Origin of the sequence: Micromonospora sp. NPDC127501 (assembly GCF_040302185.1) — a bacterium.
Lineage (GTDB): Bacteria > Actinomycetota > Actinomycetes > Mycobacteriales > Micromonosporaceae > Micromonospora.
Genome location: NZ_JBEORJ010000009.1, coordinates 114937 through 172108 on the forward strand (window position 1 = coordinate 114937; position 57172 = coordinate 172108).

Sequence of the window (57172 nt, forward strand, 5' to 3'; positions counted from 1 at the left end):
CTCGCCGACCTGGAGGAGCGCGGCACCCAGGCGCTGGCCGCCGAGCCGGAGCTGATCGACATGCTGGTGGCCGGCATCGGCCCGGACCACCTGGCCACCCTGATCTACACCTCCGGCACCACCGGCCAGCCCAAGGGCGTCGAGCTGCTGCACGGCGGCTGGTGCTGGGAGGCCGTGGCGCAGGCGGAGGTCGGGCTGCTGCGCGACGACGACCTGCAGTACCTGTGGCTGCCGCTGGCCCACTCGTTCGGCAAGACCCTGCTCTGCGGCGCCATCCACGTCGGCCTGCCCACCTACGTCGACGGGCGGGTGGACAAGCTGGTCGACCTCCTCTCGGTCATCCGTCCGACGCTGATGTGCGGCGCTCCCCGGGTGTTCGAGAAGGTCTACAACAAGGCCGTGACCACCGCGCAGGGCGCTGGCGGCGCGAAGGCGAAGATCTTCGGCTGGGCCGTCGGCGTCGGCAAGGAGAAGGTCACCCTGGAGCAGGCCGGCAAGCCGGTGCCGGCCGGGCTGAAGCTGCGCTACGGGCTGGCCGAGAAGCTGGTGTTCAGCAAGCTCCAGGCCCGCCTGGGCGGCCGGATGCGGGTGCTGGTCTCCGGCGCCGCGCCGCTCAGCCCGGAGATCGCCACCTTCTTCGCCGCCGCGAACCTGCCGATCTCCGAGGGCTACGGCCTGACCGAGACCAGCGCCGGCAACTTCGTCAACCCGCCGGCTGGGCTGCGGATCGGCACTGTGGGCCGGGCGATGGGCGACCTGGAGTGCAAGATCGACACCGACGGCGAGATCCTGGTACGGGGCCGGCCGGTGATGCGCGGCTACCACAACCTGCCGGAGGAGACCGCAGCCTCGTTCACCGAGGACGGCTTCTTCCGTACCGGTGACATCGGCACCCTGGACGAGCAGGGCTACCTCCGCATCACCGACCGCAAGAAGGACCTGGTCAAGACCTCGGGCGGCAAGTACATCGCGCCGTCGCACATCGAGGGGATGTTCAAGGCCATCTGCCCGTACACCTCGCAGGCGGTCGTCGTCGGTCAGGCCCGCAACTTCTGCACGATGCTGGTCACCCTGGACCCGGACGCCATCCGGGGCTGGGTCGCCGGCGGCCCCCTCGAAGGACGCAGCTACACCGAGATCGTCGCCTCGGCCGAGGCCCAGACGATGGTCGAGGAGTACGTCGCCCAGCTCAACGCCAAGCTCAACCGCTGGGAGACGATCAAGAAGGTGGCCATCCTGCCGCGCGACCTGACGATCGAGGACGGCGAGATCACCCCGTCGTTGAAGATCAAGCGGCGTGGGGTGGAGAGCAACTTCTCCGCCGAGATCGACAAGATGTACGCCGGCACCCTCGCCGAACTCTGAGCCGACCGGGGGTCCCGTGCCGGCGAGGAAGCCGGTACGGGGCCCTCACAGGTGGTGACCCCGCCACCTCGTCTGCTCCTCCTCCGCGGCGAACTGCTCCGCCAGCGCCACCTCGCGGACCCCGGCCCGGCGCCGGGAGTCGACGACCGTCTGCGCCGCCACCGCCACCGCCGTGGCCAGGGCCAACATGGTCAAGGCGATCAGCTCGGGTAGCGACCCGGCAACCGGCGCCAGCGCAATCAGCAGCAGGATCCCGCCGATGGTGGGCCAGCGGGGGGCGCCGAGCATCCGCCGGCCGAGCACGATGAGCGCGAGCAGGTAGAGCGCGACCCCACCGTAGAGCGCCAGCAGGTCGAAGCTCGGCAGCGGAATTCCCCAGCTCGGTGTGGTGGGATCGGCGCCTTCGTGGATCAACCCCTTGAGTCCGAGCGCGAACAGGATGACGCCGGCGATGACCGGCAGGTGCAGGTAGCTGTAGGCGTTCCGGGCCAGGATGGCGCGCGCGTCCGGGTCGCGGGTGCGGTGCAGGGTCTGTTCCATGCCGAGCGCCAGGGTGTCGAAGTACGCCCACCACATCGCGGCGGCCACCGCGATGCCGAGCACCGCAGCGAACAGCACCGGCCAGGTCAGCGGCAGACCGGCGGTTTCGCCGGGACTGAACCCGAGCGCGATGATCGCCTCGCCGAGGGCGACCAGGACGATCTGACCGTGCCGCTCCGCCCAGTGCCCGGCGGAGAGCACCGTCCACCCGGTGCCCCGCAGCGCCAGCCCGGCCCCGTACTCCACGCCAAGGGCCGCGAGCCAGCACAGCAGCCGGGCCACCGACTCGGCCGTTCCGTCGAAGAGCCGCTGCGGCAGCAACCCGGCGACCACGATGAGGCTCGTGGCCACGAACGCCGGCAGTGCGAGCAACTGCCAGCGTCGACGCACGTCGCGGTTCCGGCGGCCGATCCACAGGAAGATCACACTCTCGCTCACCCGGACCACGAAGTAGCAGGCTGCGAAGACCAGCGGACCGAACAGCCCGCCGGGACGGTCGACGAACGCCTTCGGCAGACTCAGCGCCAGCACGAAGGCGGCGGCGATGGTGACGAAGCCGACCGCCGGGACGATGCCCTGGTCGGTACGGATCAGGTTGCCCAGCACGGCGAACCCCGACCAGCACCACCAGAGCAGGGCCAGCAGCACCAGGCACTGGACCAGGCCCCGGGCGGTCGGATTGCCGGCGGTGGCCGTGGTGACGTGCAGAAAGGCGAAGACGAAGACCAGGTCGTAGAAGAGTTCCAGCGGGGTCGCCCGCGAGCCCGGCGCACTCCGGCGGACCCCGCGTGTCCCGCCACCCTGGCCCACCAGGAGAGTGTGGCAGCCGAACCAGGTCGAATGACATGTTCCCGGCATAACGGTGCCGGCGGATGCCGATGGTGTGTTCGGCGCTGGCTCAGGCGATGACGGCTGGCTCCCGCCACCGCTGGCGGCCGGCCCGGTCCAGGTCGTAGCGGATCGCCGCGATCCGCCCGACGGCCTCCACGAGGTCCGCCGCGGGCAGGGTGAAGGGCAGCCGCAGGAAGCGCTCCAGGGTGCCGTCCAGGCCGAACCGGGGCCCCGGGGCCAGCCGTACGCCGACCTCCTCCGCGGCCCGGGCCAGCGCGCTCGAGACCGGGCCGTCCAACTCGGCCCAGAGCGTCACGCCACCCCGTGGCACGCTGACCCGCCACTCCGGCAGTTGGTGGGCCAGCGCGCCGAGCAGGGCGTCACGCTGGACGGCCAACTGGACGCGGCGGTCGGCGACGATGGCCTCGGCGTCGGCGAGCAGGTGCACAGCGACCAGTTGGTCCAGCACCGGGCTGGCCATGTCGACTCCGACCCGCACGGCGGCCAGCCGCTGCACCTGCGGCGCGGACGCGCGCACCCAGCCGATCCGCAGGCCACCCCAGTAGGGCTTGCTCATGCCGCCGATGCTGACCACCCGGCTGTGCCGGTCGTAGGTGGCGACCGGGGGTGGCACCTCGGTGCCGTCCAACGACAGGTCCACGAAGGACTCGTCGATGATCAGATCGGTGCCGACCGCGTGCGCGGCGGCCACCACGCGCTCGCGCAGCGAGGCGGGCATCAGGTGCCCCGTCGGGTTCTGGAACTCCGGAATCAGGTAGGCCAGCTTGGGCCGGGTCTGTCGGAGAGTGCCCAGCAGCAGGTCGGGCTCCCAGCCGGCGTCGGCGGCCAGCCCGTGGGTGCTGATCCGGGCCCGCCGGCCGGCGAGCGCGGCGAGGGCGTTGGGGTAGGTCGGGGACTCGACCAGCACGGTGCCGCCCGGGGCCAGGGCGAGCCGCAGCACCAGATCCAGTGCGTGCTGGGTGCCGCTGGTGACCATGATCTGGTCGGCCGAGGTGGGCAGACCCCGGGCGGTGTACGCGTCGGCCACCGCCTCACGCAGCTCGATGATGCCGGTCGGGTGGTAGCCGGCCCCGCTCAGGTAGCGGGGCAGGTCCTCGGCGGCGGCCCGCGCGGCCGACAGCAGTTGCGGCGGTGCGGCCAGCGCGGCGACGCCGAGGTCGAGCATCTCCCGGTCGTCCAGCGGGGTCCACAGGCCGGTGCTGGCCACCCGGTGGTTGCCGGGCAGCATCGTCCAACTGCCGGCGCCCCGACGGCTGGCCAGGTGCCCGGTCTCGCGTAGCTGCCGGTAGGCGGCGGTGACAGTGGTCCGGCTGATCCGCAGCGCCTCGGCCAGCTCCCGTTCGGCCGGGAGGCGGACGCCCAGCGGCAGCCGGCCGTCGGCGAGCAGCCCGCGCACCGAGCCGGCAAGCGCGGCGTAGTCGGGGCTGCGGCGGCGGCCCGGCAGGGCGTGCCACTGCCCGAGCAGACGGGCCAATTGGACGCCCCGCACCTGCCCGGTCATAGCCACTCCTCGGATATTGGCTTCTTCCTCGACGAGGATTGGCACCTAGGGTGGCATGCATGGCACTGCTTGGCAATCTGCGGCACCGGCCGGTTCGACGGTTGGTCCAGCTCTACCTCGGGCTCACGCTCTACGGCGTCAGCATGGCCCTGATGATCCGCTCCCAACTGGGCCTCGACCCGTGGGACGTGTTCCACCAGGGGCTCTCCGAGCTGACCGGGCTCTCCTTCGGCACTGTCACCATCGGCGTCGGCGCGCTGGTCCTGCTGCTCTGGATCCCGCTGCGGCAGCGGCCCGGCCTCGGCACGGTCAGCAACGTCGTGGTGATCGGCCTGGTCGTGGACGCCACACTGGCCCTGCTACCCGCGGGTGGTCCGCTCAGCGTCCAGATCGCGATGCTGGTCACCGGCATCGTCGCCAACGGCGCCGCCACCGCTCTCTACCTCGGCGCCCAGCTGGGCCCCGGCCCCCGCGACGGCCTGATGACCGGGTACGTGGCCCGCCGGCCCGGCCGGTCGATCCGGCTGGTGCGCACCGTCATCGAGGTCACCGTGCTGGCCCTGGGCTGGTGGCTCGGCGGCAAGGTCGGCGTGGGCACCGTCGCGTACGCGCTGGCCATCGGCCCGTTGGCCCAGTTCTTCATCCCACTGTTCGCCGTGCCGGAGGGCACCGCGCCGGACAGCGCCGCGCCCCCGCCGGGCAACCCCGCGCCCGCCACCCCGACCGGCTGAACCCTCACCGACCGTCCGCGAACCGGTACGTGGCGGTGGTGCCGCCCACCGGTTGGCGGGTGGGTGTTCCCTTCCGCGACGCGCGCCGTCATCATCTCTGCATGGGGGAGAACGGTTGGCGCTGGAACGACGCCTGGATCTTCGTGTCGCTCGTCATCGCGAGCGGGGCCGGACGGCACCGCCGGTCGGCGACAAGCCGGCGGCCGGAGGGCGTCCGCCTGACCGACGTGCTCTCCACCGCCGATCACCTCAACCACGCGATTCCGCAGCGGCACGAGGTGGAGGCCGCGGTCCAGCGGCTGGTCGGCGCCGGGCTGGTCAGCGTCGCCGACGGCTGGTTCCGGATCACCACCGAGGGTGAGCAGCTGTGGCGTACCCGCCCCCGCGCCGGTGTGGCGACCATGGTGGACACCGTGCAGGGAGTGTTGACCCGCCGGCACGCGCCCGGCAGCGCGGACTGGATCCTGGACGAGGCCGACCACGCGGCCGCCGTCCAGGAGTACGCGGTCCGTTCGATTCCCACCCCACGACGGTCACCGGAGGGGCACTCCGGCGAGCGCTGAGCTGCTCAGCGCACCGGATGGCCGCCGAGGCGCAGCGCGTCCTTGACCTCGGCGACGGTCAGCTCGCCGAAGTGGAAGACGCTGGCGGCGAGCACCGCGTCCGCGCCGGCGCCGACCGCGGGCGGAAAGTGGGCCACCTCGCCAGCGCCTCCACTGGCCACCACCGGCACGTCCACCACCGCGCGCACCGCGGCGATCAGCTCCAGGTCGAAGCCCGCCTTGGTGCCGTCGGCGTCCATCGAGTTGAGCAGGATCTCCCCCGCGCCCAACTCGGCGCCCCGGTGCGCCCACCACACGGCGTCGATGCCGGTGCCGCGCCGACCCCCGTGGGTGGTGACCTCGAAGCCGCTGGGCGTGCCGCCGTCCGGCGAGCGCCGCACGTCGAGGGAGAGCACGAGCACCTGCCGGCCGAACCGGTCGGCGATCTCGGCGATCAGCTCCGGACGGGCGATGGCCGCGGTGTTCACGCCGACCTTGTCCGCACCGGCGCGCAGCAGCGTGTCCACGTCGGCGACCTGCCGGACCCCACCGCCGACGGTCAGCGGGATGAACACCGACTCGGCGGTGCGGCGCACCACGTCGAGCATGGTGCCCCGGTCGCTGGAGGACGCGGTGACGTCGAGGAACGTCAACTCGTCCGCGCCGGCCCGGTCGTACGCGGCGGCCAGCTCCACCGGATCGCCGGCGTCACGCAGGTCGAGGAAGTTGACCCCCTTGACCACCCGCCCGGCGTCCACGTCCAGACAGGGGATCACCCGTACCGCCACCGTCATGCCGCGAGCCTATCCTCCGCACGCGGCGCGGCGGTCGACCCGATCGGGTCGACCGCCGCGAGAGAGGTCTGCGTCACACGCGGACGAGCATCTTGCCGAGGTTGTCGCCGCGCAGCAGGCCGAGGAACGCGGCCGGCGCGTTCTCGATGCCGTCCACGATCGTCTCGTCGTAGGACAGCGTGCCGTCGCGCAGCCAGCCCGAGACGTCGCGCACGAACGCCGCCCGCACGTCGTTGTGGTCGTTGACCAGGAAGCCGCGCAGGGTGAGCCGCTTGCCGATGACCAGCGCCAGGTTGCGCGGCGCGGCCGGCGGTTCGGTGGCGTTGTACTGCGAGATCATGCCGCAGATCGCGGCCCGGCCGTGCAGGTTCATGGCCGAGATCGCGGCCTCCAGGTGATCACCGCCGACGTTGTCGAAGTAGACGTCGACACCGTCCGGGGCGGCCGCCCGCAGCGACTCACGGACCGGCCCGTCGTGGTAGTCGAAGGCGGCGTCGAAGCCCAGCGCCCGCAGCCGCTCGACCTTGGCCGGCGAGCCGGCACTGCCGATCACCCGGCCGGCGCCCTTGAGCTTGGCGATCTGGCCGACCAGGCTGCCCACCGCGCCGGCCGCGGCGGAGACGAAGACCGTCTCGCCGGGCTTCATCGCGGCCACCTCCAGCAGACCGGCGTACGCGGTCAACCCGGTCATGCCGAGCACGCTCAGGTACGCGCTGACCGGGGCGATGCTCGGGTCGACGGGGCGGGCCGCTGCGGCGTCGAGCAGCGCGTACTCCCGCCAGCCCAGCCCGTGCAGGACGGTGGTCCCGACGGCGACGTCGGCCGCCTCGCTGGCCACCACCTCACCGATCGCGGCACCGTCGAGCGGCGCGTCGAGCGCGAACGGCGGCACGTACGACTTGACGTCGTTCATCCGTCCCCGCATGTACGGGTCGACGGACATGTACTGGTTGCGGACCACGATCTGGCCCGGTCCGGGTGTCGGAACCTCGGTCTCGACGAGCCGGAAGATGTCTTCGGTGGGCCAGCCCTGGGGGCGGCCGGCCAGGTGGATCTCGCGGTTGCTGGTCACGGGGTGGTCGTCCTCTCGTCCGCGGATGGGGGCCTGGGGCCGCGAGGTCACGCGGACAGGGTCTCGCGGACGGTCAGGGTGACGTCGACGTTGCCACGGGTGGCGTTCGAGTACGGGCAGACCTGGTGGGCCTGCTCGACGATCTGCTCGGCGACCTCGCGGGGCGCGGCGGGCAGGTCGACGACGAGCTGCACGGTGAGCCCGAAGCCGCCGCTGCCGTTCGGACCGATGCCCACCTCGGCGCCGACCACGGAACCGGTCACGTCGGCCTTGGCCCGGCGGGCCACCAGTCGAAGCGCGCTGTGGAAGCAGGCCGCGTAACCGGCGGCGAAGAGCTGCTCGGGGTTGGCCGCGCCACCGGCGCCGCCCATCTCCTTCGGCACTGCCAGGTCGAGGGTGAACGTGCCGTCGGAGGTCTCGACGTGGCCGTCCCGGCCGTCGCCGGTGGCGGTCGCGGACGCGGTGTAGACAACCTGCATGGTGGTCACTGCTCCTTCTGTCGGTGGATGGTGTCGGTGACCCGGGTGAGGGTGTCGCGCAGCGCGACGAGCTCGTCGAAGCCCAGCCCGGTGGCCTGCGCGATCCGCAGTGGGACATCGCAGACCCGCTCGCGCAGCGCCCGGCCCTGCTCGGTGAGGCCCACCTCGACCCGCCGCTCGTCGCGGGCCGACCGCCGCCGCACCACCAGGCCCGCCCCTTCCAGCCGCTTGAGCAGCGGGGAGAGCGTGCCGGAGTCCAGCCGCAGCTCGGCGCCCAACTCGGACACCGTGGGGGCGTCGTCGGGACGCTCCCAGAGCACCAGCAGCACCAGGTACTGCGGGTAGGTCAGCCCGATCTCGTCGAGGATCGGCCGGTAGACGTCGGTCAGTGCGCGCGACGCGGCGTAGAGCGCGAAGCACACCTGCCGGCGCAGCACCAGGTCATCGGTCACCGTTGAACCGTAGCCCACAATTAAGTTGTGCACAACTTATCGGGGCGCGGGCGGCCCGGCAGGCCGCCTGGGCGGGTACCTCAGCGATCGCCGAGGTACGCCTCCAACTCCACCTCGACCAGGTGCTCCGGGTCCAGCAGACCGGCCACCACCACCAGGGTGGCCGCCGGCCGGACCGCGCCGAAGACCGCGTTGTGCGCCCGGCCCACCTCGTCGGCGTGCAGCCGGTCCGTCACGTACATCCTGGTCCGGACCACATCACCCGGCTCCGCACCCACCTCGGCCAGCGCGGCCAGCCCGATCCGCAGCGCCTGCGCGGTCTGCGCGGCCGCGTCACCGACGTGCACCACCCGGCCGTCCACCGTCGCCGTGCAACCGGCCGTCCAGGCCCGCTCACCGGCCCGGACCACCCGGGAGTACCCGTAGCGCTGTTCCCACGGGCCGCCCGACCCCAGCCGGGTCGCCGTCACGCCTCGGCCAGCGTCCGCAGCGCCTCGGCCACAGTGAAGGCACCCGCGTAGAGCGCCTTGCCGGCGATCACGCCCTCCACCCCGGCCGACTCCAGGGTCGCCAACGCCCGCAGGTCGTCCAGGGTGGACACCCCGCCCGAGGCGATCACCGGCCGGTCCGTACGCGCACACACCTCGCGCAGCAGATCCAGGTTCGGCCCGCGCATCGTGCCGTCCTTGGTGATGTCGGTGACCACGTACCGGCTCGCGCCCGCCTTGTCCAACCGCTCCAGCACCTCGTACAGGTCACCACCGTCGCGGGTCCAACCCCGCGCCGACAGGGTGTGGCCCCGCACGTCCAGCCCGATGGCCACCCGGTCGCCGTACTCCGCGACCACCCGGTCACACCAGACCGGGTCCTCCAGGGCGGCGGTCCCGATGTTCACCCGGGCCGCTCCGGTGCCCAGCGCCGCGCGCAGCGACTCGTCGTCACGGATGCCCCCGGAGAGCTCCACCTTCACGTCCAGCTGGCGCACCACCTCCGCGAGCAGGTGCGCGTTGGTGCCCCGGCCGAACGCCGCGTCCAGGTCGACAAGGTGGATCCACTCCGCGCCGTCCTGCTGCCAGGCCAGCGCCGCGTCCAACGGCTCGCCGTAGTTGCTCTCGCTTCCGACGGCGCCCTGCACGAGCCGGACAGCCCGGCCGTCAGCGACATCCACGGCGGGTAACAGGGTGAGGCTCAAGGTCTTCTCCTCGATCAGGTACGACGGTCCAGGGCGATCACCACGATCGCCGGCAGTACGAGCAGCAAGAGCACGATCAGCGCGATACGCAACGCCAGGTTGTCGACGAAGGTCCAGATCAGGATCAACGCCGCGCCGGTGAGCAGCACGATCGCGGCCCGCTCACCCCGAGTGTGCCGGGCCAGCCGCCCGGAACGACCCCGCCGCAGCCGAGGCGTCAAGCTACGGACCACCGCGCGACGGCGCTGCCGCCGGGCGACCTGGCGCTGCCGGACCGCCCGCTCCCGGGCCTGCTCCGCCTCCCGCTCCGCCCGCCGGCGGGCGCGCTCCCGGCTCACCGCGACGCCCGCCGCTCGGGCACCGCGCGACGGTGCTCAGTCACCGCTGGGCAACGTGGCGAGCCAGTTGCGCAGCAGCGCGGCACCGGTGTCGGCGGACTTCTCCGGGTGGAACTGGGCCGCCGACAACGAACCACGCTCCACCGCCGCGACGAAATCCGTGTCGTGGTGGGCGGTGGTCACCGTGGCACCGGCAGCGGCCAACGCCGCCGGGTCGCCCATCGCGTACGAGTGGACGAAGTAGAACCGGCTCTGCTCCGTCAACCCGGCGAACAGCACCGACTCCCGCGGAGCCCGGACCGTGTTCCAGCCCATGTGCGGCAACCGGGTGGCGGCCAGCCGGGTCACTCCGCCGGGCAGCAGCCCCAGCCCCTTGGTCACCACGCCGTGCTCGTCACCGTGCTCGAAGAGCACCTGCATGCCCACGCAGATGCCGAGCACCGGCCGGCCAGCAGCCACCCGTTCGGCGATCACCGGGCCGGCGCCCAGCGCCTCGATGCCCGCCATGCACGCCGCGTACGCGCCCACACCCGGCACCACCAGACCATCGGCGGCGGCCGCCGCGCCCAGATCGTCGGTCACCCGGACGTCCGCTCCGGCGGCGGCCAGCGCCCGCTCCGCCGAGCGCAGATTGCCCGAGCCGTAGTCGAGCACCACCACGTCACTCATGTCGCCACCCCGATCACCCGTTCTCCGGCAGCAGCCGTAGCACCCCGGCGACCGTGGCGAGCACCGCGAGCGCCGCAGTGATCAGCACAGCGGCCTTCGGTGCGCCCTGCCGGTAGAGCGACCAGGTGCCGCCCACCAGCACCCCGGCCAGAATCAGCAGCAACGTCGGCAACGCGGCACCCATCAGAGCGCGCCCTTCGTGCTCGGGATCGCTCCGGCGGAACGCGGGTCGATCGAGGTGGCCTCGCGCAACGCGCGGGAGACCGCCTTGAACTGCGCCTCCACCACGTGGTGCGCGTCCGGGTGACCACCCGGACGGGCCGCCCGCAGCACGTCGACGTGCAGCGTGACCCGGGCCGCCTGGCCGAAGGACTCCCAGATGTGCCGGGTCATGCTGGTCGCGTACACCGGCCCGATGTAGGGGGCGAGCACCGGCTCGTCGTGCACCACGTACGGCCGACCGGAGAGGTCCACCGCGGCCCGGACCAGCACCTCGTCCATCGGCACGGTCGCCGAGCCGTACCGCCGGATGCCGGCCTTGTCGCCCAGTGCCTGGTCGAACGCCGCACCCAGGGCGAGCGCGGTGTCCTCGATCGTGTGGTGGGCGTCGATCTCCAGGTCACCCACGGTGCGCACGGTCAGGTCGAAGCCGCCGTGCCGGGCGATCTGGTGCAACATGTGGTCGTAGAAGCCGACGCCGGTGCTGATCTCGGCGGCACCGGTGCCGTCGAGATCGATCTCGACGAGGACCTTGGTCTCCTTGGTGATCCGTTCCACCCGGGCGGTCCGACTCATTGCGAAGTCTCCATTGCAGAAAGGAAGGCGTCGGTCTCGGCGGCGGTGCCGGCGGTCACCCGCAGCCAGCCGGGCAGGCCGACGTCACGGACCAGCACCCCCTGCGCCAGCAGGGCGTTCCAGACTACGGTCTGGTCGCCGCCCACCTCGAAGAGCACGAAGTTGGCGTCGCTGTCGGCGACCCGCAACCCCCGCTCGCGCAGCGTCGCCACGATCCGGTCCCGCTGCGCCATGATCGCGCTCACCGTACCGAGAAGGGCGTCGCGGTGGGCCACCGCCGCGCGTGCGGCGGCCTGGGTGAGCGCGGAGAGATGGTACGGCAAACGGACGAGCTGCACCGCCCGCACCACCGCCGGGTCGGCGGCCAGGTAACCCAGCCGGCCACCGGCGAAGCCGAACGCCTTGCTCATCGTCCGGGTGACCACCAGCCGCGGGTGGCCGGGCAGCACCGCGAGGGCGCTGACCGTCCCAGGTCGGGCGAACTCGGCGTACGCCTCGTCGACGACCACCATGCCGGGCGCGACGTCGAGCACCGCGGCGATCACCGCCGGGTCCAGTGCCGTACCGGTGGGGTTGTTCGGCGAGCAGAGGAAGACCACGTCCGGCCGGTGCTCGCGGACCTGGGCGACCGCCTCCTCGGCGGTCAACCCGAAGTCGACGCCGCGGGCGGCGGGCACCCACCGGGTGCTGGTGCCGAGGGCCAGCAGCGGGTGCATCGAGTACGCCGGAACGAAGCCGAGCGCGCTGCGCCCCGGCCCGCCGAACGCCTGGAGCAGCTGCTGCTGGATCTCGTTGGAGCCATTGGCCGCCCACACCTGCTCGACGGTGAGCCCGTGCCCCAGATATTCGGCCAGGTCGGCGCGGAGCGTCACCGCGTCCCGGTCCGGGTAGCGGTTCAGCTCGCGCAGCTCGGCCGCGAGCGCCTTGCCGATCGCCTCGACCACCGGCTCCGGCACCGGGTGGGAATTCTCGTTGGTGTTGAGCCGCACCGGCACGTCCAACTGCGGAGCCCCGTACGGCGACAGCCCCCGCAGGTCGGCCCGGATCGGCAGATCGTCCAGGCTGGTCACGCTGACCCTCCCGGGAAACGGGCCTGGACCGCCTGGCCGTGCGCGGGCAGGTCCTCCACGTTGGCCAGGGTGACCACGTGCGGGGCCACCTCGCGCAGCGCGGCCTCGGTGTATTCGATCAGGTGCACGCCGCGCAGGAAGGACTGCACGGACAGGCCGGAGGAGTGCCGGGCGCAGCCGCCGGTGGGCAGCACGTGGTTGGAGCCGGCGCAGTAGTCGCCGAGCGACACCGGCGACCAGGCGCCCACGAAGATCGCCCCGGCGTTGCGGACCCGCAGCGCCCACTCCCGGGCGTCCACCGTCTGGATCTCCAGGTGCTCGGCCGCGTACGCGTCGACCACCCGCAGCCCCGCCTCGAGGTCGTCGACCAGGACCACGCCGCTCTGCTCACCGGTCAGCGCCGTGGTGACCCGCTCGGTGTGCTTGGTCGCCGGCACCTGCCGGGCCAACTCCGCCTCGACCGCCTCGACCAGCGCCACCGACGGCGTGACCAGCACGCTCGCGGCCAGCGGATCGTGCTCGGCCTGACTGATCAGGTCGGCGGCCACGTGCGCCGGGTCGGCGGTGTCGTCGGCCAGGATGGCGATCTCGGTCGGCCCGGCCTCGGCGTCGATGCCGACCACGCCGCGCAGCAGCCGCTTGGCGGCGGTCACCCAGATGTTGCCGGGGCCGGTGATCAGGTCGACCGGGTCGCACCGCAGCTCACCCGCCGGGTCCACCGCGGCGCCGTACGCCAGCATCGCCACCGCCTGGGCCCCGCCCACGGCGTACACCTCGTCGACGCCGAGCAGCGCGCACGCGGCGAGCACCCGGGGATCGGGCAGGCCGCCGTTGTCCTTCTGCGGCGGGCTGACCACCACCAGCGAGCGCACCCCGGCCGCCTGGGCGGGCACCACGTTCATCACCACTGTCGACGGGTACATCGCCAGGCCACCGGGCACGTAGAGGCCGACCCGGTCGACCGGCAGCCACCGCTCGGTGACCGTGCCGCCGGGCACCACCTTCGTGGTGTGGTCGGTGCGCCGCTGGTCGGCGTGCACCCGACGGGCCCGGGCGATGGACTCCAGCAGCGCGGAACGCACCGCCGGGTCGAGCACCCCCTCCGCCTCGGTGATCGCCTCGACCGGCACCCGCAGCACCTCCGGGGAGATGCCGTCGAACCGGACGCTCGCCTCCTGGATCGCTGGGTACCCATGCTCACGGACCGCCTCCACCAGGGGCCGGATGCGCTCGACGGCGACGGACACGTCGAGCTGGGCACGGGGCAGCAGGCGGCGCGGGTCACCGAGACCGTCGCGCAGGTCGATCCGATTCAGCACCCTTGCGAGTCTAGGCGGCCGACCCGACGTGCACCCGAGCCGCCCGTCCGCCGGGACGGTGAGCCGGGCCACGCCCCCGGTGCCGAGATTGGTTAGGCTCGACCATGTGACCGCACGGCTGCCGGTGTTCCCGCTCGCAACGGTGCTCTTTCCCGGGTTGGTGCTGCCGCTGCACATCTTCGAGGAGCGCTACCGGGCGCTGGTCCGACACCTGGTCGGCCTGCCCGAGGGTGCCCCGCGCGAGTTCGGCGTGGTGGCCATCCAGGCCGGCTGGGAGGTCGCGCCCGCCGGTCCCGCCGCCGCCCCGGCCACGTCGAGCGTCGGCGAGGTGACGCTGCACGAGGTGGGCTGCACCGCCGAGCTGCGCCAGGTGACCGAGTTGACCGACGGTGGTTTCGACATCGTCACGGTCGGTCGGCGTCGGTTCCGCATCGCCGAGGTCGACGACAGCGCTGAGCCCTACCTGACCGCCGACGTCGAGTGGCTGCCCGACCCGGGCGGCCCGGACGAGGTGGCCGATCTGCTGGCCGCCCGGGTGATCGCGGTGTTCCGGCAGTACCTCGGCCTGATCCGCTCCGACCCGGAGGAGATCTCCGAGCAGCTGCCGGAGGACCCGACTGTGCTCTCGCACCTGGTGGCGGCGACCGCGGCGCTCACCGTCGACGACCGGCAACGGCTGCTGGCGATCGACGACACCGCCTCCCGGCTCCGCGCCGAGCTGCGGTTGCTCAACCGCGAGGCGGCTCTGCTGCGTCAGGTGCGGGCGGTTCCGGTGCCGCTGTCGGAGCTGGCGTCCCCGCCGACACCCAACTGAACTCCCCCGGCTCGGGCTCCGGGCGTAGCCCCGGCCACCGCGACCAGCCGGCCAGCAGGGTGTACATGACCGCGGCCCCGAACGCCGGCAGCAGCAGGTTGCCGTGCGGCACCGGCAGCACGCCGAGCAGCCAGTCCACTCCACCGGCCCGCAGGTCGGCGGGTTTGCTGAAGGCCTGCCCGGCCGGGGCGGTCGCCAGCAGCCGGTCGAAGGTGGCCAGACCGATCCGCCGTCCCACCTGCCAGGCCACCGGCGCGGCGACCAGGGTGCCGAGCACCGCGGCGAGCAACCCGACCGGGCCGCGCCGCCGACGCAGCACGAACCACAGGGCGAGCGCCACGAGCAGCCCGAAGGCGAGCCCGAGCAGGCTGAACCAGCCGTCGGCGGCGATCGGCTGCTCCGGTTGCGGCTCGGCGTAGATCGCCCCCTCGGCGGTCTTGAGCACCGGGGTGTCCGGCGCGAGCGCGGCCCAGAGCAGCCCGAGCGGCACACCCAGCGCGGCCAACGCGAGCACGGCGCCCAGCACCGTCGCGAGGGTACGCAGCGGACGACGCGGTTCGTCGAACCGAAGCTCCAGCGAGCTCTGGTACGCCGCCGAAGCCGGCAGTGAGCCCGGACCGGACTCGCCCGGCGCTGTCCCGGCCGGCGGGTCGACCTCCGGCGGTCTCGCGTCCGGCGTACCGGGTGGCGCGGGTTGGTCGGGCTCGTCGACGGGCCGCTCACGGTCGGGGTTGTCCGGGCTCACCCGATGATCCTCTCAGGCCCGGTGCGCGGCCGGGGCTCCGGTGGCGGCAGAGCAGCTCACCGGGCGAACGGCTCCACCATCATCGCCGCGGCCCGCAGCCACGCCTGCCGGGTCTCCGGCTGGAGCTGGTGGTACTCGATCGACGACCCGGTCTCCAGGGCCGGGTCGTACGGCACGACGGCCACGCCCCGGGTACGGGTGGCGAAGTGCCGCTCCAGGTCGTCCTGGAGCGCCGAGCGACCCGGGGTCGGGCAGGAGATGAGGGTGATCGCGTTGTCCGCCAACTCGCCCATGCCCTCCTCGTGCAGCAGGTCGAGCATCCAGTCCGCGCTGAACGCCGCGTCCTCCCGGGGCACGGTGGTCACCACCAGCTGGTCGGCGGCCTGCATCACCGTGCGCCAGTTGGGGCTCTCCACGTTGTTGCCGGTGTCCACGCAGACCACGTCGTGGGTGCGCCGCAGCAGCTCCAGCACCCGTCGGACGGTGAACTGGTCCAGTCGCTGGGCGAAGCGCGGGCTCTCCTCGCCGGCCAGCACGTCGTACGAGCCGTCGGAGGCGTGCCGCAGGTAGTCGTCCAGCCGGTCCAGCAGGGTCGCGTCCTCGAGGATCTCGATCTGGGCCAGGTCGCTGATCAGGTGTCGGATCGTCCGGGCGTGCCGGGCGCTGCCGGCGCGCAGGCCGAGGGTGCCGCGCAGCTCGTTGTCGTCCCAGGCCAGCACGCCCTTGCCGCGGACGCTGCCGACAGTCGCCGCGGCGAGCACGGTGGCGGTCGTCTTGTGCACCCCGCCCTTGGGGTTGGCGAAGGCGAACACCCGGGGCGTGCCCAGGTCGCGTTGGAGCACCCCGTTGGCGCGCTCCTGCTCCTGGTCGACGGCCGGTGGGCGCCACTCGATCCGGGCCGGGTAGGCAGGTTCGGCGACCGCCGAGCCGACGGCCGGGGTGGGCGGTGGCGGGACGGGCGGTGTGACCGGCACGGCGGGCGGTGGGGCGACCGGCGGGGGCGGTGGCGCGGCGGCCGGGTAGCCGGTCTCCGGCTGGTAGCCGGTCTCCAGCAGGGCGTACCGCGATTCCACCGGTGGGTAGCCGTTGTCCAGCAACGCGTAGCGCGACGGGACCGGGTCGGCGCCGCGTGCCGGCGGCCCGGGCTCGGCCCGGTACGTCGGTTCGGCACGGTAGTCCGGCTCGGCCCGATGACCCGGGTCGGCACGGTAGTCCGGCTCGGCCCGGTAGCCGGGCGTGGCGAGGTAGTCCGGCTCAGCCCGGTAGCCCGGCTCGGCCCGGTAGCCCGGCTCGGCCCGGTAGCCGGGGTCAGCGCGGTAGCCCGGCTCGGCCCGGTAGCCGGGGTCAGCGCGGTAGTCCGGCTGCTCGGTCCGGTACGCCGGCTCCGCTCGATAGTCCGGCTCGGCCCGATAACCCGGCTCGGTCCGGTACGCGGGCTCGGCCCGGTAGTCCGGCTCGGCCCGGTACGCGGGGTCGACGCGGTAGGTCGCCTCGGCCCGGTAACCGGGCTCGGCGCCGTACGACAGGTCGGCCGGATGCCCGATGGCGGGTGCCCGCCCGGCGTAGCCGTTGGGGGCCGCACGCCGTGGCAGCGGGTCCGGCGGCGGTTCCTCGCCGCGCCGCTCCGGCTCGGTCTGCTCCGCGCCGCGACCGCCCAGCCGGGCACGGTCCAACAGCGCGCGCCACCGCGGCGCTGGTTCGGCCGGCCGGCCCCAGCCGGTCTCACTGCCCTCCACGGCCCGCCCTCCCAGCGCCATCGATCTCTGTCTGACAGGCTACGAACCCAACCCTATTCGGACCACACCTCAGAGCGCACACCAGCCGGCGCAGATCACGACGACGGCGATGGCGGCGACGGCTCGGCGAGGGTGGCGTCCGGCGAGGTGGTGACACTCGGCGGCGTCGACTCGGTGGGCTCCGGCTTCGACGGCTCGGGTGACGGAATGGTCACGACTGGTGCAGGTTCCGACGATTCGCCCACGGGGGCCGACGGCGCCGGTGCGCTGATCACCGGCGCCGGCCGCTCGGACTGCGTCGGTGCGGGGCTCGGCCCGGTGTCGACCGGCGGACGCACCACGTCACGCTGCTCGGGCAGGGGCGGCGTGAAGACCGTCCGGTCCAGCCGGTACACCTCGGGGGCGGGGTCGACCGCCCGAACATCGGGCCGGGCCGCCACACCGCGCAGCGCCACCGGCGTCGCGCGAACCACCGCCGCGTAGACGCAGGCGCAGCCGGTGCGGTACGCGGCCGCCTCGGCGGCGGCCACCTCGGCGCCGCTGGCGTACTGCTCCCGCAACTCCCGCTCGCCCACCCCGTCGCCGTCGACCGCGGCGGCCCTGGCCCGATAGTCGGCGGCCTCGGCCTCCTTGCGGGCCGCCACCTGTTCCATTCCGGCGACCACGTCGTCGGGCACCCGCAGCGCGGGGATCTTGACGATCTCGGTCTGCCGGCCGGGCAGCGGTACCCGCCCGAAGACGGTCGAGACCCCGACGTCGCCGAGCACCGTCGCCAGCCGCTGCGGAGGCAGGTAGGCGTCGAGCGTGACCAGCGCGTACGTCCCGTCCTCGGCGGCCGGGGCGGACGCGGGCAGCGCGGCCAGGTCGGCCGCGGCCGACCGTAGGTAGCCGGGGACGGAGTCGCCGTCGGCAACGCCGACCCGGGTCACCTCGCCGACCGTCCGGTCACCGACCGGAGTGTCGTCGACGGCCCAGACGGCGGTGCCCAGCACCGCCGCCGCGGAGAGCACCGCGGCCCAGCTGAGCACGCCGGAGCGCGCCGACCGGTCGCCCAGCCGGGCCACGGCCCGGGTCAGCGGCGGCAGCAACCGCTGGTCCAGCTGCCGCAGCAGGTTGCCGGCGCGCACGGGCGGGATCCCCTCTGTGGAACGGTGTCGGGCGGTCGCCGCTCAGTCACGCAGGATCTGAAGCGCACGGTCCAGGTCGTCAGGGTAGTCGCTGACGAACCGGACCTCGTCCCCCGTTCGGGGGTGCAAAAAGCTCAGTTCGCGGGCGTGCAGCCACTGTCGGGCCAGGCCGAGACGGGCCGAGAGGGTGGGATCTGCGCCGTAGGTGAGGTCACCCACACAGGGGTGCCGCAGGGTGGAGAAGTGCACCCGGATCTGGTGCGTCCGGCCGGTCTCCAACCGGACGTCGACCAGGCTCGCCGCCGGGAACGCCTCCAGGGTGTCGTAGTGGGTGATGCTCGGCTTGCCGCCGGAGACCACCGCCCAGCGGTAGTCGTGGGTGGGGTGCCTGTCGATCGGCGCGTCGACGGTTCCCCGCAGCGGGTCCAGGTGGCCCTGCACCACCGCGTGGTAGCCCTTGTCGACCTCGCGGTACTTGAAGGCCCGCTTCAACGCCGTGTACGCCTGCTCGCTCTTGGCCACCACCATGATCCCGGTGGTGCCCACGTCGAGCCGGTGCACCACGCCCTGGCGCTCGGCGGCGCCACTGGTGGAGATGCGGTGCCCGATCGCGGCGAGCGCGCCGATCACCGTCGGGCCGGTCCACCCGGGGCTCGGGTGCGCGGCCACCCCGACCGGCTTGTCGACCACGACGATGTCGTCGTCGGCGTAGACGACCCGCAGGCCGGGCACCGCCTGTGGCACCACAGTCGGCGGTGCGACAGGGGCGGGCAGCGTGACGTCCAGCCAGGAGCCGGCCTTGACCTTGTGCGAGTTGGGCCGGGCGGAGCCGTCGACCAGCGCGTCCCCGGCATCGACCAGGGCCGCGGCGGCGGTGCGGGAGAGCCCGAACAGGCGGGACACGGCCTGGTCCAGGCGCATGCCGTCGAGGCCGTCCGGAACGGGAAGGGAACGGTGGTCGCCGCCAGCGGCGAACGCGGAGGTCATGCCCGCTCCCGCTGCTCGGCGCCCGGCGCGGCGGCGTCCGTCGTGGCCGGGTCGCCGTCGCGCCCCGCCCGCCGGCCGTCACGCTGGCGGCCGGTCAGCTCCAACAGGACGGCCAGCAGCACGCCGCAGACCAGCGAACTGTCGGCCAGGTTGAACACCGGCCAGACCTGACCGTACGGGTCGAAGAGGCTGATCATGTCGACCACGTGCCCGTGGAACGGGGACGGCGCCCGGAAGATCCGGTCGACGAGGTTGCCCAACGCGCCACCGAGCACCAGGCCGAGCGAGATCGCCCAGGGCAGCGAGCGCAGCCGCAGTGCCATCCAGACGATCCAGCCGACCACACCGATGGTGATCAGTGGAAAGACCCAGGTGTGGTCCGCACCGATGCTCCAGGCCGCGCCGCTGTTGCGGGTCAGGCTCAGGTAGACGAACCCGCCGAGCAGCCGGACCGGCTCCCGGTCGGTCAGCGCGGCCAGCGCGAGGTGCTTGGTGACCAGGTCGGCCAGCAGGGCCACCAGGGCGACTCCGGCGAGAATCGCGACGGCCCGGGGCCGGCGGGTGCCGCCGCCCGGATCGGTGCGGCCGGGTTCGGCGGACGGTACTGCGGTCATGCGCTCCCCATCGACAGTCTTGGCGGTGATCGCTCACCGTCTCGTCGCCGCCGGGGAACGGACCTCAGCGCCGCTCCTCCAGCTGCTTGCACGTCACACACAGGGTGGCCGACGGGAAGGCGGCGAGGCGCTCGACCGGGATCGGGTTGCCGCACCGCTCGCACCAGCCGTAACCACCCTCGTCGAGGCGCTCCAGAGCGCGCTCCACCTGCGTGATCCGTTCCAGAATGCTGTTGGCGAGAGAGATCTCCTGCTCCCGCTCGAGCGTCTTGGTGCCCGTGTCGGCCTGGTCGTCCCCGGCCGAGTCGGTCAGCCGATCGCGCTGCAGCTCGGTGATCTCACTCAGCGTCTGATCGTACTCGGCACGAAGCTCGTCCCGACGCGCCGCCAGCGCCGCCCGGATCTTCTCGGTCTCCGCCGTGCTGCGGGTGGCCTTCGCCGCCGGCTTGCGCCCGGCGGTCCTGGTGTCGGATGGCTTCGCCATGGGTCGCTCCCTCGGCCGGGGAACCGCGCGGTCCGCGGCGCCTGGGTCAGGGGGCGCCGACCAAGGCGTCCCCTATGTACGAAAAGGGGCGCACGGCGACGATGGCCGCGCACTCCGGAGGTTGGCAAGAATACGGAACGTACAGGCGTCCGACAACGTGCCGCACCGTCGCACCGTCTAAGAGCCCCTAGCCCTGCCTAACTGGGGCAAAGGGAACGCTAGCAGATCAGTCGGGCACCTCATCCCCGTACTCACCAAACCATCGGGCCAGACGACCCCGCCGACTGACCGCCCGCAACCGCCGTTCCGCCGCGTCCCGCACCCCGGCGGTCGCCACGATCAGCAGACTGTCGCCGGTCTTCAACCGGGTGTCCGGTGCCGGCACGAAACCCACGCCGTCGCGCAGCACCAGGGTCACCGACGCGCCCAGTGGAAGGCGCAGCTCGTCGACGTGCACGCCGGCCAGTCGTGAGCCCGGTGGCACCTCCACCTGGAGCAGGTCCGCCCGCATTCGCTCCAGCGGGGCGGTCTCCACGTGGATCTCGGCGGCCTCGGCCGGCGCGGTCACCCGCAACCGGCGGGCGAACGGCCCCAGCGTCCCGGTCTGCACCAACGTGAAGATCACCACCAGCACGAAGACCACGTCGAAGAGCCGCTCCGCGCCGGGCACCCGCTCGGAGAGCGGAATGGTGGCCAGCACGATCGGCACCGCCCCGCGCAGCCCGGCCCAGGACAGGAACGCCTGTTCTCGAAGGCCGACCCGGAACGGCAACGCCGAGACGGCCACCGACAACGGCCGGGCCAGGAGCACCAGAGCCAGCCCGGCGACCACCGCGGGCAGCACCGCCGCGTCCAGCCGGCCCGGCGAGGCCAGCAGCCCGAGCAGCACGAACAACCCGATCTGGGCGAGCCAGGCCAGCCCGTCCGCGAAGCCGAGAATCGCCTGCCGGTGCGACAGGCGGGCGTTGCCCAGCAACACCCCGGCCACATAGACGGCGAGGAAGCCCGAGGCGTGCAGAACGGCACCCGCGGCGTACGCCAGCACGGTGATGCCCACCGCGGCGATCGGGTAGAGCCCGGCCGAGGGCAGCGCCGCCCGGCGCAACGCCCAGGTGCCGGCGACGCCCGCGGCCACGCCCACCCCCGCGCCGACGCCCAGCTCGTAACAGACCAGCGCGACCTCGTACCACCACGGGTGCGCGAAACCCCGATGGGACAGCAGCACCACCAGCAGCACCACCGGGGCGTCGTTCATCCCCGACTCGGCCTCCAGGGTCGCCACCAGCCGGGGCGGCAACCGCAGTCGGCGCAGGGTGGCGAAGACGGCCGCCGCGTCGGTGGACGAGAGCACCGCGCCGTAGAGCAGCGCCAACCGCCAGTCCAGCCCCAGCAGCAGGTGCACGGCCACGCCGACCACCACGATGCTGACGATCACGCCGACCGTGGAGAGCGCGGATGCCAGCCCGAGCACCGGGCGCAGCGTGGTCCACCGGGCGGTGAGGCCACCCTCGGCGATGATCACGATCAGCGCGCAGAAGCCGAGGGTTCGGGTCAGCTCGACGTCGTCGAAACGGATGCCCAGCCCGCTCTCGCCGATCGCCACACCCAGAGCCAGGTAGACCAGGAGGCTGGGCACACCGAGCCGGGTGGAGAGTCGCACCGCGCCGACAGCTACCAGCAGCACGGCCGCACCGAGCAGCAGCGCGATATCCAACCCGGGCGTCACGGCTGCCTTGCCTGGGCTGTCCTCACTCGGCGGATCCGTCGCGCAGGCGGCGCAGCACCCCGGGCAACTCCGGGCCGGGCCGATCGACGAGGAAGAGCTTGTCCCGGCTGGCCGCGCCGGCACGCAGTGACACCGCGGCCGGTCGGACACCCAACGCGCCGGCCAACGCGCGGCGGGCGGCCTCGGTGGCCCGACCGTCGACGGCCGGGTCGTGGACCGCGATCACGAGGGCAGGCCCGTGCGGGCCGTCGAAGCGGCCACCCACCCGGTCCCGGGAGGCGCCGGGCTTCACCCGTACCGCCACGGTGAGCGTGTCCTGCGCGGGCACCGGCGCCGCTTCAGATCGGCCGGGCGTCGGCGAGGAGAGCAGTCGCCGGCGCGCAGTGCGCGCACGGGGTGAAACCGAGTTCCACGGCCTCGGCGACCGGCAACGTCTCGGGCTGCCAGCCGATCAGGTGGGGGCAGCCGTCGAGGTGGTAGCGGGGGCGGCCGTCGACGACCTCGACGGCGTCGAGCAGTCGGGCCACCCGGGCCGCCTCGGCGGCCGTGATCTGCTGGATGGCCGGCTCGTCGACCGCCGCGACCGCCGGGTCGAACACGTCGTCGGTCGACGCCGCGATCGGCGACGCCGGGCTGACCGGCCGGGCCCGCGCGGGCGCCTCGTCCGCCGCACCCACCAACGGCGACGCGGCATCGACGTGCGGCGGGTCGACCGGCGACGCCTCATCGACCGACGGCGCATGGTCGACCGGCGGCTCGGGTGGTTGCCGCCACCCGGTGCCGCCGGTACCAAACGTCGTGGGCACGTGCTGGACCGGCACCTCCGGCTCGACCAGCGGCGGCCCGTACGCGACACCCGGTGTGGCCTGGCTGGCCGTGTGGGGCGCGTCGGGGTGCCGCCGGTCGGTCCGGCCGGGATCCGCCATGGCGCGGTTGGCGGCTGCCTGGCGGGCGCCCACCACCAACGCCACGGCGGCCAGCAGACTGGCCGCGATGGAGATGACCAACAAGAAGCTGGAGCCACCGGCCAGGCCGAGCACCAGTAGCACCACCGCGACGAGGATGAGCAGAAGACTTGCGACTATCACGGCTCACCCCCGCCGCGTCGAACCGTCCAGGCCTGGCCGGCGACCGTCACCATTGGCGGACAGCGATCGCCGGCCGGTGCTCAGCGTCCGGCTTCGAGGGCGCCGGAGCGCCCGCCGCCGCCGTACGAACCAGCGAGACCCGCTGCGGCCAGCCCGTTGCCGCCGGCGACCCGGCCGGCTTCGGAGCGGGTCATCTCGGCCTCGAGGCCCTGGCCACGACCGTCGAGGTCACGCAGCTGGCTCTCCAGGTACGCCTTGAGCCGGGTGCGGTACTCGCGCTCGAACTGCTTGAGCTCCTCGATGTGCTTCTGCAGCGCCGTGCGCTTGGCGTCCAGGCCGCCCATGGCCTCCTGGTGCCGCTGGCGGGCGTCCCGCTCAAGGGCGTCAGCCTTGGCGCGCGCCTCCCGGGTCACCTCCTCGGCCTTGCTGCGAGCCTCGGACAACAGCTGGTCGGCCTCGCGGCGAGCGTCGGACACGTGGTCGTCGGCGGTGCGCTGGGCCATCATCAGCACGCGCAGGGCCTGCTGCTCACCGTCACCGGTGACGCCGCCGGCCGGGCCGCCGGTCGCGCGGACCTGCTCCAGCTCGGCCTGCATCGCGCGGGCAGCCTGCTCGGCCGCCGACTTGTCGCGCTGCACCCGGTCCAGTTGGGCCTTGACATCGTTGAGCTCCGCCGCCAGTCGGGCGTCGCCGCCGGGGCCGGCGGGGGCACCGCCACGGCCGCCGCGCTCCACCTGGGCGCGCAGCTCATTGTTCTCCTCGATGAGACGGGCGAGCTCGCGCTCGACCTCATCGAGGAAGGCGTCGACCTCCTCCTCGTCATACCCCCGTTTGCCGATCGGCGGCTTTTTGAAGGCGACGTTGTGGACGTCGGCCGGGGTCAGCGGCATCGAAACTCCTCGGGTCAGTTGCGGCCGCGAAAGCGCGTCGGTCATCAGGCAGATGCCCTGATCGACGGCCCTAACACGAACTCCATCAGCACGAACAGGATAACCAGGAGCACAAGGGAGGCCAGGTCGATGCTCACGGTACCAATTCGCAGCGGAGGGATCACACGCCTCAACGCGTTGAGAGGGGGATCAGTGACGCTCCACACGGATTCCAATCCTGCCGATGCTCCACGCCCCGGTTGCCAGCGACGGCCGTACTGCAGGACGGCGCTCAACACGAACCGGGACAGAAGAAGGAGCAGGAAGACATAAAGGATCAGGTACAACACTTGCAGTAAGATCGACAACACGGTCAGCGACGTCCCTCGGGTCGGGCGGGATCAACTCAGACTGAAAAAGCCGCCCTCAGCGATCTTGGCTTTGTCCTCTGCGGTGACCTGGACGTTAGCCGGTGAGAGCAGGAACACCCGATTGGTCACGCGCTCGATCGTACCGCGCAGCCCGAACGCCAGTCCGGCGGCGAAGTCCACCAGACGGCGGGCATCGGCCTCATCCATCTCGGTGAGATTGATGATCACCGGGACGCCGTCGCGGAAGTGCTCACCGATGGTGCGCGCCTCCCGGTAGGTGGTGGGGTGCAGCGTGGTGATCTGGTAACGCTGCTCCTCCTCGGGCAGGGCCCGCTCGCGCGACGTGACCTGCGGCGCGAGGGCCAGGTTGTCCCGCGTGTGGTAGGTCAACGCACCGGAGGTCTCGCCCGCCGACGACCGGGTGATCGACCGGACGCTGGACCGCTCGATCCGCTCCGGCCGCTCGCCGTCACCGCGCTCGGACTCGCTCAACCGCCCGCTCGACCGCTCGGAGAGTCGACCCCGCCCGCTGTCGCGCGGCCGGGGAGCCGGCGGCTCCTCGGCGTCGTCCTCGTCGTCGTCGGCGAACTCCTCGGCGTACCGGCTCTGCCGGTAACGCGAGTCGCGGTAGCCACCCTTGTCGTAGCCACCGTCGTCGTAGGCCCGCTCGTCGTCTTCTTCGACCAGACCGAGCCAGACCCCCGCCTTGCGCAGTGCACCCATCCCGCGCCCTTCCGTCCGCCGTGCGGCACGCGCCCCCGTGCCATGTCGCCCGTCGCGAGTGGACAACCATGCCCATCGGACCGGAACGGCAATCCCCCGGCGCGCGATTCGCGTCGCGCGCCACGACCCCCGACTAGGAGACGCCCGCCCCTGAAACAACACTGATGTAATTTGCTTGTCTCGCGGTCAGGCTACCGCAGCGTGGGACGCATTCCGAGCAACGCGCTACCGACGCGGACATGTGTCGCGCCGTAACGGATCGCGATTTCGAAATCTCCGCTCATACCGGCGGACAGCGCGGTGGCTCCCGGATGGACAGCCCTGAACGCGTCGGCGACCTCCGCGAGCCGGGCGAACGCCCGCTCCGGCTCCCACCCCAGCGGGGCGACCGCCATGAGGCCGACCAGACGCAACCCCGGCGCGTCGGCCACCGCCTCGGCCACCGGCTCCAGACCGGCGGCCGGATCCGCCGAACCGGGCAGCGCTCCGCCCCGGGCTGCGTCGCCGTCGATGCTCACCTGGACCAGGGCGTCGAGCGGCTCCTGCCGGTCGGCGGTTGCGGTGGCCAACGCCCGGGCCAGCCGGACACTGTCGACGGAGTGCACCACGTCGGCGTAGCGGACCACCGAGCGGGCCTTGTTGCGCTGCAACTGGCCGATGAAGTGCCAGCGGGGACGCACCCCGGCGGCAGCCACCTCGGCGGCCTTGCCGGCTGCCTCCTGGTCGCGGTTCTCCCCCATGTCGGTCACCCCGAGCCCGGCCAGCGCCAACACGTCGCTGGCCGGGTAGGTCTTGGTCACCGCGATCATCGTGACCTCGGCACGGTCCCGGCCGGCCTGCGCGCAGGCGTCATCGATCCGGGTCCGAACCTGGGCCAGACCGGCCGCGAGTTCGGCCTGCCGATCTGGTCGTACCGTGGCTGAGCTGTCGGTCATCGGCGGTGCTCAGGACCCGTTCTTGAGGAAGTCGGGAACGTCCACGTCGTCGAAGAGCACGCGACGCGGGGACTGGGCCGGCGCCGGGTTGGTGGCCGGTGCCGGCGCCGGGGTGCTCTGCGGTGCCGGCTGGTTGGTGTTGGTCTTGCGGGTCGGCTCGGCCGCCTTGTAAGCGGGCGTGCCGCCGTCGAAGCCCGCCGCGATGACCGTCACCCGCACCTCGTCACCGAGCGCGTCGTCGATGACCGCGCCGAAGATGATGTTGGCGTCCGGGTGGGCCGCGTCGGTGACCAGCTGGGCGGCGTCATTGATCTCGAACAGGCCCAGGTCGGAGCCGCCGGCGATGGAGAGCAACACGCCCCGCGCGCCGTCCATGCTCTGCTCCAGCAGCGGGCTGGAGATGGCCGCCTCGGCCGCCTCGACCGCGCGGTTCTCGCCGCGGGCGCTGCCGATGCCCATCAACGCGCTGCCGGCGCCGCTCATCACGCTCTTGACGTCGGCGAAGTCCAGGTTGATCAGACCCGGGGTGGTGATCAGGTCGGTGATGCCCTGCACACCCGAGAGCAGCACCTGGTCGGCCGTGCGGAACGCGTCCATCATGCTGATGTTGCGGTCGCCCAGGGCCAGCAGCCGGTCGTTCGGGATGACGATCAGCGTGTCGCACTGGTTGCGGAGCTCGTCTATCCCCGTCTCGGCCTGCACCTGGCGGCGCTTGCCCTCGAAGGAGAACGGCCGGGTCACGACGCCGATGGTCAGCGCGCCGAGCTTGCGGGCGATGTTGGCCACCACGGGCGCGCCGCCGGTGCCGGTACCGCCACCCTCGCCGCAGGTCACGAAGACCATGTCGGCGCCCTTGAGCACCTCCTCGATCTCGTCGCGGTGGTCCTCGGCGGCGTTCTTCCCGACGTCCGGGTTGGCCCCGGCCCCCAGGCCACGGGTCAGCTCCCGGCCGACGTCGAGCTTGACGTCGGCGTCGCTCATCAGCAGCGCCTGCGCATCGGTGTTGATCGCGATGAACTCGACGCCCTTGAGCCCAACCTCGATCATCCGGTTGACGGCGTTGACGCCGCCACCCCCGATGCCGACGACCTTGATGACCGCCAGGTAGTTGTGCGGAGGTGTCATCTCCGGTCCTTTCCTTCGAGATTGGCTTCGGCCGACCGGTTACGGCGTGGCCAGACCAGCGGCCGACGACAGCTGTCACCAACGAGGATCAGGGGGTGAACCCTAACCCTCTACTAGAGGCTTACAGTTATGTCAACCACTGAAGCTCTTCGAGGCAACGTAAGCGCCACCGCGCGATGAGCCAAGGACCCGGGCGGCGTGTCGCCGCGCGGAGCGCCACGGGTCACGTCCGCGCACGCTCACCGGTCAACGAAAGGTCACCACATCCGGCGCGCTCACGTCGATCCGGTCGGTGTCCTCGTCGAGCAGCGCGGTGGCCACCCGAGCCTTGTCCGTACCCCGGCTCGCGTCGCCCCAGACCACCGTCCGGTCGCCGCGCAACCGCAGGCTGATCCGGGCCAGCCCCGCCACGTTCACGTCCACCAGCTCCGCGCGCAGCTGCGGCGTCAGCGCGACGAGCACCTCCAGCCCGGCCCGGGTGCCCGGGTCGTCGGCGGCGGGCCGGGCCACCGTCACCTGTGGCAGGTCGGCCGGGCGTCGCTCCACTGTCCGGAACGCCACCCCGCTCCGGTCGATCAGGGCGAACACCTCGCCCTGCGGCACCACCGCCACCGCGGTCCGCTCGGTCACCCGCACCACCAGCGCACCGGGCCAGTCCCGGGAGACCGTGGCCCGCTCCACCGCCGGCAGCGCGCCGACCCGACGGGCGGCGGCGGTCAGGTCCACCCGGGCCAGCGGCACCCCGTCCGGCACCCCGACCGCGTCGTGCACCTGCACCGGAGTGACCAGGTCGGCACCCTCCACGCGGACCTCCCGCACACCGAAAAGCCCGGTACCGAGCACCGTCCAGGCGACCAGCCCGGCCAGGGCGAGCACCCCGGCGGCCACCGCCCACGGCAGCGCCGCACGCATGCGACGCTGCCGGGCACGGGCCATGAACCGGCGGGTCGAGGGCGGCACCGCGTCGCGGCCCGCCCGGACCAACTGCCACCGCCGGGCCGGACCGCGACGCGGGGCGCCACCGTCGGCGGCGCTGGTCCGCCCTCGGGCCGGGCCGGGACTCATCCGGCCGTGGGCGCCGAGCCGCCGGGCACGGCGGTGCCACCGAGAGCCGCGCCGTCGCCGCCGGACGTCGCCCCACCCGGCACCGGATCACCGATCGCCGGGGTGGTGGCCACCGGGTCGACGGTCGCGGTCGGTGCCGAGCCGGCCGTACGCTCACCCAGGGCCGCCAGCAGCTCGTCGCCCATCAGCGAGATCGGCGGGGCGCCCATGGTGACCACCACGTCACCGGAGCGGGCGCGACGGGCCACCTCGATCGGGGCCTGCTCCCACGACTCCACGAAGACCTTGCGGTCGGCGGGCAGATCCACCGCCGCGATCAGCGCCGCCGAGCCCTCGCCGGGCTGACGCAACTCACCCGGCCCGAAGACCTCCAGGAGCACCACCTCGTCCGCGATGGCCAGCGCCTCGGCGATCTCCGCCTGGTTGTCGCGGGTGCGGTACAGCCGGTACGGCTGGAAGACGACGATCAGCCGCCCGTCCCCGGCGACCTCGCGCAACGTCTGCATCGCCAGCGTCATCGAGGTCGGGTGGTAGGCGTACTCGTCGTAGACCAGCACGCCGTCCGCGACACCCTTGCGCTCGAAGCGCCGTCGCACCCCGGGGAAGACCGCCAGCGCGGCCTCCGCCGCCTCCAACGGCAGTTCCAGCAGGTACGCGGCCAGCACGGCGGCGGCGCTGTTCAGCCCCATGTGCCGCCCCGGCACCGGCAGCCGGAACTCGCCCAGCGACCGGCCGTCGATAGCGGCCAGGTAGCGCACCCCACGCGCGGAGGAGACCATCTCGGTCAACCGCAGGTCGGCGTCGGCGGACTCGCCGTAGGTGAACACCCGCCGTCCCTCCGACCGCAGGCTCTCCGCCAACCGCCGACCGCCCGGGTCGTCGGCGCAGGTGATGATGAACCCGTCCGGGTCGGTGAGGCGGGCGAACTCCACGAACGCCGCCTCCAGCGTCGCGTAGTCGCCGTAGGTGTTCAGGTGGTCCGCCTCGACGTTCGTGATGATCGAGACGTACGGGCGGTAGATGAGGAACGAGCGGTCGCTCTCGTCCGCCTCGACCACGAAGTGCTCGCCGGTGCCGTGGTGGGCGCCCGAACCGACCTCGGAGATCTCCCCACCGATCACGAAGGACGGGTCCACTCCGGCCTGTTGGAGCACCATCGTCACCATCGAGGTGGTGGTGGTCTTGCCGTGCGTGCCGGCGACTGCCACCGCCCGACGGCCGGTCATCGCCGCGGCGAGCGCCTCGGAGCGGTGCAGCACCCGCAGGCCACGCCGACGCGCCTCGACCAGCTCCAGGTGGTCCTGAGGAATGGCCGACGAGTAGACGACGGTGTCCACGCCGTCGAGGTTGGTCACCTCGTGACTGAGGTGAATGGTGCCGCCGAGCGCCCGCAGGCCGGCCAGCGAAGGCCACTCCCGCAGGTCGCTGCCGGAGACCCGGATGCCGCGGGTGAGCAGCAGCCGGGCCACGCCGAGCATGCCCACCCCACCCACTCCGATCAGGTGGACGGCGCCCAGGTCCTCGGCGGTGAGCGTGCCGGCCGGGGTGAACTGCGCGGTCATCGGGCCACCGCCGCGAGCACGAAGGAACGCAGCGCCTCGTCGCCGTCGCGCCGGCCGTACGAACCGGCGGCGGCACCCATGTTGTAGAGCCGCTGTGGGTCGCGGATGAGGGGGATGACGGTGCGCTCCAGCCAGTCCGGGGTGAGTTCCGCGTCGTCGACCAGCAGCCCACCGCCGGCCTCCACCACGGGCAGCGCGTTGCGCCGCTGCTCCTGGTTGCTGTGCGGGTACGGCACGTAGATCGTGGGCAGCCCGATCGCGGCCACCTCGGCGACGGTCATCGCCCCGCCCCGGGCCAGCATCAGGTCGGCCGCGGCGTAGCCCAGCTCCATCTCGGACAGGTACGGCAGCGTCACGTACGGCACCGGCAGGTCGGTGGGGATCGGCACCGGCTCGTTGCGGGCGCCCATCACGTGCAGCACCTGCACGCCGTTGCGGGCCAGCTCCTTGGCCGCCCCGGAGACCGCCAGGTTGATCGAGCGAGCGCCGGACGAGCCGCCGGACACGAAGAGCACCGGCAGGTCCGGGCGGAGACCGAAGTGGGCGCGGGCGGCGTTGCGCAGCGCGTACCGGTCCAGACCGGCGATGCTGCGGCGCAGCGGCACACCGACGACTGTGGCGTCCCGCAGCGACTCGGCCTGGCTCGGCTGGTTCGGAAAGCCGACTGCCACGTTCTTGGTGAACTTCATGCCCAGCTTGTTGGCCACGCCCGGCGGCACGTTCACCTCGTGGATCACCATGGGCAGCTCACGACGCCACGCGGCCAGGTAGGCCGGCACCGACACGTACCCGCCGAAGCCGACGACCACCTCGGCGCGCACCTCGTCGATCACCTTGCCCGCGGCGCGCGCCGCGGTCCACATCCGGCCCGGGGTGCGGACCAGGTTCATGTTGACCGAGCGGGGCAGCTGGTACGCCGGGATCTGCCGCAGGTCGTAGCCCTGCGGCGGGATCAGGTCGTTCTCCATGCCCCGGGGTGTGCCGAGGCAGGTGATCCGGACGCCCGGGTCGTGTCGGCGCAGGCAGTCGGCGAAGGCGAGCAGCGGGTAGACGTGCCCCCCGGTGCCACCTCCCGCGAGCACCACCGAACGCAGCGGACCCATCAGCGTCTCCTCTCGCTCGCCGTACCACCGCGGCTCCGGTCCTGTCGGATCCCGCGCGGCGCGGCCTGATCGTCATGGCGCCGCTCGCGGGACCGGGGCACGGACCCTCGGCCAGCGGGCGGCGACGCCGGTCGGCGACGCCGGCCGGGAAGCGGCGGCAACGGGGCCCAGAGTAGTCGGACCCACCGGGCCGGCGGACGGGCATGCAGTGCTCTGGCCGCATCGGGTTCGGCGCGGGCGAAGGACGCCAGCATGCCGATGCCGGCCAACGTCACCACCAGGGCACTTCCGCCGTCGGAGATGAACGGCAACGGCAGACCGGTGATCGGCAGCAGCCCAACCACCCCACCGATGTTGATCACCGCCTGGCTGACCAGCCAGGTGGTCACGGCGGTGGCGGCCAGCCGGCGGAACGGGTCGTCGACCCGCCGGGCGATCCGGAAACCGGTGTACGCGAGGACCGCGAAGAGACTGAGCACCACAACGCACCCGATCACGCCCAACTCCTCGGCGATGATCGCGAAGATGAAGTCGTTGTGCGCCTCGGGCAGCCAGTCCCACTTCAGGCTGCCCTTGCCCAGCCCGACACCGAACCAGCCACCGTGCTCGATGGCCAGCCGCCCCTGGTAGAACTGGAGGCAGTCGTTGAGTTTGCAGGTCTCCGGGTCCGGCGGATTGAAGAACATGTCCAGCCGGGCGAGGCGGTAGTTGTCCGCGCCGCGCTCGCCGGAGCCGGCGCCCAGCGAGGCCACCGCCACGAGCAGGCCGATCCCGACCAGACCGGCGGTGGCCAGAGCGCCGAAGACCCGCATCCGCACCCCGGCGGCCCAGAGCAGGCCCACGACCAGGGCCAGCAGACAGAGCATCGTGCCGGTGTCGTTGTAACCGACCAGGACGAAGAGCAGGCCGACCACCGGGAAGAGCGGGGTGGCCAGCTCACGCCACCAACCCAGCGCGGCGCCCTTGCGGGCGACGATGTGCGCACCCCAGAGCACCATCGCGAACTTGGCCAGCTCGGACGGCTGTAGCTGGATGCCGCCGACGAACAGCCAGTTCAGCCGCGCCTCGATCGGGCCGAACGCGGCCGACCGCTGATTGGTCAGCCGGGCGTAGGCGACCAGCAGGTTGAGTACCACCAGCAGGGCGATCGAGGTGAACAGCAGCGGCCGGCCCAGCGACCGGTAGGTGCTGGCGGGCAGGCGCTGGCAGACCCAGAACGCGCCGATGCCGATCACCGCGAAGATGGCCTGCTTGGTCACCGAGGCCGAGGCGTTGCCGTCCTCGGCGTAGTCCTTCACGCTGGTCGCCGAGAAGACCATGGTCAGGCCGATCAGCAGCAGCAGGCCGGCGCAGGACAGCAGCAGGTAGTACGAGGTCAGCGGCCGGTCCAGCAGGCCGCGCAGCGCGGCGAGCCCGCCGGCGCCGTCGATACCGCGCAGCGGCACGGGCGCCGCTGGTTCCGCCGCACGCGCCGCCGCGCCCGGCTCCGGCCCCCGCGCGTCGTCGGTAGGCGCAACCGCCTCCGCGGTACGCCCCGACGCGCGCGGCGACCGCCGCGCCCGCCCGCCTGCCCTGCCCTCAGTGCCGATGTCCTCCCCCACCCCGACATCATCACCGCTAAACACGCCCGAGACCCCCAGAACGCCCCCTCGGGCGTGTCGGCCCTGCGGATCAGGTCATGTTGGCGAGGAACTCGCTGTAGAACAGGCCCAGGGCGATGGCCACGCCGATGCCGGCGATGATCCAGAAGCGCACCACGATGTTGACCTCGCTCCAGCCGGCCAGCTCGAAGTGGTGCTGAAGCGGAGACATTCGGAACACCCGTTTACCGGTGGTCTTGAAGGAGATGATCTGGATCACCACGGACATCGTGATGATCACGAAGAGCCCACCGATGATCGGCAGCAGGAGGATGGTGCGGGTGGACATCGCCATGCCGGCGATCAGACCGCCCAGCCCCAGCGCGCCCGTGTCGCCCATGAAGATCCGCGCCGGGGAGGTGTTCCACCAGAGGAAGCCCACACAGGCCCCGGCCGCCGCCCCGGCGATCAGCGCGATCTCCAACGGGTCACGGACCTCGTAGCAGTACGGCTGGGTGTAGTTCGGGTCGGCGCACCAGTGCCGGTACTGCCAGAACGCGATCAGCGCGTACGCGGCGAGCACCATCACCGACGCGCCGGTGGCCAGACCGTCCAGACCGTCGGTCAGGTTGACGCCGTTCGTCGCGGCCATCACCACGAAGATGAAGATGATCACCGCGCCGACCTTGCTGACCTCCAGGAAGTCGATGTCCCGGATGAAGCTCAGCGTGGTGCTGCCCACCGTCTCGGTGTTGGTCGCCAGGCCCGAGCCGTTCGTCATCGTGCTCGGGAACCACAGCGCGATCACCCCGAAGACCGCACCGACCAGGATCTGGCCGAGCAACTTGCCGCGCTTGTTCAGCCCGGCGCTGTTGCGCTTGCGCACCTTGAGGAAGTCGTCGAGGAAACCCACAGCGCCGGAGAAGACCATCAGCCCCAGCAGCACCAGCGCCGTGATGGTCGGCTCCACCTGGGCGATCTGCTGGTCCGGCAGGGTGGTCAGGGCGAGGTGCCCGGCCACGTACGCGATCACCGTGGCCAGGATGAAGACCACGCCACCCATCGTGGGCGTGCCCTTCTTGCCCTGGTGCATGGCGGGGCCGTCGGACCGGATCGGCTGACCGGCCTTGAGCCGGGTGAACACCTTGATCGCGATCGGGGTGCAGAAGAGCGAGACGAGGAAGGCCACCCCGATGGCGACGATGACCGCCCTCATCGGGTCGACTCCCCACCGGCGTCGGCGCGCAGGGCGTCGGCCACCTCCCAGGTCCGGTACCGGGAGCCCTTGACCAGGACGACGTCACCCGGTCGTAGCTCGCTCCGCAGCACCTCGACGGCCGCCGCCTGATCGGTGAGCAGCACCGACTCTCCTCCCCAGTTTGCTACCGCTGTCGCGCCTTCGTGGATCGGCGCGGCCGGCTCACCCACCACGAGCAGCCGGTCGACACCCAGCTCGGCCGCGAGTTGGCCGACCTCGGCGTGGCCGTCGTACTCGAACGGGCCCAGCTCGGCCATGTAACCAAGCACCGCGACGGTACGCCGCCCCTGGCCCATGCTCGCCAGCGCCCGCACCGCTACCGCCATCGAGGCCGGGTTGGCGTTGTACGAGTCGTCGATCACGGTCACCCCGTCGGGGCGGTCGAAGACGTCCATCCGTCGGGTCGAGACCAACCCCAGCTCGCCGAGGGCCGTGGCCAGCTCGGCCAGCGGCATGCCCAGCTCCCGTGCGACCGCCGCCGCCGCGAGCGTGTTCCCGACCTGGTGACGGCCGGCCAGCCGGAGCCGCACCGGCGCGCGTCCCTCCGGGGTGACCAGGGTGTACGACGGGTGCCCCCGCTCGTCGAGCGTGACGTCCTCGGCGCGCACGTCGGCGTCGGGCGCCTCGCCGTAGCGGACCACCCGGGCCTGCGTGCGGCTCGCCATCGCGTCCACCCGGGGGTCGTCGGCGTTCAGCACGGCCAGCCCGTCCGGTGGCAGCGCCTCCACCAGCTCGCCCTTGGCCAGGGCGATGGCGTCCTGCGAGCCGAACTCGCCGATGTGCGAGGTGCCGACGTTGAGCACCACGGAGATCCGGGGCGGGACCAGCTCGCACAGGTACCGCACGTGCCCGACCCCGCGCGCGCCCTTCTCCATCACCAGGTAGCGGGTGTCCGCGTCAGCCCGCAGTGCGGTGTACGGGTGCCCCAGCTCGTTGTTGAACGAGCCGGGTGGCGCCACCGTGGCCCCGAGCCGGGCGGTGAGCTGACCGATCAGATCCTTCGTGGTGGTCTTGCCGGACGAGCCGGTCACGCCGATCACGGTCAGCCCGGTCAGCCGGTCCACCGCCGCGCGGGCCAGTCGGCCCATCGCGGTCAGGGCGTCGTCGACCAGCACCATCGGCACCCCGGGCACCTCTCGGCTGCCGAGCACCGCCACCGCGCCGGCCTGGATCGCCGTCGCCGCGTAGTCGTGCCCGTCGACCTTCTCCCCCGGGAAGGCCACGAAGAGCGACCCGGGTCCCACCTTGCGCGAGTCGAACTCCACCGATCCGGTGACGGTGGCAGCCGGGTCGGCGGCCACCAGCCGCCCGTCGACCGCCGCGGCCACCTCGGCCAGGCTCAGCGCGATCACCGCTGACCCGCCAGGTCCCCGAAGCGGGCCCGCAGCGCCTCGGCCAACTCGATGCTGTCGTCGAACGGAAGCACCTGGCCCGCCACCTCCTGGCCGCGTTCGTGGCCCTTGCCGAGCAGCGCGATCACGTCGCCCGGCTCGGCCAGCCGCACCGCCTCGTCGATCGCGGCGCGGCGGCCCTCCACCTCGATGATCCGAGCGGCCGTGCCGGCCCGGTACGCCCCGGCCAGCACCTCGGCGCGAATCTCCCCCGGGTCCTCGGTGCGCGGGTTGTCGTCGGTCACCAGCACCACGTCGGCTCCCTCCGCCGCGGCGGCGCCCATCACCGGCCGCTTGCCCCGGTCCCGGTCTCCACCGGCGCCGATCACACAGATCAGTCGGCCGGCGCTCAACTCGCGCAGCGCGGCCAGCGCGGCCACGATCGCGTCCGACTTGTGGGCGTAGTCGACCACCCCGCGCACCGGCGCGGCCACGTCGACCAGCTCCAGCCGGCCCGGAACGCCCCCGCAGGCAGCCACACCGGTCGCCGCGGTCACCGGGTCCACCCCGGCACCGACAAGTGCGGCGATGGCCAGCAGCGCGTTGGCCACGTTGTGCCGGCCGGGCAGCGCGACACCGGCGGACACTGCCACGCCGTTCGGGCCGTGCGCGGTGAACCGCTGTGCGTACCCCTCGCCACCCACACCGTCGGCCCACCAGGTCGCGCCCTGCTCACCGGCCGCCGAGTAGGTGACGGTGGTCGGCTTGAGCAGCGGCTTCAACGCCGGGTCGTCGTGGTTGAGCACCTCGACCGCGCAGCGCCCGTCGAAGAGCTGGGCCTTCGCGGCGAAGTAGTCGTCGCTGTCGGCGTGGAAGTCCAGGTGGTCGGAGCCGAAGTTGGTGTAACCGCCGACGGCGAACCGCACACCGCCCACCCGGCCCATGGCCAGCGCGTGGCTGGAGACCTCCATGACCACAGCGGTGACCCCGCGCTCGCGGGCGGTGGCCAGCATGGCGTGCAGGTCCGTCGCCTCGGGGGTGGTCCGGACACTGTCGATCACCAGATCGCCGAGCCGGGTCTCCACCGTCCCGACCAGCCCGGTGGTGTGCCCGGCGGCCCGCAGCCCCGACTCGATCAGGTACGCGGTGGACGTCTTGCCCGCGGTGCCGGTCACCCCGATCACCGTGAGATCGGCGGTCGGGTCGCCGTACACGGCCGAGGCCAGCTCGCCGAGCACGGCGCGCGGGTCGGGCACCACCAGGGTGGGCAGGCCGGTTCCCGCCGCCAACTCCGCGCCGGCCGGGTCGGTCAGCAGCGCCACCGCACCCGCCTCGACGGCGCCGGCGGCGAACTCCGCGCCGTGCCGACGGGCACCGGGCAGCGCCGCGTACAGGTCGCCGGGGCGAACCTCCTGGCTGGCGTGGGTGACCCCGGAGACGACCACCGCGGCGGCGTCCGCCGGAAGGTCGACGGCGAGCCGGACGGCGAGATCACCGAGCCGGACTCCGGTCACGGTACGTGGACGTGGATTGCCGGGCACGGCGTCAGACCCTACCCGGTCGTCCGGTTCCGGCCGCACAGCCGCCCCGGTGGTTCGTCGGCACTCACCGATGATGTCCCGCCGTTGCTGCTCAGCGCGGATAGACCACGAACTTGGGCGCGGATCCGCCGGTGGAGGGCGGCACCCGGTAGTGACGCAGAGTGAACTGCATCATGTCCCGGAACGCCGGATTGGCGATCGCCGCGCCCCCTCCGTTGGGCGCGTAGACGAAGACGGCGATCACGTAGCGGGGGTTCTCGGCGGGGGCCATCCCGATGAACGAGGACACCTCACCGGGCTGCTTCTTGCCGTTCACCAGCCGCCACCCGGTGCCGGTCTTGCCGGCGACCCGGTAACCGGGGACCGCGGCGGTCAGGCCGGTGGCGTGGTCGACGGTGGTGACCGCCTCCAGCATGGTGCGCAGGGCCGCGGCGTTCTGCGGGCTGAGCACCGACCGGGTCACCGGGGCCGGCGCGGGGGTGCGCTTGCCGTCCGGCCCGATCACCTCCTTGACCAGGTGCGGCTGCACGTACGTGCCGTTGTTGGCGATGGCGGCGTACGCGGCGGCCATCTGCAACGGGGTGGCATCGACGCTGTGCCCGATCGGCACCGACCCACGCGACGACCCGCTCCACTCGTCGGCCGGCAGCAGTCGCCCGCTCGCCTCCCCGGGCATCCCCTCGCCGGTGGGCTTACCCAGCCCGAACCGCTTCTGGTAGTCGATCAACCGGTCCCGACCGAGCCGCTCGGCGATGGTGATCGTGCCGACGTTCGACGAGTAGGCGAGCATTCCCGGCACGCTCATCCGCTTGCCGTCGGCCGGGTGCGTGTCGGAGAACCAGGTGTCGCCCATCTTGATGCTGTTGGCGATCGGCAACGTGGTGTCCGGCGTGATCACCCCCTCCTGCAACGCCGCGCCGTAGGTGATCGCCTTGTGCACCGAGCCGGGGTCGACCACGAAGCTGGTCGCGGCGTCCTCCCGGGCGACCGGGTCGCTGGGCACCGGCTTCGCCGCGTCGTAGGTGGGGTTGCTGGCCTGGGCCAGCACCGCGCCGGAGGGAATCTCGATGACCACTGCGGCGCCGGTGCCGCCCGGCGCCTGGGCCATGCCCGCGCTGAGGATCTGCTGCGTCCGGAACTGCAGGTCGCGGTTGACGGTGAGGGCGAGCGAACTGCCCGGCTTGGCGAGCGTGGTCCGGCTGTAGCCGCCCGGGATGGGCGCGGCGAGGTCGCCGAGGCCGGCCTCGTACACCCGTTTGCCGTCCTGACCGGCGAGCACGTCGTCGTAGCGGGCCTCCAGCCCTTCCAACCCGACCATGTCCTGGCTGGTGAAGCCGATCAGGTTGGCCGCCAGGTCACCGCCGGGCACCTCACGGCGCTCGTCGCGGTGCACCCCGATGCCGAGGAGTTCGAGCGCCTGCACCCGCTTGGCGGTGGCGATCTCCACTCCCCGTGCCAGGTACACGAATCGGGACGCCTTGCCGTCCTCCAGCTTGCGGGGCTTCATCAGCTCCACGAGCTTCGACACCGGGATGCCGAGCAGCGGGGAGAGCGCCTTGGCGACGGCGGCCGAGTCCTTCACCTCGGTCGGGTCGGCGTACACGTACCGCGCCTCGACACTGCGGGCCAGCGGCGCGCCGGTGCTGTCGTAGATCGCGCCCCGCGGCGCCGGCAGCTCGACGGTGCGGAGCCGGTCGATGATGCCACCCCCGGCGTACGCCGGGGCGTCGACCGTCTGGAGGAAGATCAGCCGGATCCCGATGGTGGCGAAGAGCGTCAGGGCGAGCACGGTGCCCAGCCGCAGCCGCAGCCGCGAGTCGGCCAGCTTCGGCGGGCGTCGTGGCTTGCGCGACGGCCGCCGGGCCGCCGGTCGGTCGGTGCGCCGCGGCGCGCGTGGCGTGGTCCGGCGACGCGGCGGCGGCTCGTCCCCACCCGGGCCACGGGGGGTACGCGGCGCGACGGTGCGCACCACCCCACCGCGTCCGGCCGCCGGAGCGTCGCGCCGGCCGGCCCGGGCGGCGGCCCGACCGCCGTCGAGCACCTGCAACGCCGGCCGGAACGGGTCACCGGACCGGGTGCTGCGCGGCGTACGCCGCTGCTCGGCGCCCTGACCGCGCGCCGGCGTACCGCGCTCCTCCCGGACGGTCCGACCCCTCGGGGTGTACGCCCGGGCGCCGGAGATGCCCCCGATGCCCGGCTCGCCGGTGCGCGGCTCGCCGTCGGCGGGCCCGGCATCACGTGCAGAACCGCGCCGGGACCCCGTAGGGTCCCGGCGCGGCTCGTCCGACCTTGGTGGCACCGGTCAGCCTCCCGCACCCTGGCTGGTCACCGACGGCTGGCCGTTCGCCGGCTGCGGCACACCGATGGTCTTGCCGTCCGGCAGCCGGATGTAGCCCGGCTCGCCAGCGTCGACCAGGCCCAGCCGCCGCGCCTCGGCGGTCAGGTTGCCCGGCGCCTCGGCGTCGGCGATCTGCTTGTCCAGTTGCTGCTTCTCCAGGTCCAGTCGAGCCTGCTGCTGCTGCAACCGCTCCAGCCGGAACGCGTTCTCATTGATCTTGGTGTTGACCGCCAGGATGCCCAGCACCCCGCCGACCACCAGCACCACGATCAGCGCCGCGAACGGCGCACGCGGCACCGAGATCGGCGGCGGCGGCGCCACCCGCAGCCGCGGCGGCCGGGCGCTGGTCGCGCTGGCGGCCTTCTCGACCGGTCGCAGCGCGGCGGTGCCCTGAGTCGGGAACTCGCGCGCCCCCCGGGCGCGAGTCTCCCCCTGCCGATTCGTTCGATCGATGCGTGGCGTACCGTTTCCGAGGCGCGGAGCCCGCTCCGCCGCGGTCCGGCCCCCCGACCGCGGTGCGCGCTGCCCGCCGCCGGTGACGTCCCGGCGGTCGCGCTTGTCAATGCTCATGTCCCTCCCCCTCAACGTCCGTCCCTGTAGCCGTCCCGGTGCCCCTGACCCCCCACGGATCAGGCGGACCCCGTGCCCGGTTGGTGCATTCCCTTCACCCGTCGGCGAGACCGTTCGCGGTCGGTCCGCCCCTGTTCTGTCGCGTTCGGGTCGAGTCGCTCCGCGGCCCGCAGCCGCACCGAGGCGGCCCGCGGGTTCGCGGCGACCTCCGCCTCCCCCGGCAGTTCGGCGCCCCGGCTGAGCAGCCGGAACGTCGGACCGGACCCGGGGAGCTCGACCGGGAGGTCAATCGGGCCCTTACTGCGGACCCGGTCCGTGAGGGCCGCCTTGGTGAGCCTGTCCTCCAGCGAGTGGTAGGACAGGACCACCATGCGACCGCCCACGGTCAGTGCGTCGAGTGCGGATGGCAACGCTGTCTCCAGCGCTGCCAGCTCTCTGTTTACCTCGATCCGTAAAGCCTGAAACGTTCTCTTTGCCGGGTGCCCACCCGTTCGTCGGGCTGGTGCCGGGATGGAGTCCCGAACCAGCTCCGCCAGCAGCGCGGACGAGGTGATCCGGGCCCGCTCCCGCTGCCGGATGATCGCCGAGGCGATCCGACCGGCGAACTTCTCCTCGCCGTAGACCCGCAGCACCCGGGCCAGGTCCGGATGGGCGTACGTGTTGACCACCTCTTCGGCGGTCACCCCCCGGGTCTGGTCCATCCGCATGTCCAACGGCGCGTCCTGGGCGTACGCGAACCCTCGGTCGGGCGCGTCCAACTGCAACGACGAGACACCCAGGTCGAACAGGATGCCGTCGATGGTCGGATAGCCCAGCCGGTCCAGCACGTCCGGCAACTCGTCGTAGACGGCGTGCTCCAGGTGCATCCGATCGGCGAACCGGGCCAGCCGGACCCGCGCGTGAGCGAGCGCCTCGGTGTCCCGGTCGAGCCCGATCAGGACCGTCTCCGGATGCGCCTCGAGCACCGCCTCCGCATGCCCGGCGAGACCGAGCGTCGCGTCGACGTAGACCGTCCGGCCGCCTCGACCCAGCGCGGGGGCCAGCAGCTCGAGACACCGCTCGAGCAGCACCGGCACGTGCGTGCCGCGCAACTCCCCCATGATGACCCCCACTGGTTGAAACGTCCGTTCTTCTCGTGCGCCTGTCGTCGGACGGCGCTGCCGTCGTACCGCCAGATCCCCATCCGCTCCCGCCTGACACCGGACCGTCGCCCAATGACTGGATCGTGCGCCTGGCACCGGGGAAGTGATGCCAGGAACTCGAAAGCGGCTGGAGATCTCGCAGTACGTCGGGCGCCGTTACCGCCCTACAGACCGCCGGGCAGCACCCCCTCCTCGATGTCGGCGAAGTCGTCTTCGCTCTCGGCGAGGTAGGTCTCCCAGGCGACCTTGTCCCAGATCTCCACCCGCGTGCTCGCGCCGATCACCACCAGCTCGCGATCCAGCGCGGCATAGGCCCGCAGGTGAGCCGGGATGGTCACCCGACCCTGCTTGTCCGGAACCTCGTCGTGCGCGCTGGCAAAGAAGACCCGGCTGTAGGCCCGGGCCGCCTTGTGGGTCATCGGCTGCGCGCGCAACTGCTCCGCGATCCGCTGGAACTCAGGGGTCGGGAAGACGTAGAGGCAGCGCTCCTGCCCTTTGGTGACCACGACACCCCCCGCCAGCTCATCCCGGAACTTGGCCGGAAGGATCAACCGGCCCTTTTCGTCCAGGCGCGGAGTGTGGGTGCCGAGGAACATCGGCCCAACCCCCTCGCCCTTGAGCGGCGTTCGCGGCGCCGCTGACCCCCCGGGCCGGTGAGCCCTCCCGGCCTCACCATTGGTCCCCACTCTACTCCACTTCCCTCCACCCGCAACCAAATTCGCCCGCGTGGCGTGCCTGACCCGAGAGCAAAACTGCACGTCACAAGGGGTGGAGCGGAGTGGAGGGCTCCGACCACCCCTCGGCGTGGTCCGCTTTCCGACATAGATCGACTCCGTCCGGGGGACGCGGACCCGGCCGCCGGCGCAGCCACCACGGCCGAACGGTTCACCGTCGGCGGCGATCTGGTGGGGCCGGCGGTCCGGTAACCTCGCTCGCGTGACGGACGCGAAAATGCCCCTACGGGCCAAGGTGGCCAGCTCCGTGTCACGGACCGCCGCGGCGCTCTCCCGGGCGGCCGGCCGTGGCGACGGTTCAGTGATCGGCGGGTGGATCGGCCTGAAGATCGACCCGGACCTGCTGGCCCACCTGTCGGCCGGGCGCGCGATCGCGCTCGTCTCCGGCACCAACGGCAAGACCACCACCACCCGACTGACCTCCGCCGCGGTCGGCGTGCTCGGCCGGGTCGCCACCAACTCGTTCGGCGCCAACATGCCCAGCGGGCACACCTCGGCGCTGGCCAAGGCCGGCAGCACCCCGTACGCGGTGCTGGAGGTCGACGAGCACTACCTGGCGCAGGTGCTGGAGGCGACCGAGCCGCACGTGGTCGCGCTGCTCAACCTCTCCCGCGACCAGCTCGACCGCGCCAAGGAGGTCGCCATGATGGCGCAGCTCTGGCGCGCGGCGCTGGTCCGGCACACCGACGTACGGGTGGTGGCCAACGCCGACGATCCGCTGGTCGTGTGGGCAGCCACCCCACCGGGCGACCCCGCCCGGGGCATCAACCCGCCGCACGTGACGTGGTTCAGTGCCGGCCAACGCTGGCACGACGACTCCTGGGTCTGCCCGGAGTGCGGCTCCACCATCCAGCGCTCGGGCGAGCAGTGGTGGTGCACCGGATGCCCGCTACGCCGACCGGAGCCGCACTGGGTCGTCGAGGACGAGGGCGTCCTCGACCCCACCGGCGCCTGGCACAAGGTCTCGCTCCAACTGCCCGGCAAGGTCAACCTCGGTAACGCGGCGACCGCGCTGGCGGTGGCCGCCGAGTTCGGCGTCCGCCCGGTCGACGCGGTGTCCCGCCTCGGCATCGTCACCTCGGTGGCCGGCCGCTACGCCCAGGTCGACAAGGACGGGCGCAACATCCGGCTGCTGCTGGCCAAGAACCCGGCCAGTTGGCTGGAGGCGTTCGACATGGCCGACGACGCGCCGACCCTGCTCTCCATCAACGCGCGCGACCCCGACGGTCTGGACACCTCCTGGCTCTACGACGTCGACTTCGCCCCGCTGCGCGGCCGGCAGGTGTTGATCACCGGCGACCGGGCGTACGACCTGGCGGTTCGACTGGACGTCAACGACGTGCCGTTCCAGCACGTCCGCACGTTCGACGACGCCCTCCGGTCGGTCCCGCCCGGGCGGCTGGAGGTCATCGCGAACTACACCGCGTTCCAGGACATCCGAGCGGAGTTGGACCGTGTCATCTGAGAGTCTGCGCATCGTCTGGATCTACCCCGACCTGCTCTCCACCTACGGCGACCGGGGCAACGCCCTGATCCTCGCCCGGCGGGCCCGTCAGCGGGGGATGCCGGTCGAGGTGCTGGAGGTCCGCTCCGACGAGCGACTGCCCGCGACCGCCGACATCTACCTGGTCGGTGGCGGCGAGGACGGCCCGCAGGCGCTCGGCGCACAGCGGCTGCTGGCCGACGGCGGCCTGCACCGCGCCGTCGCGCAGGGCTCGGTGGTGTTCGGCGTCTGCGCCGGCTACCAGCTGCTCGGCACCTCGTTCTTCGCCAAGGGTGTGCAGTGCCGCGGGCTGGAGCTGCTCGACCTGCGGTCCGACCGGGGCGAGAGCCGGGCCGTGGGCGAGCTGGCCGGTGAGATCGACCCCCGGCTGGGCCTGCCCCCGCTGACCGGTTTCGAGAACCACGGCGGCCGCACCCACCTCGGTCCGGAGGTCTCCCCGCTGGCCCGGGTCACCGCCGGCGTGGGCAACGACGGCGCCACCGAGGGCGCGTGGCGGGGCAAGCTGCTGGGCACCTACTCGCACGGGCCGGCGCTGGCTCGCAACCCGGCCCTGGCCGACCTGCTGCTGCGCTGGGCCACCGGCGCACACCAGCTCCCGCCGTTGGACGACACCTGGTCGGACCGGCTCCGCAACGAGCGCCGCTCCGCGGTGGCCGCCGCCCGGGCATGATCCGTGCCGTCCGGCGGCTGCTCCGGCAGCCGTCGGCCGTCCGGTTCGCCCTGCTCGTGCTGCTGATCGGCGGGTGCGGGTTACTGCTGCTGCTGGTGCCCCGGCCGGATCCGGCGCAGTTGCCGCTGGTCGCCGACCGGCTGGGCGATCTCGCCCCGGTGGCGGCGATCCTCGGTGGTGCGCTGCTGCTGGTGGCGCTGGTGCCCCGGACCTTCATCACGCTCGCCGCAGGTGCGATCTTCGGCCCGCTGGAGGGCGCCGCGTACGCCCTGGGCGCCGCGCTGGTGGCGGCGGCGATCGGGTTCACGGTCGGCCGGTTGCTCGGTCGGGAGTTCGTGGCCGAACGCGTCCGCGGTCGACTGGCCCGCCTCGACGGCTGGTTCGCCCGGCAGAGCGTGCTCGGTGTGGTCACCGTCCGGCTGCTGCCGATCGCCGGCTTCGGCCTGGTCAGCTACGGCTACGGCACGACCGGCGCCCGGGTGCTGCCGTTCCTGGCCGGCAGCGTGATCGCGTCCGCGCCGACCGCCTTCGGCTACGCGGCGATCGGCGCGGCGGTCAGCTCCCCCGGCCACGTCAACTGGTACGCCGCCGCCCCGGCCAGCCTCGGCCTGATCGCCAGCCTGGTGCTCATCCAACAGTGGTGGCGCGCGGAACGCCGCCGCCGTCGCACCATGCCGGTCTGACGGAGGCGCAGCAGCCCCAACTGGCTGCTCACCACCGCCGCACCCTGCTGGCGGTGTCGACCGCCTGAGCCGCTGCCGCACCTCCGAGCCGGTGTGCCGCGACCGGCGGCGGACGCGCCGGAGAGGGTTATGACTCAGAGGTATAAATATGCCTCTGAGTCATAACGCTCAACGCGGTGCCCGCCCTCCCGGGACGTCACGGTGCGTATCGCTCGCGCCGGACCGCCCGCTGCCCTGATCGACAGGGGTGTCAGGCGACGACCGAGACCATCCGCCCCTTGACCACGATGACCTTGCGCGGCTCCTTGCCACTAAGGGTCGCCGCCACCGCGTCCAGGGCCGCCGCGCGGACGACCTCCTCGGAGGCGTCGGCGGGAACCTCGATGCGGCCACGGACCTTGCCGTTGACCTGCACCGGGTAGGTCACCGTGTCGGCCACCAGCAGAGCCGGGTCGGCGGTCGGGAAGTCCGCGTACGTCAGCGAGGTGTCGTGGCCCAGCTTGCGCCACAGCTCCTCGGCCACGTGCGGGGCGAACGGCGCCACCATCAGCACCAGCGGCTCGGCCACCTCGCGGGGCGTGGCCGACAGTCGGGTCAGCCCGTTGGTCAGCTCGATCAGCTTGGCGATCGCGGTGTTGAACCGGATGCCGTCCATGTCGCCACGGACCCCGTCGATCACCTTGTGCAGCAGCCGGCGGGTCGCCTCGTCGGCCGGGTCCTCGGTGATCCGCAGGGCGCCGGTCTGCTCGTCGACGACGGCCCGCCACACCCGCTGCAGGAACCGGTACGAGCCGACCACCGCCCGGGTCTCCCAGGGGCGGGAGACCTCCAGCGGGCCCATCGACATCTCGTACACCCGGAAGGTGTCCGCGCCGTAGGCGGCGCACATGTCGTCGGGCGTCACCACGTTCTTCAGCGACTTGCCCATCTTGCCGTACTCGCGGTTGACCGCCAGGTCACCCAGGTAGTAGGCGCCGTCGCGCTCGAAGACCTCCTCGGCCTGCACGTAGCTGCCGCGCGAGTCGGTGTACGCGTACGCCTGGATCATGCCCTGGTTGAACAGCTTGCGGAACGGCTCGAACGACGACACGTGCCCCAGGTCGAACAGCACCTTGTGCCAGAACCGCGCGTACAGCAGGTGCAGCACTGCGTGCTCGGCGCCACCGACGTACAGGTCGGTGCCCCCGCAGTCACCGTCGGCGCGCGGGCCCATCCAGTACCGCTCGTTCTCCGCGTCGACGAACCGCTCGCTGTTGGTCGGGTCCAGGTAGCGCAGTTCGTACCAGCAGGAGCCGGCCCACTGCGGCATCACGTTGGTCTCCCGGGTGTAGCGCTTCGGCCCGTCACCCAGGTCCAGTTCGACCTCGACCCAGTCGCGCCGCCGCGACAGCGGGGTCTCCGGGTTGCTGTTGGCGTCGTCGGCGTCGAACGTCTTCGGGGAGAAGTCGTCCACCTCCGGCAGCTCGACCGGCAGCATCTCCTCCGGCAGGGCGATGGCCGCGCCCGTCTCGTCGTAGACGATCGGGAACGGCTCGCCCCAGTAACGCTGCCGGGAGAACAGCCAGTCACGCAGCCGGTAGGTCACCGCGCCGGTGCCGTGCCCGTTCGCCTCCAGCCAGGCGATGATCGCCGCCTTGGCGTCGGTGACGCCCAGGCCGTTCAGGTCCAGGCCGCGCTCGGGTGCGGCGCTGTTGATCGCCGGGCCGTCCCCGGTGTACGCCTTGCCGTCGAAGCCCTCGGCCGGCTGCACGGTACGGACGATGGGCAGCTCGAAGACCTCGGCGAACGCCCAGTCCCGCTCGTCCTGCGCCGGCACCGCCATGATCGCGCCGGTGCCGTAACCGGCCAGCACGTAGTCGGCGATGAAGATCGGGATCTGCCCACCGGTGACCGGGTTGGTGGCGTACGCGCCGATGAAGACGCCGGTCTTCTCCTTGGTGTCGGACTGCCGCTCGACGTCGGTCTTGGCGGCTGCCGCCTTGCGGTACGCCTCGACGGCCTCCCGGGGGCTGGCGTGCCCGCCGGTCCAGGCGTCCCTCGTCCCGTCCGGCCAGTTGGCCGGCGCCAGCGTGTCGACCAGCTCGTGCTCGGGCGCCAGCACCATGTAGGTGGCCCCGAAGACGGTGTCCGGGCGGGTCGTGAACACCCGCACCGGCGCCGCGTTGGTCGGAAAGTCGATGTGGGCGCCGGTGGAGCGGCCGATCCAGTTGCGCTGCATCAGCTTGATCGGCTCGGGCCAGTCCAGGCTGTCCAGGTCGTCCAGCAGCCGGTCACCGTACGCGGTGATCCGCATCATCCACTGCTTCAGGTTGCGCTTGAAGACCGGGAAGTTGCCCCGCTCGGAACGACCGTCGGCGGTGACCTCCTCGTTGGCCAGCACGGTGCCCAGCCCCGGGCACCAGTTCACCGGCGCCTGCGAGACGTACGCCAGGCGGTGGTCGTCGACGACCTGGCGGCGCTCGGCGACGCTCAGCTCGGCCCAGGCGCGGCCGTCCGGCGTGGACCGGTTGCCGCCCTCGAACTCGGCGATCAGCTCGGCGATCGGACGGGCCCGGCCGGCGTCGCGGTCGTACCAGGAGTTGAAGATCTGCAGGAAGATCCACTGGGTCCAGCGGTAGAAGTCGGTGTCGATGGTGGCCACCGAGCGGCGCTCGTCGTGCGCCAGCCCCAGCCGGCGCAGCTGCGCCTTGTACCGCTCGATGTTCGCGACGGTGGTGGTCCGGGGGTGGGTGCCGGTCTGCACCGCGTACTGCTCGGCGGGCAGGCCGAACGCGTCGAAGCCCATCGCGTGCAGCACGTTGCGCCCGGCCATCCGCTGGTAGCGGGCGTAGCAGTCGGTGCCGATGTAGCCCAGCGGATGGCCGACGTGCAGGCCCGCTCCGGAGGGGTACGGGAACATGTCCAGCACGTACAGCTTCTCCGCGCCGGCGCGTGGGTGGGTCGGGTCGGCCAGCGGGCCGGTCGGGTTCGGTGCGTGGAAGGTGCCCTCGCGCGCCCAGATGTCCTGCCAACGAATCTCGATCTCGTCGGCCAGGGCCGCGGTGTACCGGAACGGGGGAATGTCGCCCGCCGGTGCGGCTGCCTCACTCATCGTTTCTCCTCGCTTCGCTTCGCTTCGTCTCGGCACCACCGGGCCGGGCCGGCGGCGGGCACAAAAAAGCCCCTCGCGCAGGAGGGGCCGCCGTGCTGTCGCTGGGTTCAGCGCATCAGCACGGCCCGGTAAGAAGCAGGAAGACTCCGGCCATGCCCCGCAGTGTACCTCTTCCACGGTTCGCCCTGCCGGCCCCCGGGCGGGGTCGCACCCGTTCCCCCAAGCTGGCGAATATCGGTGCGTAACCGACGGACTACCTGCGGGGGTCGGCGATAACGACAAACATGGTTAGCCTGAGAGACTAGTGAGATTCCTGCGGCAATCGAGGCTCGACGTCGCGAACCCAACGGCGGGTCCAGGTGCTCTCTAGAGAGCTGCCGTGACGGCGACGAGGAGGAGGCCCGTGACACAACAGACCTGGGACGAGGTGGGCGGCCTGTTGCCGCACGACGAGTTCCGCGCCGCCAGCGAGGCCATCGTGGCCAACATCGAGCAGGTCATCGAGGGTAAGACCGCCACCGTGCGGCTCGCCCTGGCCGTCCTGCTCGCCGAGGGTCACCTCCTGATCGAAGACGTCCCGGGTGTCGGCAAGACCAAGCTTGCCAAGGCTCTCGCGCGTTCCATCGACTGCACCGTACGACGGATCCAGTTCACCCCCGACCTGCTGCCCAGCGACGTCACCGGGGTCAGCGTCTACAACCAGGAGACGCACGACTTCGAGTTCCGCCCCGGCGCCGTGTTCGCCAACCTGGTGGTCGGCGACGAGATCAACCGGGCCTCGCCGAAGACCCAGTCGGCGTTGCTGGAGTGCATGGAGGAGCGGCAGGTCACCGTCGACGGGGTGACGTACCAGCTCCAGACCCCGTTCATGGTGATCGCCACCCAGAACCCGATCGAGATGGAGGGGACCTACCCGCTGCCGGAGGCGCAGCGCGACAGGTTCACCGCCCGCATCGCCATGGGTTACCCGGACTCCAACGCCGAGCTGGCCATGCTCGACGGGCACGGCGCCACCGACCCGCTGCACGAGCTGCGCGCGGTCTCCGACGCGGCCATCGTCCGGCAGTTGATCGCCACCGTCCGGCAGGTGCACGTGGCGGACGCGGTCAAGCAGTACGCGATCGACCTGGTCACCGCCACCCGCGAGGCCCCCGACCTGCGGCTCGGCGCGTCCCCCCGGGCGACCCTGCAACTGTTGCGCACCGCCCGGGCGGTCGCCGCCCTGGAGGGCCGCGACTACGTCCTTCCCGACGATCTGCAGGCCCTGGCGGTGCCGGTGCTCGCCCACCGGATCATCCCGACCGCCGACGCGCAGCTCGCCCGGCGCACCACCGACGCGATCGTCTCCGAGCTGGTGCACCGCCTGCCGCTGCCACACGACCGGCAGCGCAACCCGTACGACACCCGGCCCCCCGCCACCGGCAACGGTCGCGCACCCTACGAGCCGCGGAGGCCATGACGTGCGTGCCGGGCTACGCGGGCTGACCACCCGCGGGCGGTCCTTCCTCGCCGCTGCGGTCGCGGCGGCGGTCTCGGCCGGCATCCTCGGCGAGAAGGACCTGCTTCGGGTGGCTGTGCTGTTGGCCATCCTGCCGTTGCTGGCCGCCGCCTACGTCGGACGGAGCCGCTACAAGCTGGCCTGCAACCGTTCCCTGGACCCGCACCGGGTTCCGGTCGGCGCCAACTCCCGCGTGGTGCTGCGCCTGCAGAACCTCTCCCGGCTGCCGACCGGCACCCTGCTCCTGGAGGACCGGCTTCCCTACGCGCTGGGCAGCCGGCCGCGGGTGGTGTTGGAGCGGCTCGGCGCGCACCAGGCCAGTTCCGTGGCGTACACGGTGCGGGCCGACGTGCGGGGTCGCTACGACGTGGGCCCGCTGGTCGTCCGGATGACCGACCCGTTCGGCCTCTGTGAACTCACCCGCTCCTTCCCCAGCACCGACCACCTGACGGTCATCCCGCAGGTCACCCCGCTGCCGTCGGTCCGGCTCCCCGGGGAGTACGCGGGCAGCGGCGACAGCCGGGCCCGCTCGGTGGCGGTGCACGGCGAGGACGACGCGGCGACCCGGGAGTACCGGCGCGGCGACGACCTGCGCCGGGTGCACTGGAAGTCCACGGCCCGCACCGGTGAGCTGATGGTGCGCCGCGAGGAGCAACCGTGGGAGAGCCGGGCCACCGTCGTCCTGGACACCCGGGCGTACGGCCACCGGGGCGAGGGGCCGACGGCCAGTTTCGAGTGGTCGGTCTCGGCCGCCGCGAGCATCGCCGTCCACCTGCGGCAGGCCGGTTACAAGCTGCGCCTGGTCACCGGCTCGGGGGCAGATGTGGACGCCTCGGAGGCCGGCGGGGACGGCGCGCTGCTCGACCACCTCGCGGAGGTCCGACTGGATCAGCGCGCCGAGGTCACCGGCCTCGTGCAGCGGGTCCGCCAACGCGCCGACGGCGGTCTGATCATCGGCCTGTTCGGCACGGTGAGCGTCGCCGAGGCGGAGCTGCTGGCCGGGCTGCGGGGCAACGGCGCCACCTGTGTCGGCTTCCTGCTGAACAGCTCCACCTGGCTCAGCCTGCCGGAGAAGGCGCGGGCCGAGGCGGAGCACGCCCACGCCGCCGCCGTCCTCGCCATGTTGCAGAGTGGCTGGCGGGTGGTCGGCGTCGACCACGGCGGCCGGCTGCCGGCGCTGTGGCCGCAGGTCGGTCGGGGCGCCCAGGGGTTCGCCCTGCGGGCCGCGCTGGCCGAGACGGTCGCCGGCGGTGTGCGATGAACGGAAGGCTCCCCTCATGATCAGCAGTCGGAACATCGGCATGGTGGCGGCCGCTGCCACGCTGCTGGCCGCCGCGCCGCTGTCGGCCATCTTCCAGAGCTGGACGTGGTTGATCGAGTCGATCATCGCGGTCGCCGTGGTGGCCGGGGTGGCCGCGCTGACCCGCCTCGCCCGGGCACCCTTGTGGGGTCAGGTGCTGGGCATGCTGGCCGGCCTGATGCTCGCCCTGACCTGGTTGTTCCCGAGCGGTCAGGAGCTGTTCGCGATCCTGCCCACCCCGGGCACGTTCGCGTACTTCGGCGACCTGCTCGCCGGCTCCATGCAGGACATGCGCTCGTACGGGGTCGAGGTCCCGGACACCGACCCGCTGCTGTTCATCGCCGTGCTCGGCGTCGGCGGGGTCGCCGTGCTGGTGGACGTACTGGCCGTGGGGCTGCGCCGGCCCGCGCTGGCGGGGCTGCCGATGCTGGCCATCTACTCGGTGCCGGTCGCCGTCTACGTGGACAGCGTCCCCGCGCTGCCGTTCGTGGTGGGCGCCGCCGGTTACCTCTGGCTGCTGGTCACCGACAACGTCGACCGGGTGCGCCGCTTCGGGCGCCGGTTCACCGGTGACGGCCGCGACGTCGACGTGTGGGAGGCCTCTCCGCTGGCGTCCGCCGGCCGTCGGCTCGCGGCGGTCGGGGTGGCCCTGGCGGTGGTGCTGCCGCTGGCGGTGCCCGGCATGACCGGCGGGCTGCTCGACTCGCTCAGCCGAGGGCCGGGCAACGGCACCGGCAACGGGTCCGGCTCGGGCGGCACGTCGGGTCGGATCGACCTGTTCGCCTCGCTCGCCGGCCAGCTCAACCAGTCCCAGGTGGCCGACCTGGTGAAGGTGAAGACGTCCGAGCAGAGCCCGTTCTACCTGCGCTACGCGGTCGCCGACGAGCTGCGCCCCGCTGGTTTCCAGGCACGCAACCCCAGCGGCCGGTCGGTCAACAAAGACCTGCCGAACCCGGCCGACCGGGCCGGTCCAGGCGTGCAGCAGACCACCTACCAGGCGACCGTCGAGGTCACCAAGAGCCTGAGCATGTCGCTGATGCCGGTGTACGCCGAACCGACCCGCGCCGAGGACCTGAGCGACAACTGGCTCTACGACACCAACCAGCAGGTCGTCTTCTCCAACCGGGAGAACTCCCGCGGTCGGAAGTACTCCTTCGACTACGTCCGTTCGACCTTCACTCCCGATGCGTTGCGGACCGCGAAGCCGCTGCCGACCGAGCACCCCGTACGCCGGCAGATGACCGCCACCCCCGGGCCGGTGCCCGAGGTGGAGGAGCTGGTCAAGGGGCTGATCCAGGGCAAGCGCACGGACTACGACCGGGTGCTGTCGATCTACAGGCACTTCTCGGCGGACAACGGGTTCAGCTACCGGTTGAGCACCGAGAGCGGCAGCAGCGGTCAGGACATCGTCAACTTCCTGACCAACAAGGTCGGCTACTGCCAGCAGTACGCCGCCGCGATGGCCTGGCTGGTCCGCTCGGCCGGCATTCCGGCCCGGGTGGCGTTCGGGTTCACCAACGGCAGCAAGCGCGACGGTGACACCTTCACGCTGACCAACCTCAACCTGCACGCCTGGACCGAGGTCTACTTCGACGGGGCTGGTTGGGTGCCGTTCGACGCCACCCCGGCGTACGGTGTGCCCGGCTCCACCCGGTCGGCCTGGGCACCGGACACTGACGCGCCGGAGGCGCCCAGCCCGAACTCCAGCGCGACGAGCGCCCCGTCGGACCCGGGCGCCTCGGCGGGGCCGACCAGCCCGGACAACGCCGACCGGGACACCGACGACGGGCTCGCTCTCGGCGGGACGACGCCGAACGAGCAGCCACCGGTCTGGCCCTGGTGGGCAGCGGCCCTGGTGGCCCTGCTGGTGCTGCTCGCGGTGCCCGCGCTGCGCCGGATGGCCCTACGCCGCCGGCGCAGTGGCCGCGCGGCGAGCGGGGCGATGGCCTCGGCCAGGGTCGACGGCGACAGCGAGCCGGGGGCCCGTCCGGTGGTGGTGAGCGCGGACGCGAACCGGGCCCGCGCGGACGCGCACGCCGCCTGGGCGGAGCTGCTCGACACGCTTGTGGACTTCCGGGTCCCGGTCGATCCGACCGAGACGCCCAGGGCGACCGCGGACCGGCTTGTCCGGGACGCCCTCGACGGTGACGACGCGATCGGGTCGGCGCGGCTGCTCGGCCGGGCGGAGGAGCGGGCCCGCTACGCGCGCGATCCGCTGACCGGTGAGCGGTTGCTGCCGGCGCTACGCGCGGTCCGTGCGGCGCTCGCCGCACGGGCGGACCGACGGACCCGTCTGCTCGCCGCCGTGCTGCCGCCCTCGGTGCTGCTGCGTTGGCGCACCACCACGGCCGACAGGTCCAGCCGGATGGTGGCGCTCACCGGGCAGGCCCGGTACCGACTGCTGCGGTGGAACCCTCGACGGCTGCTGGCCGACCGGGCCGCTCGCTGACCGACCGGTTCCAGGTCCGGGCGGCGGTCATCACCGCCGCCCCCACCCGGTTAGCTGCCGCCACCCCGGATCGTGCTCGATCCAGGAAACAGGCCCTTCCCTGGCGCACGACGCCACTGCACCCAGGACCGAGCACGATCATGCGGTGAGTGGTCGTTCCTCGGTGGGACGCTTCCGCGGGTCGGGGCATCCTACGGAGAGCTGACAGCGGTAGAGGGCGCGCGGATACGCCGGAGGTCGCCGGGCTGTGCCCGGCGACCGCTCGTCGCGGCGTACGGCCCGCCTCAGCGGCGGGACCGGCTCAGCGGTGCCCCTCCGGGCGCTGCCGCCACCTGTCCTCCATGCGGTCCAGGAGTGACGACCGGCGACCGGATCGGCCACCGCGGGGACGACGACGACTCGTCGTGCCGCCCACCACGTGCAGGTCGGGTGACTGCGCCCGCCGGTGCGACTGCACCGCGAACGCGGCCGACGCCAGCATGACGACGAAGCCCGCCACCGCCAGCGGTGGAGTCTTGATCACCGCGCCATAGACCAGTAGAGCCAAGCCAGCGATGATGACGCCGGCGGCGACGAGCAGGCGACGCCGCGCATGGAAGCGCGGATCGCTGGCGCGCACGGCCGAGGCGAATTTGGGGTCCTCGGCAAGCGACCGCTCGATCTGCTCGAACAGCCGCTGCTCGTGCTCCGAGAGCGGCACGGCACTCCTCCCCGGTCACGTTGGTCGGGCCCACTCGGGCCGACAGACCGTGGCAGCCAACCGGCTGCTTACCCGCAAGTCTACGAGGGGGGTCGCGCGTCGGAAAGCGGGACGACCTATGGGCGGGGTGGATTTTCGTTTCGACGGGGATCACGGTCGCCCATCAGACTGGCCGGACCTATGACGGACCGCCCGAAACGGGCAGCGGCGGCGTCCGCGGCAGCTTCCGCCTCGCGCCAGCCACGCTCGGGCGCGCCGAGGGTGAGTTGCCGGGGAGCGCCCTGCGCCGGGGCGAGCCCTTCCACCCGGACACCGACGAGTCGGATCCGCTCGCCCGGGTCCAACGCGGTGTAGAGGGCCCAGACCGTGTCGAACATCTCGCGGGCGGTGTCGGTGGGAACGTCGAGGGTGCGAGATCGGCTGACGGTGCGGAAGTCGGCCAGTCGAACCTTGAGTGAGACGGTGCGCCCGACCTGGTCAGAGCCGCGCAACCGGACACCGACCTTCGCGCTGAGCGCGAGCAACGCACGGCGGATCTCCAACGGGTCGGCCACGTCGACGTCGAAGGTCACCTCGGCGCCGATCGACTTGTCGACGTGCTCGGGGCTGACCCCACGCGGGTCGCGCCCCCAGGCCAACTCGTGCAGGTGCGACGCCGAGGCGGCACCGACGGCTCGGCGGAGCATGCCCATCGGCGCCTCGGCGAGGTCGCCGACGGTGGTCAGGCCGAGCCGGCGTAGCGCCTCGGCGGCGCGCTCCCCCACCCCCCACAGGGCGTCCACCGGCAACGGGTGCAGAAAGTCGAGCACCTGCCCCGGGGGCACGACCAGCAGGCCGTCCGGCTTGGCCCGGGTGGAGCCCAGCTTGGCCACGAACTTGGTCGGCGCCACCCCGACCGAGCAGGTCAGCGCCTGCTCGTCGGCGACCCGGCGACGGATCAGGCGGGCGATGGTGGCCGGGGAGCCGAAGAGCCGACGGGCGCCGGTCACGTCGAGGAACGCCTCGTCGAGGGAGAGCGGCTCGACCAGCGGCGTGACGTCGCGGAAGATCTGCATGACGGCCTGGGAGGCGGCCGTGTAGGCGGAAAAATCCGGCGGCAGATAGACCGCGTGGGGGCAGCGGGCCCGGGCCTGACTGGTCGGCATCGCGCTGCGGACGCCGTAGCGGCGGGCCTCGTAGCTGGCCGAGCTGACCACCCCGCGCGGGCCGACACCGCCGACGACCACCGGCCGGCCGCGCAGCTCGGGGCGGCGGCGCACCTCGACGGCGGCGAAGAAGGCGTCCATGTCGACGTGCAGGATCGGGCTGGCGGAGTCGTCGGCGTCCGGCCCGAAGCGCGGATCGTCGCCCCGGGGCAACGACTGGCTGCGGCCCATCCCGGCAGGTTAACCCGGAGGTACGACACCACCATCGGCCAGCGGGCCGAACCGTCCCCGGGTCAGCCCCGGACGACCAGCAGCGGCACGGTCAGCTCCGCGGCGGTGTCCGACCCGTGGTAGGCCACCAACTTCGACGCCATCGGCCGCTCGGTGCGACTGGCCATGACCGCGTACGTGTCGTTGCAGATCACCACCACGTCGCCGATCCGGCCCAGGTGCTCCTCGGGCACCGGCCCGAACCAGCCGGTCGCCACCGCCTCGTCGCGGGTGCGTACCCGGGCCGTGGCGCCCAGCACCTCCGACCAGGCGGCCCGCACGTCGTCGACCGCGCCCGGCTCGACGTGCAGGTAGCGCACCCGGGCCTCGCCGGCCACCAGCCGCACGCCGGCGCGCAGTCGCGGATCGGTGTCCAGGTCGAAGCGGTGCGCGGCGGGGATGTCGAGCTGCCCGTGGTCGGCGGTCACCAGCAGCGCCGCGTCCGGCGGCAGCCCGTCGACCAGTCGGGCGACCAGGGCGTCCACCTCGGTGGCGGCGACCCGCCAGGGTGCCGAGTCGACGCCGCTGACGTGGCCGTGCCGGTCCAGGTCGGCATGGTAGCCGGAGACCAGGGTGGGCCCAGTGCCGGCGGCCAGCGCGGCCAGCATGGCGGTGGCCACCGCGTCCCCGCCGGCGGCGCCCCGGAAGTCGCCACCCCGGTTGGCGGCCACTGTCAACCCGCTGCCGCCGAACTCCGGCCGACTCACCACGGTCGTCGTCACGCCGGCGGCGCGGGCCCGCTCCAACTGGGTGGGCACCGGCTGCCAGCGCAGCGGCGACGGATCGGCGGCCCAGTCGGTGTGGGTGAGCACCCGATCGGTGCCGGGTACCCGCACGGTGAAGCCGAGCACGCCGTGCGCGCCCGGCGCGACACCGGTGCCCAGTGACACCAGACTGGTCGGGGTGGTGGACGGGAAACCGGCGATGAGCGGTCGGGCCACCGTCGCGGCGAGCCCGGCGAGGGTCGGCGCGTACGGCGCCGCGATCGGCAGCTGGTACCACCCGAGCCCGTCGACGAGCAGCACGGCGATCCGGCGTACTCCGGCCAGCGCGGGCCGGAGCCCGAGCGGGTCGGTCGAGCCGGGGACCCCGAGCACGGCCAGCGCGCTGGGCAGCACGTCGGCGAGGCGGCCGCCGCCGTGGCCCGGCCCGAGGATCTCCAGCGGCGCCGGCCGGCCACCGGGCTCGGCGGTCATGCCGGTCGGCGGGCGAACAGGTGCAGTTGGGCGGCCAGGTCCCGGTACGGCGGTTGGGCGGCCAGCGCACGTTCCAGCTCGACCACGGCGGCGGACTGCCCGTCGGCGACCGCGGCCGGCAGCAGGTCGGCCAGCACGCGTACCCCGTGGATCTCCTCGACCACCAGCCCGGCGGCGTCGAGCAGCGCGGCAGCGCCGGGGGCGTCGTAGCGCCGGCGCAGCGTGTCGCGCGGGCCCGCGGTGCCGGCCGGATCGGCGGCCAGGGTGGTCGCGACGTCCAGGTGCCCGTTCATCGCGCGGCCCAGCACGGCGGCGGCTCGGCCGGCCACCAGCACACTGGCCGCGCCACCCGGGCGCAGCGCGGTGGCCAGCGCGGTCACCACCGGCGTCGGGTCGTCGACCACCTCCAGGACGGCGTGGCAGAGCACCAGGTCGACGCCGGCCGGCTCGACCAGCCCGGCGAGGGCGTCACCGTCGCCCTGCACGGCGGCGATCCGGTCGGCCACCCCGGCCTCGGCGGCGCGGCGGGTGAGCGCGGCGAGCGCGTCGGGGCTGGCGTCGACGACGGTGACCCGATGCCCGGCGCGGGCCAGCGGAACGGCGAAACCGCCGGTGCCGCCGCCCACGTCCAGCACGGTGAGCTCGGCGTCGCCGCGCCGGTCCAGCTCGGCGCGGAGCACCGACCAGATCACAGCGGTGCGGGGTGTCAGCGGCGGCTCGGCGAACCGGCCTCGGGTGTGCTCCACCCGGTCGAGCCTAGTCACCCGGTCAGCCCTTGCGGCCGGTGGTGGCGATGCCCTCCACGAAGTGCCGCTGTGCCAGGAAGAACAGAATGATCATCGGGAGGGTGGCCAGGACGCTGCCGGCGAGCACGACCTCCCACTGTTGCTCACCGCCGTAACCGAACCGGTCCAGCACCACCTTGAGGCCCCGCGGCAGGGTGTACAGCTGCTCGTTGCGCAGGTAGATGAGCGGCTTGAGCAGATCCGTCCAGCTGGCCTTGAACTCGAAGACGAAGGCGACCAGCAGCGCCGGCCGGATCAGCGGAAAGGCCAGTTTCCAGAACAGCTGCGGGTAGCTCGCCCCGTCCATCCGGGCGGCCTCGAAGTATTCCCGGGGCAGCGAGAGCAGGAACTGTCGCAGCAGGAAGATGTAGAAGGCCGAGCCGAACAGGTTGCCGGCCCAGAGCGGCACCTGGGTGTCGGTCAACCCCAGGTTCGACCAGATCAGGTACGTGGGAATCATGGTGACCGCGAACGGCAACATCATCGTCGCCAGCACCAGCCCGAAGAGCAGGTTGCGGCCGGGGAACCGGAAGTAGGCGAAGCCGAACGCCACCCAGGCGCTGGAGAGCGTCACCGCGGCGGCGGCGGCCACCCCGACCAGC

At 72.6% G+C, this 57172-nt stretch carries 54 protein-coding genes and 1 pseudogene (2 of these 55 running past the window's edge); 10 read left to right on the forward strand and 45 right to left on the reverse strand.

Annotation, left to right across the window (positions count from 1 at the left end; genetic code table 11):
- Window positions 1-1365: the 3' portion of an AMP-dependent synthetase/ligase gene (locus ABTW72_RS21140; protein WP_350861171.1), read on the forward strand. It extends 462 nt beyond the left edge of the window; 1365 of the gene's 1827 nt are visible here — the last part of the coding sequence; the start codon falls outside the window, past its left edge; the stop codon is at window positions 1363-1365.
- 45 nt (window positions 1366-1410) lie between these two features.
- Here the strand turns inward: ABTW72_RS21140 and ABTW72_RS21145 are convergent, their stop codons facing one another.
- Entirely contained in the window at window positions 1411-2715 is a 1305-nt protein-coding gene (locus tag ABTW72_RS21145; RefSeq protein WP_350861173.1) for a low temperature requirement protein A, read from the reverse strand.
- Between the two features lie 88 nt (window positions 2716-2803).
- On the reverse strand, window positions 2804-4258 hold the full coding sequence (yczR, locus tag ABTW72_RS21150) for a MocR-like transcription factor YczR (protein ID WP_350861175.1): 1455 nt from the start codon (window positions 4256-4258) through the stop codon (window positions 2804-2806).
- A gap of 59 nt (window positions 4259-4317) precedes the next feature.
- Between yczR and yczE the strand changes: the two genes are divergently transcribed.
- Window positions 4318-4989, forward strand: coding sequence for a membrane protein YczE (gene yczE, locus ABTW72_RS21155; protein ID WP_350861177.1), 672 nt, complete (start codon window positions 4318-4320; stop codon window positions 4987-4989).
- Window positions 4990-5090: 101 nt separating this feature from the next.
- Window positions 5091-5552: a hypothetical protein gene (locus ABTW72_RS21160; RefSeq protein ID WP_350861179.1), complete on the forward strand. Its 462-nt coding sequence runs from the start codon at window positions 5091-5093 to the stop codon at window positions 5550-5552.
- 5 nt (window positions 5553-5557) lie between these two features.
- Here ABTW72_RS21160 and hisF read toward each other — a convergent pair whose 3' ends face one another.
- The 12 genes from hisF to hisD form a co-directional block, all read right to left on the reverse strand.
- Complete coding sequence (hisF, locus tag ABTW72_RS21165) at window positions 5558-6325, reverse strand: imidazole glycerol phosphate synthase subunit HisF (RefSeq protein WP_350861181.1); 768 nt, start codon at window positions 6323-6325, stop codon at window positions 5558-5560.
- A gap of 73 nt (window positions 6326-6398) precedes the next feature.
- Window positions 6399-7397: an NADP-dependent oxidoreductase gene (locus tag ABTW72_RS21170; RefSeq protein WP_350861183.1), complete on the reverse strand. Its 999-nt coding sequence runs from the start codon at window positions 7395-7397 to the stop codon at window positions 6399-6401.
- 47 nt (window positions 7398-7444) lie between these two features.
- On the reverse strand, window positions 7445-7876 hold the full coding sequence (locus tag ABTW72_RS21175; protein WP_274531454.1) for an organic hydroperoxide resistance protein: 432 nt from the start codon (window positions 7874-7876) through the stop codon (window positions 7445-7447).
- A gap of 5 nt (window positions 7877-7881) precedes the next feature.
- Window positions 7882-8328, reverse strand: a complete 447-nt coding sequence (locus tag ABTW72_RS21180) for a MarR family winged helix-turn-helix transcriptional regulator (RefSeq protein ID WP_350861185.1) — start codon at window positions 8326-8328, stop codon at window positions 7882-7884.
- Window positions 8329-8408: 80 nt separating this feature from the next.
- Entirely contained in the window at window positions 8409-8798 is a 390-nt protein-coding gene (locus tag ABTW72_RS21185; protein WP_350861187.1) for a RidA family protein, read from the reverse strand.
- Window positions 8795-9520: a bifunctional 1-(5-phosphoribosyl)-5-((5-phosphoribosylamino)methylideneamino)imidazole-4-carboxamide isomerase/phosphoribosylanthranilate isomerase PriA gene (gene priA, locus ABTW72_RS21190; RefSeq protein WP_350861189.1), complete on the reverse strand. Its 726-nt coding sequence runs from the start codon at window positions 9518-9520 to the stop codon at window positions 8795-8797. Before priA ends, ABTW72_RS21185 begins: the two co-directional genes overlap by 4 nt.
- A gap of 14 nt (window positions 9521-9534) precedes the next feature.
- Complete coding sequence (locus ABTW72_RS21195; protein WP_091407752.1) at window positions 9535-9858, reverse strand: hypothetical protein; 324 nt, start codon at window positions 9856-9858, stop codon at window positions 9535-9537.
- A gap of 36 nt (window positions 9859-9894) precedes the next feature.
- Window positions 9895-10527 carry an imidazole glycerol phosphate synthase subunit HisH gene (hisH, locus tag ABTW72_RS21200; protein WP_350861191.1) on the reverse strand — a complete coding sequence of 211 codons (633 nt, stop codon included), beginning with the start codon at window positions 10525-10527 and terminating at the stop codon, window positions 9895-9897.
- A 13-nt stretch (window positions 10528-10540) separates the two neighbouring features.
- Window positions 10541-10711: a CG2302 family histidine operon protein gene (locus ABTW72_RS21205; protein WP_167362522.1), complete on the reverse strand. Its 171-nt coding sequence runs from the start codon at window positions 10709-10711 to the stop codon at window positions 10541-10543.
- Window positions 10711-11322, reverse strand: a complete 612-nt coding sequence (hisB, locus tag ABTW72_RS21210) for an imidazoleglycerol-phosphate dehydratase HisB (protein WP_030334475.1) — start codon at window positions 11320-11322, stop codon at window positions 10711-10713. The genes ABTW72_RS21205 and hisB overlap by 1 nt, the downstream gene beginning before the upstream one ends.
- Complete coding sequence (locus ABTW72_RS21215) at window positions 11319-12392, reverse strand: histidinol-phosphate transaminase (protein WP_350861194.1); 1074 nt, start codon at window positions 12390-12392, stop codon at window positions 11319-11321. The genes hisB and ABTW72_RS21215 overlap by 4 nt, the downstream gene beginning before the upstream one ends.
- Window positions 12389-13711, reverse strand: coding sequence for a histidinol dehydrogenase (gene hisD / locus ABTW72_RS21220; protein WP_350861196.1), 1323 nt, complete (start codon window positions 13709-13711; stop codon window positions 12389-12391). The genes ABTW72_RS21215 and hisD overlap by 4 nt, the downstream gene beginning before the upstream one ends.
- A gap of 106 nt (window positions 13712-13817) precedes the next feature.
- On the opposite strand from hisD, the gene ABTW72_RS21225 reads away from it, so the two are divergent.
- Window positions 13818-14525 (forward strand): LON peptidase substrate-binding domain-containing protein, encoded by a 708-nt coding sequence (locus tag ABTW72_RS21225; RefSeq protein ID WP_350861198.1) that lies wholly within the window; start codon window positions 13818-13820, stop codon window positions 14523-14525.
- Here the strand turns inward: ABTW72_RS21225 and ABTW72_RS21230 are convergent.
- The 25 genes and pseudogenes from ABTW72_RS21230 to mraZ all read right to left on the reverse strand — a co-directional run bounded on the left by ABTW72_RS21230 (window position 14440) and on the right by mraZ (window position 41141).
- Entirely contained in the window at window positions 14440-15270 is an 831-nt protein-coding gene (locus ABTW72_RS21230; RefSeq protein ID WP_350861200.1) for a DUF2567 domain-containing protein, read from the reverse strand. The two genes, ABTW72_RS21225 and ABTW72_RS21230, sit on opposite strands and share 86 nt — an antisense overlap.
- Window positions 15271-15326: 56 nt before the next feature.
- Complete coding sequence (locus ABTW72_RS21235) at window positions 15327-17006, reverse strand: MinD/ParA family ATP-binding protein (RefSeq protein WP_350861202.1); 1680 nt, start codon at window positions 17004-17006, stop codon at window positions 15327-15329.
- Window positions 17007-17101: 95 nt separating this feature from the next.
- Window positions 17102-18133 carry a hypothetical protein gene (locus ABTW72_RS21240; protein WP_350861204.1) on the reverse strand — a complete coding sequence of 344 codons (1032 nt, stop codon included), beginning with the start codon at window positions 18131-18133 and terminating at the stop codon, window positions 17102-17104.
- A 42-nt stretch (window positions 18134-18175) separates the two neighbouring features.
- Complete coding sequence (locus tag ABTW72_RS21245) at window positions 18176-19120, reverse strand: RluA family pseudouridine synthase (protein WP_091407730.1); 945 nt, start codon at window positions 19118-19120, stop codon at window positions 18176-18178.
- Window positions 19117-19734: a signal peptidase II gene (lspA, locus tag ABTW72_RS21250; RefSeq protein ID WP_124854349.1), complete on the reverse strand. Its 618-nt coding sequence runs from the start codon at window positions 19732-19734 to the stop codon at window positions 19117-19119. Before lspA ends, ABTW72_RS21245 begins: the two co-directional genes overlap by 4 nt.
- A gap of 64 nt (window positions 19735-19798) precedes the next feature.
- Window positions 19799-20218, reverse strand: a complete 420-nt coding sequence (locus ABTW72_RS21255) for a TraR/DksA family transcriptional regulator (protein WP_124854350.1) — start codon at window positions 20216-20218, stop codon at window positions 19799-19801.
- A 226-nt stretch (window positions 20219-20444) separates the two neighbouring features.
- Entirely contained in the window at window positions 20445-21944 is a 1500-nt protein-coding gene (locus tag ABTW72_RS21260) for a potassium/proton antiporter (protein WP_350861207.1), read from the reverse strand.
- Window positions 21945-21966: 22 nt separating this feature from the next.
- A complete protein-coding gene (locus ABTW72_RS21265; RefSeq protein ID WP_350861209.1) occupies window positions 21967-22272 on the reverse strand; it encodes a DUF167 domain-containing protein in 306 nt (101 codons plus the stop codon).
- A 10-nt stretch (window positions 22273-22282) separates the two neighbouring features.
- Window positions 22283-23032 (reverse strand): hypothetical protein, encoded by a 750-nt coding sequence (locus ABTW72_RS21270; protein WP_350861211.1) that lies wholly within the window; start codon window positions 23030-23032, stop codon window positions 22283-22285.
- Between the two features lie 80 nt (window positions 23033-23112).
- Window positions 23113-23922: a DivIVA domain-containing protein gene (locus tag ABTW72_RS21275; RefSeq protein WP_036411965.1), complete on the reverse strand. Its 810-nt coding sequence runs from the start codon at window positions 23920-23922 to the stop codon at window positions 23113-23115.
- Between the two features lie 44 nt (window positions 23923-23966).
- The gene (locus ABTW72_RS21280) at window positions 23967-24272 is read right to left on the reverse strand and encodes a YggT family protein (protein ID WP_030334503.1); all 306 of its coding nucleotides are present in this window, start codon (window positions 24270-24272) and stop codon (window positions 23967-23969) included.
- A 30-nt stretch (window positions 24273-24302) separates the two neighbouring features.
- Window positions 24303-24995, reverse strand: coding sequence for a cell division protein SepF (locus ABTW72_RS21285; RefSeq protein WP_238667380.1), 693 nt, complete (start codon window positions 24993-24995; stop codon window positions 24303-24305).
- 191 nt (window positions 24996-25186) lie between these two features.
- Window positions 25187-25930, reverse strand: coding sequence for a YggS family pyridoxal phosphate-dependent enzyme (locus tag ABTW72_RS21290; RefSeq protein WP_350861214.1), 744 nt, complete (start codon window positions 25928-25930; stop codon window positions 25187-25189).
- A 9-nt stretch (window positions 25931-25939) separates the two neighbouring features.
- Window positions 25940-27055 (reverse strand): cell division protein FtsZ, encoded by a 1116-nt coding sequence (ftsZ, locus tag ABTW72_RS21295; protein ID WP_091407710.1) that lies wholly within the window; start codon window positions 27053-27055, stop codon window positions 25940-25942.
- A gap of 246 nt (window positions 27056-27301) precedes the next feature.
- Window positions 27302-28120, reverse strand: coding sequence for a cell division protein FtsQ/DivIB (locus ABTW72_RS21300; RefSeq protein ID WP_350861216.1), 819 nt, complete (start codon window positions 28118-28120; stop codon window positions 27302-27304).
- Complete coding sequence (gene murC / locus ABTW72_RS21305; RefSeq protein ID WP_350861218.1) at window positions 28117-29682, reverse strand: UDP-N-acetylmuramate--L-alanine ligase; 1566 nt, start codon at window positions 29680-29682, stop codon at window positions 28117-28119. The genes ABTW72_RS21300 and murC overlap by 4 nt, the downstream gene beginning before the upstream one ends.
- Window positions 29679-30785 carry an undecaprenyldiphospho-muramoylpentapeptide beta-N-acetylglucosaminyltransferase gene (gene murG, locus ABTW72_RS21310; RefSeq protein ID WP_091407701.1) on the reverse strand — a complete coding sequence of 369 codons (1107 nt, stop codon included), beginning with the start codon at window positions 30783-30785 and terminating at the stop codon, window positions 29679-29681. Before murG ends, murC begins: the two co-directional genes overlap by 4 nt.
- Window positions 30785-32230 carry an FtsW/RodA/SpoVE family cell cycle protein gene (locus ABTW72_RS21315; protein ID WP_350861220.1) on the reverse strand — a complete coding sequence of 482 codons (1446 nt, stop codon included), beginning with the start codon at window positions 32228-32230 and terminating at the stop codon, window positions 30785-30787. Before ABTW72_RS21315 ends, murG begins: the two co-directional genes overlap by 1 nt.
- 226 nt (window positions 32231-32456) lie before the next feature.
- Complete coding sequence (gene mraY / locus ABTW72_RS21320; RefSeq protein ID WP_030334519.1) at window positions 32457-33581, reverse strand: phospho-N-acetylmuramoyl-pentapeptide-transferase; 1125 nt, start codon at window positions 33579-33581, stop codon at window positions 32457-32459.
- On the reverse strand, window positions 33578-34975 hold the full coding sequence (locus tag ABTW72_RS21325; RefSeq protein ID WP_350861222.1) for a UDP-N-acetylmuramoyl-tripeptide--D-alanyl-D-alanine ligase: 1398 nt from the start codon (window positions 34973-34975) through the stop codon (window positions 33578-33580). Before ABTW72_RS21325 ends, mraY begins: the two co-directional genes overlap by 4 nt.
- Window positions 34972-36534, reverse strand: a complete 1563-nt coding sequence (locus tag ABTW72_RS21330) for a UDP-N-acetylmuramoyl-L-alanyl-D-glutamate--2,6-diaminopimelate ligase (RefSeq protein WP_350861224.1) — start codon at window positions 36532-36534, stop codon at window positions 34972-34974. Before ABTW72_RS21330 ends, ABTW72_RS21325 begins: the two co-directional genes overlap by 4 nt.
- Window positions 36535-36586: 52 nt before the next feature.
- The gene (locus ABTW72_RS21335; protein WP_350861226.1) at window positions 36587-38794 is read right to left on the reverse strand and encodes a peptidoglycan D,D-transpeptidase FtsI family protein; all 2208 of its coding nucleotides are present in this window, start codon (window positions 38792-38794) and stop codon (window positions 36587-36589) included.
- A 3-nt stretch (window positions 38795-38797) separates the two neighbouring features.
- Window positions 38798-39403 carry a cell division protein FtsL gene (gene ftsL, locus ABTW72_RS21340; RefSeq protein ID WP_112676743.1) on the reverse strand — a complete coding sequence of 202 codons (606 nt, stop codon included), beginning with the start codon at window positions 39401-39403 and terminating at the stop codon, window positions 38798-38800.
- A pseudogene (gene rsmH / locus ABTW72_RS21345) lies at window positions 39393-40503 on the reverse strand (16S rRNA (cytosine(1402)-N(4))-methyltransferase RsmH). Before rsmH ends, ftsL begins: the two are co-directional and overlap by 11 nt.
- A 206-nt stretch (window positions 40504-40709) precedes the next feature.
- A complete protein-coding gene (mraZ, locus tag ABTW72_RS21350; RefSeq protein WP_030488958.1) occupies window positions 40710-41141 on the reverse strand; it encodes a division/cell wall cluster transcriptional repressor MraZ in 432 nt (143 codons plus the stop codon).
- 355 nt (window positions 41142-41496) lie between these two features.
- On the opposite strand from mraZ, the gene ABTW72_RS21355 reads away from it, so the two are divergent.
- The 3 genes from ABTW72_RS21355 to ABTW72_RS21365 are packed head-to-tail and all read left to right on the forward strand — an operon-like array spanning window position 41497 to window position 44136.
- Window positions 41497-42744: a MurT ligase domain-containing protein gene (locus tag ABTW72_RS21355; RefSeq protein ID WP_091407686.1), complete on the forward strand. Its 1248-nt coding sequence runs from the start codon at window positions 41497-41499 to the stop codon at window positions 42742-42744.
- On the forward strand, window positions 42734-43453 hold the full coding sequence (locus ABTW72_RS21360) for a type 1 glutamine amidotransferase (protein ID WP_091407683.1): 720 nt from the start codon (window positions 42734-42736) through the stop codon (window positions 43451-43453). Before ABTW72_RS21355 ends, ABTW72_RS21360 begins: the two co-directional genes overlap by 11 nt.
- A complete protein-coding gene (locus ABTW72_RS21365) occupies window positions 43450-44136 on the forward strand; it encodes a TVP38/TMEM64 family protein (RefSeq protein WP_350861228.1) in 687 nt (228 codons plus the stop codon). The genes ABTW72_RS21360 and ABTW72_RS21365 overlap by 4 nt, the downstream gene beginning before the upstream one ends.
- Before the next feature lie 250 nt (window positions 44137-44386).
- Here ABTW72_RS21365 and leuS read toward each other — a convergent pair whose 3' ends face one another.
- Window positions 44387-47227 carry a leucine--tRNA ligase gene (leuS, locus tag ABTW72_RS21370; RefSeq protein WP_350861230.1) on the reverse strand — a complete coding sequence of 947 codons (2841 nt, stop codon included), beginning with the start codon at window positions 47225-47227 and terminating at the stop codon, window positions 44387-44389.
- A 403-nt stretch (window positions 47228-47630) separates the two neighbouring features.
- Between leuS and ABTW72_RS21375 the strand changes: the two genes are divergently transcribed.
- Genes ABTW72_RS21375 through ABTW72_RS21385 form a run of 3 tightly spaced genes read left to right on the forward strand, consistent with a single transcriptional unit; the run spans window position 47631 to window position 52474 of the window.
- Window positions 47631-48686, forward strand: a complete 1056-nt coding sequence (locus ABTW72_RS21375) for an AAA family ATPase (protein ID WP_091407670.1) — start codon at window positions 47631-47633, stop codon at window positions 48684-48686.
- Between the two features lies 1 nt (window position 48687).
- Window positions 48688-49986, forward strand: coding sequence for a DUF58 domain-containing protein (locus ABTW72_RS21380; protein WP_091407668.1), 1299 nt, complete (start codon window positions 48688-48690; stop codon window positions 49984-49986).
- A 16-nt stretch (window positions 49987-50002) separates the two neighbouring features.
- The gene (locus ABTW72_RS21385) at window positions 50003-52474 is read left to right on the forward strand and encodes a transglutaminase TgpA family protein (protein ID WP_350861232.1); all 2472 of its coding nucleotides are present in this window, start codon (window positions 50003-50005) and stop codon (window positions 52472-52474) included.
- A gap of 301 nt (window positions 52475-52775) precedes the next feature.
- On the opposite strand, the gene ABTW72_RS21390 is transcribed toward ABTW72_RS21385, so the two are convergent.
- The 5 genes from ABTW72_RS21390 to ABTW72_RS21410 all read right to left on the reverse strand — a co-directional run.
- Window positions 52776-53174 carry an SCO2097 family morphological protein gene (locus tag ABTW72_RS21390; RefSeq protein WP_088988398.1) on the reverse strand — a complete coding sequence of 133 codons (399 nt, stop codon included), beginning with the start codon at window positions 53172-53174 and terminating at the stop codon, window positions 52776-52778.
- Window positions 53175-53290: 116 nt separating this feature from the next.
- Window positions 53291-54550, reverse strand: coding sequence for a DNA polymerase IV (locus ABTW72_RS21395; RefSeq protein ID WP_350861234.1), 1260 nt, complete (start codon window positions 54548-54550; stop codon window positions 53291-53293).
- A gap of 62 nt (window positions 54551-54612) precedes the next feature.
- On the reverse strand, window positions 54613-55785 hold the full coding sequence (locus ABTW72_RS21400; RefSeq protein ID WP_350861236.1) for an alkaline phosphatase family protein: 1173 nt from the start codon (window positions 55783-55785) through the stop codon (window positions 54613-54615).
- Window positions 55782-56549: a methyltransferase domain-containing protein gene (locus ABTW72_RS21405; RefSeq protein ID WP_350861238.1), complete on the reverse strand. Its 768-nt coding sequence runs from the start codon at window positions 56547-56549 to the stop codon at window positions 55782-55784. Before ABTW72_RS21405 ends, ABTW72_RS21400 begins: the two co-directional genes overlap by 4 nt.
- A gap of 4 nt (window positions 56550-56553) precedes the next feature.
- Window positions 56554-57172 carry the 3' portion of a carbohydrate ABC transporter permease gene (locus ABTW72_RS21410; RefSeq protein ID WP_350861240.1) on the reverse strand. Its footprint extends 305 nt past the window's final position, so 619 of the gene's 924 nt are visible here — the last part of the coding sequence; its start codon lies off the right edge, out of view; the stop codon is at window positions 56554-56556.

Excerpts from the sequence above, each read along its gene's own strand:
- yczR (WP_350861175.1), bottom strand. The coding sequence starts at position 4,258 with ATGACCGGGCAGGTGCGGGGCGTCCAATTGGCCCGTCTGCTCGGGCAG.
- yczE (WP_350861177.1), top strand. The coding sequence starts at position 4,318 with ATGGCACTGCTTGGCAATCTGCGGCACCGGCCGGTTCGACGGTTGGTC.
- ABTW72_RS21160 (WP_350861179.1), top strand. The coding sequence starts at position 5,091 with ATGGGGGAGAACGGTTGGCGCTGGAACGACGCCTGGATCTTCGTGTCG.
- hisF (WP_350861181.1), bottom strand. The coding sequence starts at position 6,325 with ATGACGGTGGCGGTACGGGTGATCCCCTGTCTGGACGTGGACGCCGGG.
- ABTW72_RS21175 (WP_274531454.1), bottom strand. The coding sequence starts at position 7,876 with ATGCAGGTTGTCTACACCGCGTCCGCGACCGCCACCGGCGACGGCCGG.
- hisH (WP_350861191.1), bottom strand. The coding sequence starts at position 10,527 with ATGAGTGACGTGGTGGTGCTCGACTACGGCTCGGGCAATCTGCGCTCG.
- ABTW72_RS21205 (WP_167362522.1), bottom strand. The coding sequence starts at position 10,711 with ATGGGTGCCGCGTTGCCGACGTTGCTGCTGATTCTGGCCGGGGTGCTG.
- hisB (WP_030334475.1), bottom strand. The coding sequence starts at position 11,322 with ATGAGTCGGACCGCCCGGGTGGAACGGATCACCAAGGAGACCAAGGTC.
- ABTW72_RS21245 (WP_091407730.1), bottom strand. The coding sequence starts at position 19,120 with ATGACCTCCGCGTTCGCCGCTGGCGGCGACCACCGTTCCCTTCCCGTT.
- lspA (WP_124854349.1), bottom strand. The coding sequence starts at position 19,734 with ATGACCGCAGTACCGTCCGCCGAACCCGGCCGCACCGATCCGGGCGGC.
- ABTW72_RS21255 (WP_124854350.1), bottom strand. The coding sequence starts at position 20,218 with ATGGCGAAGCCATCCGACACCAGGACCGCCGGGCGCAAGCCGGCGGCG.
- ABTW72_RS21275 (WP_036411965.1), bottom strand. The coding sequence starts at position 23,922 with ATGCCGCTGACCCCGGCCGACGTCCACAACGTCGCCTTCAAAAAGCCG.
- ABTW72_RS21285 (WP_238667380.1), bottom strand. The coding sequence starts at position 24,995 with ATGGGTGCACTGCGCAAGGCGGGGGTCTGGCTCGGTCTGGTCGAAGAA.
- ABTW72_RS21290 (WP_350861214.1), bottom strand. The coding sequence starts at position 25,930 with ATGACCGACAGCTCAGCCACGGTACGACCAGATCGGCAGGCCGAACTC.
- ftsZ (WP_091407710.1), bottom strand. The coding sequence starts at position 27,055 with ATGACACCTCCGCACAACTACCTGGCGGTCATCAAGGTCGTCGGCATC.
- ABTW72_RS21300 (WP_350861216.1), bottom strand. The coding sequence starts at position 28,120 with ATGAGTCCCGGCCCGGCCCGAGGGCGGACCAGCGCCGCCGACGGTGGC.
- murC (WP_350861218.1), bottom strand. The coding sequence starts at position 29,682 with ATGACCGCGCAGTTCACCCCGGCCGGCACGCTCACCGCCGAGGACCTG.
- murG (WP_091407701.1), bottom strand. The coding sequence starts at position 30,785 with ATGGGTCCGCTGCGTTCGGTGGTGCTCGCGGGAGGTGGCACCGGGGGG.
- mraY (WP_030334519.1), bottom strand. The coding sequence starts at position 33,581 with ATGAGGGCGGTCATCGTCGCCATCGGGGTGGCCTTCCTCGTCTCGCTC.
- ftsL (WP_112676743.1), bottom strand. The coding sequence starts at position 39,403 with ATGAGCATTGACAAGCGCGACCGCCGGGACGTCACCGGCGGCGGGCAG.
- mraZ (WP_030488958.1), bottom strand. The coding sequence starts at position 41,141 with ATGTTCCTCGGCACCCACACTCCGCGCCTGGACGAAAAGGGCCGGTTG.
- ABTW72_RS21355 (WP_091407686.1), top strand. The coding sequence starts at position 41,497 with ATGCCCCTACGGGCCAAGGTGGCCAGCTCCGTGTCACGGACCGCCGCG.
- ABTW72_RS21365 (WP_350861228.1), top strand. The coding sequence starts at position 43,450 with ATGATCCGTGCCGTCCGGCGGCTGCTCCGGCAGCCGTCGGCCGTCCGG.
- leuS (WP_350861230.1), bottom strand. The coding sequence starts at position 47,227 with ATGAGTGAGGCAGCCGCACCGGCGGGCGACATTCCCCCGTTCCGGTAC.
- ABTW72_RS21385 (WP_350861232.1), top strand. The coding sequence starts at position 50,003 with ATGATCAGCAGTCGGAACATCGGCATGGTGGCGGCCGCTGCCACGCTG.
- ABTW72_RS21395 (WP_350861234.1), bottom strand. The coding sequence starts at position 54,550 with ATGGGCCGCAGCCAGTCGTTGCCCCGGGGCGACGATCCGCGCTTCGGG.
- ABTW72_RS21400 (WP_350861236.1), bottom strand. The coding sequence starts at position 55,785 with ATGACCGCCGAGCCCGGTGGCCGGCCGGCGCCGCTGGAGATCCTCGGG.